Genomic DNA, 57,671 nt, shown 5'->3' on the forward strand with positions numbered 1-57,671 from the left:
GGTAATTGAAATAATACCACCCGCAGCACCACCACCATAAATTGCGTTACTGCCATGAATTACTTCAATATTGGCAATACTTTCAGGGTCAATTGCTGAAAGTCCGCGTGATGTGTCGCGTGTAAGGTTCATCGGCACGCCATCGACCAAGATGAGGGCATTACGGCCACGTAAAGTTTGTCCATAATCGGTAATAGTTCGGCTTGAATCCGACAGGCCCGGTACGGCCTTCGCTAAAACAGTCGCAATACTTCCAGATGAACCATTTCTTAAAAGTTCAATTTGTTTTTCATCTAACTTGGTAACTTGCTTGGCAGAAGTAGAGAGTTCATCTGCACGTGAAGCAGTGATTGTAATTGTAGGAAGCGCTTCAGGTTTCTTTTCTGTTTCTGTTGACTCAGAGGCTGAGGCTGCAAAAGCTGAGTTTGAAAGAAAAATGGCCCCACCAAGTGAAAGAAGTGGAATTATATTTTTAACTTCAGACTTTCTTGTAAAAAGTTTATTAGTTTTCTTATTTGCCATTATCTCGCCCTGAGAGTGATTTTAAATTGAACGGATTATAAATGAGAATCATTGTAATTAATAATATTATTAATTGCTTAAAAATAATATATTTGAAATTTATTCAATGAATTAGGGGAGTAGGTATCTATTCCCCAAAAAGCTGAACAGATTGTTGTTTCCACGCTTCAATATCTTCAGGTTGTCGAGGAATGGCACAGAAATGCTTTTGACTATTTTTAGTCTTTATATACATCTCTTGAACTTTTTCTTTCACCTTTAGATGACCAGATTGCCACGGCATTCCCATCGATTGAGAAAGGTCGGCAGCACCTTCAAGAATAATATCAATGCCTTCGATCTTTAATATTTCATCTAGCTGTTCTAGTCCTTCTAAGCTTTCAATCATGATAATCACAATGGTGTCGTTTGCAGCCTGTTGAACAAAACTTGTTAAATCGTCCAAGCCATATCGATTTAACCTTGTCGAATTGAGTCCTCTTTGCCCAAGTGGCATATAGTGACAATAGTTCACGGCCTCTTGTGCTTGCTGAGCATTTTCAATACGAGGGAAAACAATACCCGTTACCCCTGCATCAAGCAGAGGTAGTACTAAGTGGTTAGCTTTATTCAGAAACGCGAAGAAAGCTTTGAAGAGGCTAAGTTTCTATTTATTTTGTTAAAAATCATAAAATAACTGAGATTTATATCATGTTTAATTACGATAAATTCATCTGATTCAATTTTACATTGATCAGTATTTTTGGGAAATTTAAGGTTGAATTTTTTACTTTGAGTGATTTGAATTGATTTTACTGTGTGAAAAAAATGAAGAGTTGTTAAGGTAATGTAATTTTTTAATATTGAATGTAAATAATAATAATTATCATTTGTATTTGCAATTAAATGTGGATATTCTCCATAGGTATTTATCCCTCCACAGAGTAATCCTGATGAGATCAATCACAAATAAAATTGCCTTGCAGCATTTAGTGAACTCATATTTACAAGAAACAGGTCATGGACGTTTTCTCTCTTTAACAGAACAATCTCCTCATTTAATAGAAAGAGGTAAGGGTAAAGTTTTACTAAGTATCCCTTTACACGCAGTCAATGGGTTTCTTTATGCACCGATTGAATATTTCAGTCAGGTGGGGCGACACCGTTTTGCTGACTTGCCATGGGTCGAGCGGGAAGGTCAATATTTGGCACTTAGCCCTGTAAATATTGCGTCAAATCTACTGGAAAATTTAATTGAACAATCCAAAGCTCAGCAACTTGATGCATCTTCATTGCTAGAATGTTGGATTCAGAGTCACAGAGCACTGCAGCAATTTCTCAGTTATCGTGAATCAGGTTTTGATCAGATTATAGTAAAACAGCAAAATTTTATTCAGAGTGAACAGGCATTGGTACTTGGCCATAGCATGCATCCTTCACCAAAAAGTCGTCAGGGTTTTGTACAGGATGACTGGAAGATTTTTTCACCTGAAACACAGAATACCTTCAAAATGCAATTTCTATATGTGCACCCAGAGCATATTGCTTCGGACAATGCACATAAAATTGATATTCCCACACAGTTCAAACATGATTTAGAACCATATTTCAATTCTTTTCACCGCGCAAAAATAGCCCAATTTCCTGATTATGCCTTGTTGCCTTTACATCCATGGCAGGCACGTTATCTAAAGGATAAGGAATGGTATCAACAGCTTTTACATGAAGAGAAATTGATTGATTTGGGCGCATTAGGCTGGGATGTCAAGGCAACAACTTCAGTACGTACCCTGTACAGTGAGCAATCACCTTGGATGTTCAAGGCATCTATGACTGTGGCTGTGACTAATTCAGTTCGGGTCAATCTGTATAAGGAATGCCACCGTGGTTTGTTGAGTTATCAGCTGTGGCATGATGATTGTCTAAGTGAATTTAGGCAGAGAAATCCGAACCTTCAGGCTTTGAGTGATCCTGCTTGGATTGCATTGAAATTTGATGGTCAAGTACTAGATGAAACCATCTGTATTTTGCGTGAAAATCCATTTAAGGTCAGTGATGATGTGACTTGTATTGCTTCATTGTGTCAGGATCATCCTGTATTGGCAAAAAATCGTTTCAGTGAAATTTTTGCAGATATTTCAAAACAAACAGGTCAGTCTCAGTCGCAAGTTGCCTTGTTATGGTTTGATCGCTTCCTAGAAATGACCATTCTGCCATTGATGGAGTTGTATCATGAATATGGAATGGCTTTTGAGGCACACCAACAGAATACCTTGATTGAACTGGAGCAGGGTATGCCTAAAACAGTATGGTTTAGGGATAATCAAGGATTTTACTATATCCGTGAGCTTGCCACAGAAATTTTGAAACACTATCCGACATTGGCAACAGATGGTCAGGCAGTGTGCTCATTGTCACTGGTGGATGAACGTTTCCGTTATTACTTTATTGGTAATACCTTATTTGGTCTGATTAATGCCATAGGTATGACTGGCGCCGTTCAGGAGCAACAATTAATTGAAATGCTGCAATCCTACCTGTTACAGGCCTATCAGAAATATCCTGAAAGCAATTTATTAAAGACTGTTTTACATCATGAAACTTTTCCTTATAAAGGCAATATGATGACACGTCTGTATGAGTTGGATGAGTTACAAGCTGATATTTCTCAGCAATCAATCTATGTTGATTTAAAAAATCCACTTTATGTTAGACAAGTTATTGAGGAGGCCGACTATGCTTGATTTCATCGGTGTTGGTCTGGGGCCCTTTAATCTAAGTCTTGCTGCGTTGGTGAATCAGCATGCTTCATTGAAGTATTGTTTCTTTGAAAAACGGGAAAATTTTGACTGGCATGCAGGCTTACAGTTGCCAGGTGCGATGTTGCAGGTCCCTTTTATGGCCGATTTGGTCAGTCTGGTTGAACCGACAAACCCTTATAGCTTTCTGAACTATTTAAAGGCACAGCAACGCCTCTATAAGTTTTACTTTCGTGAGAATCTGTATATTCCACGCAAAGAATATAACCATTATTGCCAGTGGGTAGTACAGCAGTTGCATGATCTACATTTTGGTCATCGAGTGGTAGACGTTGCTCCAATCTCTGGAGGTTTTCAGGTAATTGCTGAACAGCGTGGGCGATTGTCCATTCATCAGACCCGCAAACTGGTATTAGGGGTGGGAACAGTACCGCGACTACCCAAACCATTACAAACAATTTCAGAACAAACCGTATCTTGTTTGCACTCTTCTAGCTATCTACAGCAGTGTACCGATAATCTTTCTGGCAATGTGGTACTGATTGGCTCTGGTCAATCTGCAGCGGAAATTTTTATTGATTTATTTGATCAGCAGATTTCATCAGAAACAGGTAAGCCCAAATTTCATTTATATTGGTTGACTCGCTCCGCAGGTTTTTCACCCATGGAAAATACACCATTGGGTCTGGAAAGTTTCAGTCCAGATTACATGCGTTATTTCTACCATTTACCAGAAGCTCTCAAGGATACTCTGCCAACCGCACAAGCCCACTTGTACAAGGGAATCAGTAGCAGAACTATTCAGGAAATCTATGAGCGCCTTTATCATCGTAGTATTGGACAAGCGGATACCTGTGTGACTATTGCCGGCAATTATCAGTTGGAGAATGCACAGTTACATGGGCCGAATAATATTCAACTTGAATTTTTACAGACTCAGCAACAGCAGGTGTTGAAACTACGGGCAAGTACCGTGATTGCAGCAACGGGTTATCAATATCCTGCACAGACGTTCCTGAATAAGCTAAATGACGGGATTGTATTAGATACCCAGCAACGCTGGAAAATTAGTGAGCATCATCAACTGCAGTATCAAGGGGATGGTGAGATCTATATACAAAATACCAGTCTCCAACACCATGGCGTTGGGACTCCAGATCTGGGCTTGGGTGCATTTCGTTCCGCACGGATTGCCAATCAGATTCTGAAAGAAAACTATTTTGATGTAGATGGGAAACAAGGCTTTCAGGATTTTCAGCTGGATAGTCAGGCCTTGACGACTGAATTCAAGATAAATAATTCCCGAACAAATACAGTCATGCCGCGTCCCTCTGGGAAAAACGATGATCAGTATTTAAAAGTCATGAGCAAATAACACAGGGGACAGGAGATGGCTGAACAGCCACAACCACTGTTGCAGACAGAAAATCCTGAATCTTCAGGGTTACAACGTTGGGTGATGATCTGTGTGATGTTGGGAACTGGCACGGTCAGTATAAACAACAGTAGTTTTAACCCCGCTATTCCTCAATTGATGCATGATTTTCAGATCAATGAAACAGCAGTTAGCTGGGTGATGGTTATTTTTCTGCTGAGTATGAGCCTGAGTCTATTACTCACAGGTTATGTGAGTCAGCGATTTGGTAAACGTCAGGTATATCTGACTGCACTGATAGTCTTTGGTTTGAGCTCGCTGTATGGTGCTTTTGCAGGGCATTTTGGAACTGTACTGCTGGTTCGTGCTTTACAAGGCTTTTCAAGTGGATTGATGATCCCATTGTCTCTGGGAATTATATTTATGGTAACTCCGCCTGCGCAGCGGGGTGCTGCTACAGGGTTATGGGGTGCCATGATCATGTTGACTTTGGCATGCGGACCCATGCTGGGTGCACTGGTTTTGGTGTGGTGGAACTGGCAGGTGTTATTTTTATTGAATGTTCCGCTGGCGATCTGTGCATTGGTGATGGGGTTACGGTGGTTGCCGTCACAGCAGACTAATTTGAGATTGTTACGTTTTGACTGGAGTGGTTTTGTACTGCTTGCTGTGGGCATTGTAGCGTTGCTGCTCAGCTTGAGCAAAATCCAGCAGTTGAGTGACATCCAAACGTCTGAGTTTCTGTTGTTGTTCAGTACAGGCATTGCGGCATGTTGTGGCTTTTTCTGGTTCAGTCGTAATAAGCCCCATGCTTTAATTGACTGGCAACTATTTACCAGTAGTGGTTTTAACTACAGTGTGATTATTTCAGTTGTACATACTATCGGACTGTTCATTACCTTACTCCTGATTCCACTGCTGTTACAAAATACTTTAAAGCTCAGTCCAGTATGGACAGGGCTGATCCTGATGAGTAGTGCGCTGACCACCAGTCTATGTAGTCAATGGGCGGGTAAATATGTCGATCAACATGGCGCCCGGCAATTAATTTGTTTTGGTCTTCTGTTGACTGTTGCTGCATTCGCTGGTTTGGCATTGATTCCAGGTACACATGTTATATCCCTGATGTTTTGTATGATTTTGCATGGGCTGGGATTTGGTTTGTCTTATATGCCAGCGACAACAGCTGGATTAAATAGTCTGGAAGATCAAGAACTGGTGACTCAGGGAGCCGCTGTTAATAACTTACTGCGCCGGATTTGCGCTGCAATTGCTGTCGTGGTTGCTGCACTCTATCTGCAAATTCGTACACACAATATTCCATATTTACCAGAACTCGCAATTGCTCAAATTCATGCGATACGGGAACTGTTTTTGATCTGTGCAGGCGTAATGCTGTTGGCATTACCCGCGGCATGGAGGTTTCCGAGTCAAAAGCAAGCGGACGTTTTGGTCCAAAATCAATAAAGGTAAAAATAATGGGCAATTTACATCCAGCACTTTCCACGACCACACATTCTGTGAATACAAGTACTTTGGCTTGGCAGCAACCTGATCAAGCCACGATGAAAAAAGTTGAACAGCGTGTGATCAAACAATTGCTACAGGCATTGATTTATGAAGAGGTGATTCCAGCCCAGTTTGAGGATGGTGTTTTTTATATAGATGTGATCAATTCACAAAGGCAATCGGTACGTTATATAGCTGCAGGACAGCGACATCTCAGTTTTGGCCTCGTACGCATGAATGCTACAGATGTCATCCGTGAGGATCATCAGGGACATAAAACGGTTGCGCAGTTGAATTTGGTGATTGATGAGGTCATCCGAAGTATTCCACAAGCAGCCCAGATTGATGGTTTTATCAGTGAGTTGAAGCGAACTTTTATTCATGATGTGCAGTCTCAGCACTGCCAGAATGAATATGCACTACCAGCAGCACAATATAGTTATGATGTGCTGGAAACCTATCTGATGGATGGTCATCCCTATCATCCTTGCTATAAATCCCGAGTGGGTTTTAACCTGCAGGATAATCTGAAATATGGGGTGGAATATGCACAACCTATCCATCTAGTGTGGATTGCAGTACATCAGTCCATATTTTCCCATAATGCATCCAGTCATTTAAATGCGGATGATTTCCTGCAGCAGCAGTTGACTGAACAGGATCAGCAAGAGTTTACAAAGGTTTTAGGTCAGCAAAAAAATGCAGATGAGTATATTTGGTTACCCGTTCATCCATGGCAATGGGAAAATACTATTGTGCATGTGTTCTTTAAGGAAATTGCTGAACAGAAGATTGTTTATCTGGGACGAGGCGAATATGCCTATATTGCTCAGCAGTCACTGAGAACACTGACCAATTTGCAACATCCTGAAAAGCCTTATATCAAATTGTCCATGAGTCTGACAAATACCTCAAGTTCACGGATATTGGCGACACATACAGCAATGAATGGGCCGTTAATTACAGATTGGCTCCAGGGTTTAAAAAAGAACAGTGAAATTGCCCAAAAATTGGATTTTGATATTCTTGGTGAAGTACATGCCTCAGCAGTGGATTTCACTCGTCTACCTGAATCACATGCCAAACAGGCATATGGAACTATTGCCAGTTTGTGGCGTGAAAGTGTTCAGCAGTATCTAAAATCTGGTGAAGATGCTATTCCTCTGAATGGAATTGGTCATGTCCAGAAGGATGGGAAGTTACTGATCGCACCTTGGCTGGATCAGTATGGTGTGGATGCATGGGTTGGGCAATTGCTGTCTGTGGTCATTCAGCCAATTCTATATTTACTCTTTGCTGAAGGAATTGGAACTGAATCGCATGGGCAAAATATTATTTTGGTTCATCGTAATGGCTGGCCAGTACGAATCATTTTAAAGGATTTTCATGATGGGGTCCGCTTCAGTCCTGATCATCTGACCCATCCAGAAGCTTTTCCGGTCTTGCATGCATTACCCGCAGAACATGCGAAAGCTAATCGTATGTCATTTATTCTCACGGATGACCTAAATGCAGTGCGGGATTTTAGTTGCGCTTGTCTATTCTTTGTTGCATTGAGTGATATTGCCATAACACTAAAACAGCACCTTGACTTTAGTGAACAGGTCTTCTGGCAAAAAGCAGCAGATATTATTCATCATTTTCAGCAGCAATATCCCCAACACCAGTCACGCTATGCTGTGTTTGATGTCTTTGCAGAGCAATATTGTATTGAATCGCTAACCCGCCGCCGCTTATTCGGTGATGGTGATGTACAGATGCGTTATGTAAATAACCCTCTGTTCCATTTCCGTCAGCCTGTTTAGGGGAATAAATAAATGAATACTATGGTGTTTTCACCTGCCGTTTCAGGGCAGGAGATATTGATGGATTTGGTTAATAGTCTACTTGCTGAGCAATATATTTCAGAATCGGAGATCCTAACAAAGGATGAAGCTCAACGACTATGTAGACAAAGGTTTCAGCGTAGACTTGAAATAATTTTTGACAGTTATACAGCTGGAGAGCATTTTGCAGTTTTATTTAATTCTGCACAGACTGAGTGTTTGATTCTACCGCTGAAACAGGGTTTTAAACAGCGTTGGCAGATGTATGTTGGAGCATCAATCTGTAAGCTTAGCTTGGACGAAGCACAGGATTATCATGTTCAGAAACTAAGTGCATTGCAGCTATTTGACTTCATGCAGCAATTACACTGCTTCAACTCTGCTGATACATCAAAACTGGCAGATTTTCGTGCAGATTTAAAACAGGCAATGTTGCATGCAGAATTGTCTCAGCAACATCAATTGTCCTTCTCAGAGTGGTTAACGCAGCATCCCGCAGACTTATTTATACAGCTGGAGCAGTATGCTGCTTTGCGGGATCGTCCCTATCATCCGCTGGCCAAATTAAAGGACGGTTTTAGTCCCGATGAATATCAGTATTTCAGTCCTGAATTTGCTCAGGATATGAATGTTCACTGGGTTGCAGTAAATAAAGAAAAGTTGGTCTATGGGAAGGATGTTACTGAGATCAGCAGGCAGCAACCTGCGCGTATTTTTCTGAATGCGGAACAGTTCCTGATATTGAAACAGGAGTGCGATGAAAAAGCGCTGGGGGATAGCTATTTAGCAATTCCCCTACATGCGTGGCAGTTCAAGAATGTGCTGTCCGACAAATTTTCTGAAGAGTTGCATCATAAGGACATTATCCCCTTAGCGTTCCAGTCTAGCGGTTGGTACGCCAGTTCGTCACTAAGAAGTCTTCTTTCAGCGACACAGCCACAGGATAGTCTGAAATTACCACTTGCAGTTAAGTCACTGGGTTCATTGCGTTTTTTGCCGATTGTAAAAATGATCAATGGGCAAAAGAATCAGCAACTATTGCAGCTTGCTAAGCAAAAAGATGAGGTACTGAAGAGACGTCTATGGTTATGCGATGAAAATCAATGGTGGGCTTATCTTCCAGAGCAACAGGATAATTTAACGCCAGATAATTTAATGCTGTTCAATGAACGGCCGATGCATCTCGCTGCACAGCGCCGTAGAATTCCTGCTGAGTTGTTACAAGCACCTTATCAGATTATTCCTATGGCTAGCTTAGGGCAACTGATGGATGGGCAGGGATGTGTATTTGATTTGATTCTAAAATGGCAGAATTTAACGATCACACCACAGCATATCTGCAATACTTTTGCTGCATTATGCCGTGATTTCTTTGAGGTGAATTTGCGCCTGTTCCGTCTTGGTCTGATGGGCGAAATTCACGGCCAAAATATTTGTATTGTACTAGAACACGGGCAATTCGCTGGTTTCATGCTCCGTGACCATGATTCTGTCCGTATTTATCAGCCGTGGATGCAGCAGCAGGGTCTGCCTGATCCTGAGTACCTGAGTCCACATGATTTTCGTATTACGTTGTATCACGACAGTGTGAAAAGTTTGATTCTCTATCTGCAAACACTCGGTATACAGGTCAATTTGGCGAGTATCTTGGAAACTGTTGCAGAGTTCTATCAGATTGACTCGGCGGATTTATGGCGCGTATTGGCTCAGCAGTTACAGCAAGCGCTGAATGATGTGCCATTTACGGATACAGCCCGCGCTGAATTAAAGCATATCCTGTTTGATAGTGAGTTGTGGCCATATAAGCAACTGATCCGTCCGCTACTTGAGCAAGATAATCGGGTAGGAAGTATGCCAAGCAGTATGGGAACTGTGCCGAATGTATTCAGGAGTGTTGTTTAATTTCATGAATAGAGAAAACTCAGGTGTGCAGTCACAGATTGCAGTATTGAATATTGAGTCTGGTTTTAAAATGACAGAATCTAATATACCAGTACTTCGGCAGTTGCTGGCTGAACGCTTGAATATTCAATTTGATGTGCTATCTGTAGAGGATCAGCAGATACTGAGTTTTACAGATCTGCTAAATCCCTCTGCATGTCTGACAGCATTAAATGATTTTGGTTCCCGCGTGGGTGCAGTGAGTTTAACCTGCACTACATCCATGTTCATTAAATATTGGGCTGTTCCTCTGTTATTTCCATATTTTTATGCCTTGACTTCTGAGGAAATTGATTTGCCATGGGAAATATCCTGTATTTCCACAGTATTGCCTCCTGACTGGTATTGGGATAGAACACTGCATCTGATTAATCTGCCTCAATTACAGCATGGAATCAGTAGAAAACAGCAATCTTTTGAAGGATATGTGCGATTCATACTGGATGACCTGCAAAAGTTATTTGATGTCCTCGCCCGTATAGGGAAAGTACAGAAATTTTTGTTGTGGGAAAATACTGCATTACGGATTCTGCAATTTTACGACATGATGAACAGAAAAGGAGGGAACCAAGCCTTACTCAGCCGTATCCAGTTTCAACGGCAGTTTTTGATAGATTTACCTGCAGCTGATCTGGGTCTAAAACAGAACCCATTTTATTTACTGGATCAGAGTCGGCAGCAATCGTCCACTACCTACCAACGTAAAAAATGTTGCTTTTATTTTCAGTTACCTGAAGCACAGAAAGAATATTGTGCAAGCTGTCCATTACTGAGACAGGATAAACACAGAGGTAAATACTCATGCAAGACCAGTTAAATAATTTAATCCAGAGCTATGCAGGTATTGCCAGTTCAACCATTGGTCATGTATTGGACCAAGGGCATTTACCACAGATTCATGCGATTAACCAAATTGGGCATGCGGTGGGCCGAGTGCGTACGGCTACATTGCATTCAGTCAATGGTATGGCACTGCGTCAGGCTTTGCTGAACAGCCAACCGGGTGATGTACTGGTCATTGATGCACGTCAGTTGGAACATCGTGCCTGTTGGGGAGAACAGAGACATCGCGCTGCCATATATCATCAGCTTGCCGCTGTAGTGATATTGGGTGCTGTAACGGATGTAACTGCTTTAAGAAACATGAAAGTCCCCGTTTTTGCTTCATCGGTCAGTTGTCTGACTACACGTCAGCAGGGAGAGTGTGTAGTGGAGTTTGACCAGCAAATACAGGTGGGAGATACCTGTATTTCCCCTGGCGACTTAATGGTTGGAGATGCTGATGGTGTGTTTATTTTGAGTCCAGATATTGCCCATCATCATCTTGAGCAGTTTCAGCAAATGGAAATCCAAGAACGGCAGAAACGGAATCAGTTTTTTAGCGAACATTCAGCACAGGATTATTACCACTTTACTGCATCTGCATAAAATTGAATTGAGGAAATATTTATGATGACATTATCTTCACAGCTGTTGGATGAGTTCCATTACGAGGAAAGAGGAAAAGCCTATGGATTAAGGGCTGTGCAACTCCCGCAGGATTTTCCATTATTGTATAAATGGATGCATGAACCTCATGTGATTCCCCAGTGGCAGCTAAATAAACCGGAGCTTGAACTGGCAGTTTATTTTGAAAAGATGATTTGTGATGATCATCAGCGGTTATTTATTATTACGATTGAACATACTGATGTTGGTTATCTTGAGATATATGAAGCCAAGCGCGATCGACTGGCACTTTATTATGATGCTGATGACTCTGATCTGGGCTGGCATATTTTACTCGGTGAAAAACATGTGCTTGGGCAAGGGCATTTCAGAGCTGTCATGCGCATGATGAGTTATTTTATTTTTGAAAATACAGCTGCCAGTAAAATTGTGGGGGAACCGGATGAAAATGTGAAATCTTATGCCTATATTGCAGAAGATATTGCTTACCGAGCGCAGAAAAAAATAAAGATGTTGGAAAAAACAGCAGTTTTGTATCATTGTTATCGAAATGAATTTTACTCACGCTGTGGAGGTTATCGGCAACGTAATGGGCTAAATGAATCAGAAATGGGAGTACAGTAAAATATAATAAATCAACAACTTAATTTTTTATCTCAAATAGTCAGGACCAGTTTGATATATAGCATCATTTTTCATAATCATATGCTCTTACATACCATCTTAATCCATGATCGATTAAAGAAAGAGGGGCAAGTTTTTTTGGGGAAAACCTAAATCAGACTGTTAAAAAAAGTCAAATTTTAATATCTGTATTTCTCTCTAATAGAACAAGAGAGGCTACATGAAATTGTGAAAAATTGATTGATAATTAACTGTTAAACGTGACAAACCATTAAAAAAGTCCAGACACTAGGGTTGGACTTTTTATTAAATAATAAGGCATATTACGTTAATTTTAGAAAATTTAGAACAGTCTCTCCCAGTTCTAAATTTAATAATTTATAGTATAACTTAGCACAAAAGTACGACCTTCGGCTGGGATTGCTAACAATGAGTTAGCATTGGTTACTGCTGCTTGTTGAGCGAATACAGTTTTATATTGATTTCCCCATAGATTATAGACACCAAAGTCCACACGACCTTTCGCCACAGGGAAATGTGCTAATACATCCATAGTTGTATAACCTTTAATCTCTGCTGCGCTATTACTATCACTCAGTCCAACTGATTTTAACTCTAGATCGTCTTTATAAGCTTTATCAGTTCCTTTGATCGCAAGCATTTGAGCACGTACACCATAGCCTGCCGTATTATTCCATTCGGCAAACAACGTACCTTTCATTGGTGAAACTGCAAAAGCATTTAACTCATGCCAATTATTGGCTCCATCCTTGTACTGGCCTCTTGTATAACCTAAAGTCCCACCTACCTTATAATTTTCCATGAATGGGTAACTTACTGTTGCTTCAGCCCCATAAATTCGCTGATCGGTATCAACAACATTTACAGAACGATCCGAGTTAAATTGAACGACTTTATCAGAAGTATTATAAAAACCTGTTAGGCCCAAATTTAAACCTTTATCTTGGTTCAAGCGCCAGCCTAGTTCATAGCTATTCACAGTGATCGGAGCAATACCAGAAGTAGTTAAGGTATATGCTGCAACATCACGTAATACACGTTGCACATCTGGATAACTGTAGCCTTGTGAAAAGTTAGCATAGACTTGCTGAGCATCAGTGAGTTTATAGACAGCACCTAGGTTAAACAGGAATTTATCTGAATCTGTAGAGTCTGCAGCCATTAATGTATACGGCTTACGTGCAGTTAAATAGCTGTCTGTGTCCGCTTGAACATATTGGTAACGCACTCCAGCTTGAATATTAAGCTGATCTGTTACTGCATAGTCCCCTTGTATAAAGGTACCAATATTCTGAATTTCAGTATCTGGTCCTGAGCCTTGTTTTTCTCCAGTTGGGGTATAAACTAAACCATTATTGCTTGGCATATAGTAGTCCGCCCACTGATGATCTTTTTCCCAGTCATAGTCTAAGCCATAAGTTAGTTTTAAATCATGGTCAGCAACAACAAGATCAGACTGTAAAGTTGAACGAATACCTGCATAATCCACATTTGATTGACTTTGCTTTACACTAACACCGTCAGCTGAATAACCATAAGGTACAAAGCGTGACTTCTCCTTTCGATAGTACGCTTCCACATTCAGAACTTGACCTAAGAAATCCTGATTTTGGTACTGTGTATTAAAAGCATAACGTTCAGTAAACGGCTGATTATCTAAGCTCCAACCTTTGACAGCTTTGTAAGATGGATCTGTTTTTGTGAGCAAATAAGAATAATCAGGCCCATATTCTGTATCTTGTTCATCTTTATAGTACTGAGCACCAAAACTAAGAGTCTGATTATCTGTTAAATTAAAGTTTACACGACCATTCACATCAACGGTGTCAGTATCCATAGTGCTACCCTGCCAAGGGCTTAATGAAATACGATTCCCATTACCATCAAATTGAGAGCCTCGATTGGTATAGTCTATGCCAAGAAAACCGTCGACTTTATCATTTGCAAATGAAGCCGTTTGGCCAACTTGATAAGCCAGGCTGTCACCGCGGAAATTATCGGCTGATGTCACACCTAATTTTGTTTGAAAGCTAACAGGCTTAGACTTGTCAGCACGTTTGGTAATAATATTAATAATTCCGCCAGTCGCACCTGAACCATAGATACTGGTCGCACCTGAAACGATCTCAATATGATCAATCATATTTGGGCTAATACTATTCAACTGACGGGCTACATCACGTGAACCCGTTTGTGATACGCCATCAATCATCACCAGTACATTACGTCCACGCATAGTTTGACCATAATTACTGCTCGTTCCACTGCTTGGTGCTAAAGATGGAACTAGTTGTGCCAAAACATCTGCAACTTTACGACCTGGACCAGCCTGTTGCGCAATTTCATCAGCAGAAATGGTTTGAACTGTTCCTGCAATTTCAGCAATGCTTTTGGGTGTACGTGTCGCTGTTATCACAATTGTCGGAAGTTTAGCTTCGGCATTTTGTGATTCGGTAGTTGTTTGAATTGAACCATCGGCATAAAGATGGGTACAAATTGCTGTTGTAAGTACGCAAAGACTGAAGGGTAGCAAGCGCATTTTTATTTCCAATTAGTAAATATTAATATTGGTGCAAATAGTAGTCATTATCATTATGGATGTAAATAGTAGTCATTATTATTATGGGTATAGAATCTTTATTGGTTATTTAACATGGTAATCTCTCTAAAAATAAAGGGTTATGCGGTTATGGATGCCGTAGTGAATTTTCCAGCTTAAGGGGCGAGTGGATTTTGGAATTTATAATGTGTGGAATAAAGACTATTTAGCAGTCAGAAATTACCTTTTCACCAGTGGCTAGTATGCGGACACAAGGGCATACCTTTGGTTTGAGTTATACTTTTAATTATTAATTGATTTTAGCTAAAAGCTGGTGTTAAGTTTTTAACTTTCACTTATCACCAGCTTTTTTATGCTGATTTGAACCGTAGATAGCTTATGATGAATATCGCTGTTTGGCTTGTTCATAAGCTTGAAGGTTGATGCATTGATGGCCCAGTGCGGTGATTTGTGCTTGGTCTAGCTGAAGGTCGTCCCACTTTTGCATTTGCTTAAGAAGCCAGTAAAAGTCTTCTACTTTTGGAAGAGCGCTTTCTTTTACCAAATGACGGACAATATCCTGAATCATATAGTATTTGTCGACATGCACTTCTTCTGAGCAATGAAAACGAACAATTCCAAATTCGACCAATAATTTTAAAATTGGCGCAAAGTCTTGTAACTCACTCAATTCTTGCTGAGCTTTCATAATTGCAGCGGTAAGTGCAACTAACGTTTGTGGATGCTGCTCAGCCCATTCTTGGGTTACAGCTAAAACTTTGTCAGCCACAGTGGGAATAATGTTCTGGCTTGAGCAAATCATTTTACTTAAACCTAGTAGCTCACCTTGGGTATTCCAAGGTTCACCCACACAAAAACCATCAATCACATGTTTATCGAGCGCTTCGACCATATAAGGTGGTGGTAAGGTTTTGAGTTGAATAGACTGCGCAAGTTCTGGGTTTGCTAAAGCTAACCATTCTTTTAAACAATAATGGTGAATGGAGTGTTTAAACACATGTGCTAAAGAAAGAGAATGACCTTGTTCAAGATAGCTCGCCACTTTTTGCGCCGTTATTTGAGCTGTATCATTTTCTTGAATTGCAAGTTGATGCGTAAGTTTTTGACTTAAGCTAATGAAAGCACGGTTTTCACTTAAAACCAGTGATGTTTGAAGGGCTGTACCAATTTGATCTGATCCTACTGCGGCCGCAGGTAACATTGCAGATAAGCAGTGCGCTGCATCTAGTAAGCCAAAAGCCAGGCGATCGCGAAGACTTGCCCAAGATGCTTCTTTAACTAAAGTAACCTCTAGACCTACTTCTTCAAAAAATCCTCTTTGTTTAGCCCAAAGTAAAGCAAGACAATCAAGCAAAGGAATATAGCCGAGTTGTAATTGAGTCTTTTCTAGTGTGCTCATTTATTCATCCTTTAAGTGATTGCCAAGTAATTTTTGGGCGTCAAGTAAACGCCGTGCCATTTCTCCAATTGTTATACGGTGGCTCATCGCATTTTTTCTGAGAAGCTGGAACGCTGTATCTTCAGGCAGGCCATGGAGTTGCATCAGTAAAACTTTGGCTTTTTCAACATCTTTGCGGTCAGCGAGTTTGGTTTGAGCTTCTTTTAAGTCACCTTCGAGTTTTTTGTGTTTTTTATATTGCTCAATTGAGATTTCTAAAATGGTATGTAAGCGAGCAGGATCAATGCCATCTACAATATAAGCCGTTACCCCCGCATCGATGGCTTGTTTGATGGTGTCTTTATCTGAATTTTTGGTGAATAGGACTGTAGGTAGATCATAGCTACTGACACAGCTTTCAATAATGTCACGGTGAGGATGATCCATATCAAGCAAGATCACATCGGCTTGTAAATGTTCGAGACGAAAGATATTCAAGTGGTCCAAAGTAAGGCAAGCAACCACTTCAAAATCATTTTCAAGCAAACTTTTTCTTATATAGTCGGCTCGCGCATGATCATCATCAATAAGGGCTATTTTGAGTTTTGGCATAAGTTCAGAAAATCAGGCTAAGAAAATGCGCCAATACGACGCGTTTTTGTTATGAGTTTTTAAGCAAGATTAGTGCCATCGAAAATTAAAGAAAAAATCAAGAATTAGTGGCACTTTAGTAAGCCAAATCATAGGGCTGGTCAATATTGGTGCAAAAATACGTCTCATTTTGTAGCAAGGCATCGTTTTATTTAAATCCTATAAGTGCGCAGTGATAGAGCAAGCAAAATAAGGCTTGATTATTTGCTTACATATTAAAAATTACTATCTATATGAAATTAAAAATAAAAAATATTATTGCTTTGAGTTTTTTAAATATTGGCATGCAAAATGCTTAGTTAATTACAGGTCGAAGACGACCATGAGTTTTAAAGACGGCCAACGATGTCCGTTCTGATCGAGTTTGTGAGTGCAACCGTACACACAAAGAAGTTACGTTCAGTCGGAGTGAAGGTCATGTCTTTATTTTTATTGCATAAAAAAGTTACATCTGAATTATTTAAATTTTCAGTTCCAGCGATGCGAGCCTTCTCTAAGAGGGGGCTCGCTTTTTTTATTTCTTTTTATGACTTTGCTGTGCATTGGGTGTCGTCAACGAGTAAAAAAAATTGGTTTCAAACAGCTACATGCGTTGTGAGCTCGATTCGCTTCTCGGTAGAGCACAAGGCAAAAGAACAACGTCTATTTGAGAACGCAATAACGCAGCTTAAAAGCAACGTGATTTGAGGAGAAACACTATGAAATTGGTAATGATTGGTCATGGTATGGTGGGCCACAAATTCATCGAAGCCATTTTAGAAAAAGCAGATGATGAACTAGAAATCACGATTCTCGCGGAAGAGCCTCGTATCGCGTATGACCGCGTACATTTGACTGAATATTTCTCAGGGAAAACAGCAAAAGATTTATCTTTAGCACGTTTTGACTTTGCCGATGCTCATGGTATTGATTTACGTCTTAATACAAAAGCAACTGCAATTGATACAGTGGCACAAACGGTCACAACCAACCATGGCGATGTGATTAGCTATGACAAATTGGTGTTGGCAACAGGTTCGTATGCATTCGTTCCACCGATTCCGGGTAATGACCGTGAGAACTGTTTTGTTTACCGTACCATTGAAGACCTAGATGCCATTCGTGCAGCGAGTTTAAATGCAAAAACAGGCGTAGTGATTGGCGGTGGTTTGCTTGGGCTTGAAGCCGCTAAAGCTTTACGTGATCTAGAATTGGAAACACATGTTGTTGAATTTGCGCCACGTTTAATGGCAGTTCAAATTGATGACTTAGGTGGTAAAGTTTTACGTCGCAAAATTGAAGATCTTGGTGTAAAAGTTCATACACAAAAAGCGACTCAATCTATTGAGTGTGGTGACAGCACAACGCATGTAATGAAATTTGCTGATGGTAGTGAGCTTGAAGCAGATGTGATTTTATTCTCTGCGGGTATCCGCCCGCGTGATGAGCTTGCACGTAATAGTGGACTCGCAATTGGTGAGCGTGGCGGTATCGTAATTAATGATTACTGCCAAACTTCAGACGCAAACATTTATGCCATTGGTGAATGTGCACTTTGGCAAAACAAAATTTATGGTTTGGTTGCACCCGGCTATGACATGGCGCGTATTGCAGCAAAACACATTGTAGATGAAGAGTGTAACTGCTTCGCTGGCGCGGACATGAGTACCAAGTTGAAGTTGATGGGTGTGGACGTTGCCTCTGTTGGCGATGCACATGCCATGACGCCGGGTGCATTAAGCTATTTCTATGCAGATGAGCATGCACTGGTTTATAAAAAGATTGTTGTAAATGCAGATAAAACCAAATTGCTTGGTGCAGTTTTGGTGGGTGATGCCAAAGAATACAACGACCTTTTACAAATGATGTTAAACGGTTTGGCTTTACCTGAAGTTCCGGAAAGCTTGATCATGCCGGGCTTTGAACAGTCGGCAGGAAAATCTGGTGGTAGCGGTGTAGATTTGCTGCCTGACAGCGCAACAATTTGTTCATGTAACAACGTATCAAAAGCAGACATTTGCCAAGCAATTAGCGATGGTTCGACTTCTTTAGGGGCATTAAAGAAATGCACCAAAGCAGCAACAGCATGTGGTGGTTGTGCACCATTAGTAACTCAAGTGTTGAAATCTGAGTTACAACGCCAGGGTGTAACTGTAAATAACCATATTTGCGAACATTTCCCGTACTCGCGTCAAGAGTTGCATCACTTGGTTCGTGTCAATGAAATCAAAACTTTTGATGATTTAATTCACCAACACGGTCATGGTTTGGGTTGTGACATCTGTAAACCGACTGCGGCAAACATTTTGGCTTCTTGCTGGAACGATTTTGTACTTGAGCCAAGCCATGCAGGCTTACAAGACAGTAATGACTACTACTTGGGTAACATCCAAAAAGATGGTTCTTACTCGGTTGTACCACGTATGGCTGGCGGTGAAGTGACTCCGGATGGTTTGATTGCCATTGGTCAAATCGCGAAAAAATATAACTTATATACCAAAATTACTGGCGGTCAACGTGTTGACATGTTTGGCGCACAAGTCCACGAGCTTCCATTCATTTGGGAAGAGTTAAATGCTGCTGGTTTCGAGTCTGGTCATGCTTACGGTAAATCATTGCGTACCGTGAAATCATGTGTGGGAAGTACTTGGTGCCGTTACGGTGTAGATAACTCGGTTGGTTTAGCGATCGAGCTTGAAAACCGCTACAAAGGTTTACGTTCACCGCATAAATTAAAAATGGCGGTGTCTGGCTGTACACGTGAGTGTGCAGAAGCGCAAGGCAAAGACGTAGGGATTATCGCGACCGAAAAAGGTTGGAACCTTTATGTATGTGGTAACGGCGGTATGAAACCACGTCATGCTGAATTACTTGCCTCTGACCTCGATAAAGCAACGCTCATCCGTTATATCGATCGTTTCTATATGTTCTACATCCAAACCGCAGACCGTTTACAACGTACTAGTGTATGGCGCGACAACATGGAAGGTGGACTAGATTACCTGAAATCTGTGGTTGTTGATGATTCTCTGGGTTTGGCTGCCGAGCTTGAGCGCCGTATGGAACACATTATTGAAACATATCAAGATGAATGGCGTACGGCGGTGGAAAATCCTGAAGTCCGTAAACGTTTCCAGACTTATATCAATGCGGGCGCAAGTGAACAGGCCGATCCACACATTCAATTTACAACTGAACGTGGCCAAATCCGCCCATTATCAGATGTTGAGCGCTCAGAAGACCGTATTCCAATGGTTGAAGCATAAGCAGGAGAATTTCTATGAATATCGTACAAGACAAAAATATGCTTCCTGATGATCAATGGATTGATGTGTGTGCACTCGATGACTTAACTCCAAACACTGGCGCGGGTGCACTAGTGGGCGGGCAAGCCGTGGCAATCTTCCGTGTTGGACATGAAAAACGTGTTTATGTGCTGAGCAATAAAGATCCGTTTAGCCAAGCCAACGTCATGAGCCGTGGAATTATCGGTGATTTACAAGGCGAACGTGTCATAGCATCGCCAATCTATAAACAACATTTCAGCTTAGCAACGGGCCGTTGTTTAGAAGATAAAGACCAAAAGCTTTTAGTTTACCCAAGCAAAATTGTAGATGGGCGTGTTTGGGTCAATGCGGTGCCACAAAAAACTTATATTACCAATACGGGTGTGTCTCAAGACAAACTGAAATTGGTACTGATTGGTAACGGTTTAGCGGGGATGCGTTGCCTAGAAGATCTACTGGATATGGCACCCGATCGTTATGAAGTCACAGTGATTGGGGAGGAACCTTGGGGTAACTATAACCGTATTATGTTATCTCCGGTTTTATCAGGTGAAAAAACCATTGAAGATATTATGTTGCATCCACCGAAGTGGTATAGCGACAAAGGCATCAAGTTTATTGCAGGTGATAAAGCGGTAAAAATTGATCGTCCGCGTAAAGTGGTTTACACCGAAAAAGAGCAAACAGTTGATTATGATCGTTTGATCTTGGCAACAGGTTCAGCACCGTTTATTCCACCAGTTCAAGGCGTTGACTTAAAAGGTGTTTTAACTTTCCGTGATATTTATGATGTTAACACCATGATTGAGTACTGCGGTTCAAAAACCAATGCAGTGGTAATTGGTGGTGGTTTACTGGGTTTAGAAGCAGCTTACGGTTTAAAACAACGCGGTATGAACGTGACCGTATTGCACTTAATGGACCGTATTATGGAGCGTCAACTCGACGGTCGTGCGAGCCAGTTACTGCGTCATAGCATTGAGCAAAAAGGCATTCACATCATTACCGAAGCGAATACAGAAGCTTTGGTGGGTGACGAAAATGGTCATGTGAAGCAAATTCGTTTGAAAGATGGCACAGTTTTAGAAGCCGATCTTGTAGTGTTTGCAGTGGGCATTCGTCCAAATATTGCTTTGGCACAAAGTGCTGGTTTACGTTGTAACCGTGGTGTGTTGGTCAATGACACCATGCAAACGTTTGACCCAAGTATTTATGCAGTGGGTGAGTGTATTGAACACCGTGGACAAACTTTTGGTTTGGTTGAACCATTATGGGGCCAAGCTTTTATTTGCGCGACCCATTTAGCAGAACACGGCAGCTTAACTTTTAAAGCTCCGACCGTACCGACTCAGTTAAAGGTGAGTGGAGTCGATGTATTCTCTGCGGGTAACTTTGAGCCGAAAGATGATTATGAAGACATTATTCTGAACGATGAAAAACGCCAGATTTATAAGCGTATTATCATTCAAAGCGATCGAGTAATCGGTGCAGTACTGTTCGGTGATACTGAGGATGGCATGTGGTATGCAGAGTTGATTGCAGACCAAACACCTGTTTCTTCATTCAGAAATAAACTGCTATTTGGTCGAGATTTTGCATTAAAAAATGCAGGCTAAATAGGGAAAGGAGCAGTTATGAATAGTATTCCAAGCGTTGAAGTCGATAGCTCCGATCATGTTGCAATAACAATCAAAACAACATGTCCATATTGTGGGGTGGGCTGTGGTGTTAGCGTAAACGTCCAACAAAAACCTCAAGGACCTCTGGTACAAGTTGAAGGGGATGCCGAGCATCCTTCCAACTTTGGACGCTTATGTATTAAAGGTAGCCGACTTGCGGATACTTTAGGGTTAGAAACACGTGTTTTACAGCCGATGATGGGGCGCAAGGCCAATCGGACAGTAACAACGTGGGATGAGGCAATTAATAAGATCGCTGATAAATTCCAATCTTGTATTGATCAATATGGTCGTGACAGCATCGCCTTTTATGTATCAGGTCAGCTTTTGACTGAAGACTATTATGTGGTGAACAAGTTTGTAAAAGGCTATTTGGGTACTGCAAATATCGATACCAACTCACGCCTTTGCATGTCATCTGCTGTGGCAGGTCACAAACGTAGTTTCGGTGAAGATATTGTGCCTGCAAGTTATGAAGATTTTGAACATGCAGACATGGTGGTATTGGTTGGTTCTAATACTGCATGGTGCCATCCTGTACTTTATCAGCGGATCATGCAGGCTAAAAGCCAAAATCCAGATATGTTCGTGGTCGTGATTGACCCACGATTTACCAGTACCTGTGAACAAGCGGACTTGCATTTGCCGATTTTACCGGGCCAAGACGTGGCTTTATTTAATGGCTTATTTCAATATTTATATCGAAATGGCCATGCTGATCAGGTCTTTGTAGATGCCTATACCGAAGGCTTACAAGATGTTTTAACAAGTAGTCAGCAAGAAACTGATATGGAATATGTGGCAAAGCGTACAGGAATTACGCTAGAGAAGTTACAGCAGTTTTTTAAGAAATTCGCTCAAACTGAAAAAGTAATCACTCTATTTTCAATGGGTGTGAATCAATCAAGTCAAGGCGTAAGTAAAGCTAACAGCATAATTAACTGTCATTTACTGACAGGCAAAATTGGTAAGCTCGGCGCTGCACCATTTTCAATGACAGGTCAGCCCAATGCGATGGGTGGCCGAGAAGTGGGTGGCCTAGCCAATATGCTAGCGGCGCACATGGATTTAGATAATCCACTACATCAAAAAGTAGTGCAAACTTTTTGGGACAGCCCATTTATTGCGACTCAAGCTGGCTTAAAAGCTGTTGATTTGTTCCGTGCTGTTGAAGCTGGAAAAATTAAAGCCATTTGGATTATGGCAACCAATCCGGTGGTGAGTTTGCCAGATGCCGATCAAGTTAAACGTGCGTTAGAGAAGTGCGAACTGGTGGTGGTATCAGATATCTGTGCAGATACCGATACGACTGCTTACGCTGATGTGTTACTGCCAGCCTTAGGTTGGGGTGAAAAAGATGGAACTGTTACTAACTCTGAACGCCGTATTTCACGTCAGCGCGCATTTTTACCTGCGCCGGGTGAGGCAAAAGCAGACTGGTGGTCTGTTAGCCAAGTTGCGAAAAAATTGGGCTTTAATGGTTTTGACTTTGTGGGTGCAAGTGACATTTTTAATGAGCATGCGGCTTTGTCAGCACAAGATAATGTAGACATTGATTCGCGTGAAGAAAGTAATAATTTCCGTTATTTCAATCTGAAAGGGTTAATGAATCTAAGTGGTGCTGAGTACGATACTCTACAACCAGTGCAATGGCCAGTATGGGATAAAAACCAAGACGCTAAAGCTGTACAACAACTCTTTGGCAACGGGCAGTTTAGTCATAAAAATGCCAAAGCGAAATTGATTCCGACTGTCGCAATCGATCCGGTCCATGCGGTTTCAGAAGACTATCCACTTATTTTGAACACTGGGCGTATTCGTGACCAATGGCACACCATGACACGTACGGGTTTGTCATCAAATTTGACCAGTCATCGTGCCGAACCATTCTGTGAGATTCACCCAAGTGATGCCTTAAAATTTGGTGTACGTGATCAAGGCTTAGTCGAAGTCCGTTCGAAATGGGGCAGCTGTGTATTACGGGTGACATTCTCATCGGGTGTACGCCGTGGGCAAATTTTTGCACCCATTCACTGGACTGAACAAGTTGCGTCCGATGCTCGTATTGGTAAAGTCGTTAACCCAGAGGTCGACGCTATTTCAGGTGAGCCTGAGTTTAAACATACACCTGTCACCATTCAGCCGTTCTATACCACTTGGCAAGGTGTGCTCTATGTACGTGAAGGGTATGACTCCCATATCCAAGAATCGTTACACCACTGTGCATGGTGGACTAAGGTCAAAATGGTGAAAACTAACCGTTATGAACTTGCCGATCGCCAAACTTTTCACGATACTCAAAAGAATCTGAAAAACTTTTTGCCATTTGCCGATGAAACATTTGAATGGTTAAGTATCGAAGATATCTCGTCACAACTGAGCCATAGTGTTATTTTGAAAGATGGCATTGTAATTGCAAGTCTATATATTGCACCGCCAGATTTATTGCCAGACCGTGATTGGGTTGCTAGTCTGTTTAAACGCGAACGTTTAAGTGCCTTGCATCGAAAAGCGTTACTGGCCGGCATGCCAATGTCTGCTACAAATAATGATGGGCCTTTAGTGTGTAGTTGTTTTAAAGTGGGTAAGAATAAAATTATTGAAGCCATTAAAACGCAAAATATTACTCATGAAAAACAAGTTACTGCTTGTTTGAAAGCAGGTGGAAATTGTGGTTCATGTTTACCTGAAATCCGTGGCTTGATTAAAGCTTGCCAACAAGAGGTAGAAGTGTGAATAAGGGATATCCCGTAACTGATCTGGTTATTCTGGCGGGTGGACAAGCCCGCCGTATGAACGGTTTAAATAAGTTATTGCAGCAATTTGATGGTGAACCCCAACTTCTTAAAATTCACCAAAAATTAAAACCATCTGTGTCTAAAATTTGGGTTAATAGTCATCGCGACTATTCGATCTATCAAAGTATTGTGCCAGATATTAAATGTTTTCAAGATGATGCTTCTGGTTTTTTCGGTCCGCTTATGGGGATGAAAAGTGCATGGTCTCATGTACAAGCAGATTATGTTTTGTTTATTCCTTGTGATGTGACGTATGTGCCAACGCAAGTAGTTGCGAAATTACACAGTGCACTTCGAAAAAATAAACAGGCTCAAGCAGCTTATGTTTCAATTAATGGAGATGCTTTGTATCCATTTTGCTTGTTAAAGCGTGAAAGCCTAAGCACGATAACAGAGCAAATTGACAAACAACGATTAAGTTTAAAAGAATGCTTTAAGCTTTTACATGCACAAGTCGCCATATTTCAAAAACAAAATTTATTTTTCCATAGCATCAACTCTCTAGATGAACTTCAGCAATATAAACAAATCAATGCCTTTAAAGAGATATTTACAGCAAGTTAAAAAACTAGACTTTATCTATGTAGATATTCAACTGATGACCTAAACAAATTTTAAATGATGTGTTCTTGACTATTTATTATATAGGTTCTATTTTGGAACTTGATGTTTTAGTTCCATCTATATGCATAAAAATAAAGGGAGTCAATCGGAATGGTAGAAGCGCTGAAGCAAAACAAAACGGATGTGACCGCATGTATTCTATGTTCAAGAAATTGCGGTTTAAGTGTTGAAATTAAAGATAATCAGTTTGTCAAAATTAAAGGCAATCCTGAACATCCATTTTCACAAGGCTACATTTGTCAAAAAGCCGCACGATTACAGCATTATCAGCAGCACGCAGATCGTTTGACTACACCTTTGAAACGTCAACCAGATGGCTCTTTTCAAGAAGTGAGTTGGGATGTGGCTATACAAGAAATTGCCGATCGATTGGTTCAGATTAGAGATCATTTTGGGGGAACTGCTTTTGCTTCTGTTGGGGGCGGTGGTCAAGGCAATCATCTCGGTGCAGCATATGGCCGACAACTTTTGCTGGCCATGAAAAGTTATTATGCTTATAACTCTCTTGCTCAAGAAAAAACAGGTGATTTCTGGCTCAATGGGCGTTTGTTTGGAAGTCAGGCCTGCCATACGACAGAAGATGTTGAACATGCGGATTATGTTCTTTTTATTGGGACAAACCCTTTTCAAGCACATGGTATTCCCAATGCACGAGATACGCTAAAACATATTAAGAAAGATCCGAATCGGACCATGGTGGTGTTTGACCCGCGTGTTACCGAAACAGCTAAACAAGCAGATATCCATGTGCAGCTAAAACCCGGAACAGATGCTTTTTTAATGTCAGCTATGATTGCGATCATTATTAAGGAAAAGCTTTATGATGCAGCGTTCATTGAGCAACATACGCAAGGATTTGACGACGTAAAAACAGCATTTGGTCGTGTGCCGATTGAAGACTATATTGCCAAAGCAGATGTTCCGGTTGATTTGGTTTACCAAGTGGTTCGAGATTTTGCCAAGGCTAAAAGAGGCTGTGTACGTATCGATTTAGGCATTCAGCATACTTTAAATACGACATTAAACGGATATTTAGAAAAACTACTGTACTTACTGACTGGAAACTTTGGAAAGCAAGGTACCAATAATTTGCATACCATGTTTATTCCAATTTTGAGCGATACAGATGAAAGAAAGCCGAAATATCGACGTAGTGTTTACCATAAAATGTTCCCGATTTCTGGATTCTTCCCGCCTAATATTTTGCCCGATGAAATATTAAAAGCAGGAGAAAAACGAATTCGCGCAGTTTTTGTGGATAGTTGTAACCCGCTATTAACTTATCCTGATACACCTGCCTACGAAAAAGCATTTAAAGCATTAGACTTATTAGTTGTGGTCGATGTTGCTATGACAGAAACCGCGAGACTAGCAGATTATATTTTACCGGCTCACACCCAGTTTGAAAAATGGGAATTTACCGGTTTTAACTTGGAATTCCCTAAGAACGGTTTTCACTTAAGACACCCGGTATTAAATGCTCAAGCGAATACTTTACCGGAAGCAGAAATTTATACGCGCTTACTTGAAGCCATGCAGGTAATTCCAAAAAGCTTTCCGCTTTTGGAAAAAATAGCTTCAGTCGACTCTAAAAAAACAGCCTATTTACCTTACTTGTCGGCATTAGGCCTTACTTTTGCACGCCATAAAAAATATATCCCTTTTGCCGCTTCGATTCTCTATCGGACTTTAGGTAAATATTTAGAAAACTCAGCTGCTTCAACGGCATTCTTATTACCATTGTCTATTCAATATGCTGTTTTACACACCAAAGCAGTACGCCGTGCGGGTTACAAAGGTAATCCTTTAACTTTAGGCGTTCGGTTATTTGAACAAATTTTAAAGCAACGTTCAGGCGTAGTGTTATCACAACACGAATATGATGAAATCTGGAAACTGGTTGCTTATAAAGATAAGAAAGTACGCCTTGCTATTCCCGAGATGTTAACTGAGCTAGCAAATTTAAAAAATCATCAGGTTAATGTTGAAGAGTTTCCTTTCATACTTTTGTCGGGGGAGCGCCGTAGCTATAACGCAAACCAAATTTACCGTGATCCTGCTTGGCGAAAAGTAGATGCTGAAGGGGCTTTACGAATTCATCCGGAGGATGCCCAAGCTTTAAGTGTAAGTGTCGGTGATCGACTCAACTGTATTTCGAAGCATGGGCAAATTCAGGTCAGCATAGATTTAGATGAAGGCATGCGAAAAGGAGTTGTGTCACTTCCACACGGCTATGGCATGCGCTTTCAAGGTGGAGAACCAATTGGGCCACAATTAAATCAACTGATTTCCGGTGATCATTGTGATCCTTTATCTAAAACGCCGTACCATAAATATGTACCCATCCGTTTAGAAAAGTGCTAGAAATAATGTAGGGCAAATAAGAGATGGAAACTGCACTAATTTTACACAGTTTTAAAATTACAGTTGAAGTAGTGCAGTAAAATCTATTAAAAAAACCTGAGAAGTTATGGATGATAAATAGAATTGGAACAAATTTTGCATAAGCAGAGCACTATTGGAGAGCAATTTGCTATTTTAATTGCCCATAAAAAGTGCCAGCAATATTTGAACTGTTCTCGACATGAGTGCAAATGATGAAACAATATCACTCTGAAACTGCGTCAATGCTTTTGCAAGATCAATATGGGCGCATCAAGCGGAAGTTACGTATTTCAGTAACTGATCGCTGTAATTTTAAGTGTGTATATTGCATGCCTGAGCATCCTGAATGGTTAAATAAACAAGACTTGCTTAGTTTTGAAGCGCTTTTTCAATTTTGCTATTTTATGGTGCAGCAAGGTATTGAAAGTATCCGCATTACAGGCGGTGAACCATTAATGCGTCAAGGTGTTGTCCATTTCGTTCGTGATTTGCAAGCCTTAAAAGCATTAGGTTTAAAACGGATTTCAATGACCACCAATGGACACTATCTTGCTAAATACGCTAAGCAATTAAAAGATGCTGGATTAGATGACCTAAATATTAGTTTAGACAGCCTTGATCCGATTCAATTTAAAGAGTTGACCAAGAAAAAATTAGAACCAGTTCTTGAGGGTATTCAAGCTGCAAAAGATGCAGGACTACCCTTTAAAATAAACTGCGTGTTAATGAAAAATAAAAATGACGATCAAATCCTACCGATGGTGAAGTGGTCGATCGATAACCATATTCCTTTACGTTTCATTGAATTTATGCCACTTGATGGTGATGCACTCTGGTCAAATAAAGATGTGGTGAGTGAAGCAGAAATTTTACAGGCTTTACAACCCCACTATTCAGTACAGGTTATCGAGCAGCAGCATGAACCCGCACGCCAATATTTGATTAACAAAAGCTACTCTCTAGGAATTATTTCCACAATTACTCATTCATTTTGCCATCAATGTGACCGTATACGACTAACCGCACAAGGTGAGTTATATAACTGTCTCTTTGCACCGCAAGGTTTAAATATTAAGCCTCAGCTTCAAGCATTGGTAAGTAATCAGTACATGCCAGAATACGATGTGTATATCCAAAATTTAAAGAATTTGGTTCATCCTTATATCTGGCACAAAGCCAAAGGTTTTCATGCCTTACAACATCAACAAACCCGTAAAATCAGCATGCATATGCTTGGGGGATAAATGCAACAATCTATCCAAATTAAAGTCGAAGCATTTGGTGCAATTGAAAAATTGCTTCCTCAAAATCTTTCGTTAGTTTGTCCTAACCAGATTTTGGTTAAGGATGTATTAGATGAAATTGTTTTATTACATCCGGAATGTACAAAAGCCATGGAAAAATGTGCGTGTGCTATTGGCGATAATGTCATAACGAGACAATCTACCTTAAGTGAGCCATGCACTTTGGTTTTATTATCACCAGTTGCAGGGGGGTGAACCATGCGAGATTTTGCACGTATACAAGAGCAGGCTTTAAGTTTAAATATCTTTGATCCTATTGAATCATTTCCTGAATGCGGTGGAATCGATATTTTTATGGGTACGGTTCGTAATCACCATGAGGGAAAAGCTGTTAAAGCGTTGAAATATACGTCATATAAACCGCTTTCTGAAAAAATGATACGTGAAATTGAACTGGAAATTGAGAAAAAGTATCAGGTATCTTATGTGCGAGTGATTCATCGAATCGGTTATCTAGATGTAGGTGAAACAGCCATTATTGCAATAGCTTATGCAGCCCATCGCCGTGAAGCTTTTCAAGCATGTGAAGAAGCGGTGGAGCGAGTGAAGCATGAAGTGCCAGTTTTTAAAGAAGAGTTCTTTACAGACGGTACAAGTCATTATGTAGAAGGCTGCTGTATTCGTAAGGATGCACCGCAAGAACACAAGCATCACCATCATGTCGGCCATGAACACTCACACTGAAATATGCACAACTAGGATAAATAATGAAAAACGTAGGAATGAAGCCGGAAAGTTATCGTGTTGCTGAAGCACAAGCAATTTTATATGCGCCCCCACACTGTATTGAATTATTAAGACAAGGAAACACTGAGAAAGGGGATGCATTAAAAACTGCACGTGTAGCAGGAATTTTAGCAGCGAAACGAACTGATGAGCTGATTCCTTTGTGTCATCCACTGCCGATTTATCGTGCAGATGTTGAATATGAATTAGAACATGATTTTGTAAAGATTATTACCATGGTCGAAACCATTGGTCCGACTGGTGTGGAAATGGAAGCTCTAACGGCTGCAAGCCTTGCGGGATTAACCATTTACGACATGTTAAAACCACATTGTGAACCCGAAGAACTCTGGATGGATCAATGTAAATTGCTTAAGAAAAAAGGTGGCAAATCACACTTTAAGCGAGTTCTTCGTCAGCCCGTATCGGCAGCGGTTATTGTGTTATCTGACACGGTTGCAGCGGGCAGAAAACCCGATACAGCCGGAAAATCTGTGGTTGAAACTTTAACAGAAGCAGGATTCGATCCAATTCATTATCAGATTTTGCCCGATGAAGCTGAAACTCTAAAGGATTTAGTGCTTGAGTTGAGTAAATCATATGCTTGCGTTATGACCGTTGGTGGCACTGGAATTGGTAAGCGTGATATTACAGTTGATACACTAGAGCCACTTTTAGAACGAAAGCTAGATGGCTTAATGGAAGCTGCGCGTTCATTTGGACAAAAACGTACACCATATGCTGCAATGTCGCGTGGAGTAGCTGGTTTTATTGACCGTTCTTTAGTGGTGACTTTACCGGGAAGCCGTGGTGGAGCGAGCGAATCAATGGCTGCTATTTTACCTGCCTTAGTTCATATTTTTGATGTTTGTCGTGACTTACCACATCCGGGAGGCTATGAATAATGTCAGGTTGTGGTGCAGAACGTGGGTTGATTAGCGTAGATGAAGCAATTGAGCTGATTAGTAACCGACCTAAAAAATTAGGCTCAATTCAGCAAGTTCTTCAAAATAGCCTAAGTAGATATCTTGCTAAAGAAATTTATTCAGAAATTAATTTGCCAAGTTTCTCTCAAAGTGCTGTAGATGGTTATGCACTTTGTAGCCATACAGAAGATTTAAATAATCACAAGTTTCAGGTTACAGGCGAGATTCGTGCGGGAAGCAAAAGTCATGACATCCTGAATGAAGGGCAGGCAATTCGTATATTTACTGGTAGCAAAATTCCTGAAGGCACAACACATGTTGCGAGGCAAGAAATTGTATCGGTTCTTTCAGCACAGGAAATTTGTTTAACTGAGCATATACGTCCGCAAGCCGATATTCGTTTTACGGGTGAAGAAATCAAGAACGGGCAGTTACTTGCTCAAGTTGGTCAGTTTCTGAATATTGGAAGTTTAGCTGCCTTAAGTATGGCGGGTGTACAAACGGTTGACGTTTACCGTGCACCGAAAGTCGCTGTTTTAGTCACTGGCGACGAAGTAGCCGAAAAAGCAGAAGATTTGGCAGAAGGCAAAATCTTTGATGCAAATGGTCCATTATTAAAAGCTTGGTTTCAAGATTACGGCCTAGAGGTTGAACTCATTCATGTGGCAGATGAGGCAGAGCAAGTCACACATTACTTTAATCAGTTAAAAGATAGCCATGATGTCATTATAACGACAGGTGGAGTTTCTGTAGGTGATTATGACTTCGTCCGGCCATGCGCTTTTGAGACTGACTTTGAACAGATCTTTTGGAAAGTAAAACAGAAACCGGGTAAACCCCTGTTTTTTGCTGAATATTCAAATTCAGAAAAAGATCATCATTGTTATTTGCTCGGTTTGCCGGGTAATCCTGCTGCGGTTTATGTCTCTATGCAGGTTTATGGTAAAGCATTGCTTGACACTTTGCAGGGAAACTCGGCAGGGCCAGAGTGGTTTAGTGCAATTTTGGATCATGATTTAAAAGAAGATGCACGCGAGCGTTTTTTACGAATGCATGCTTATTTTGAAAATGGTCAGCTTAAAATAAAAAGTCTGGCAAAGCAGAAATCTCACATGCTCAGTAATTTAATGCAGGCCAATTGTCTAGTACGAATTCCGGCAGGTGTAAAACTAGAAGCAGGCCATATATTGAAGGGCGTATTCATTTCAAATTAATTATAAAAGAGGGTAAATATGGCTCATTATGAAAAAGAGTGAGTTATATTTACTTAGAAATTTTTAATAATAAATTTTAATTTTTTCATAATGAAAATTTTTTTATAAAGTTGATAAGAAGTTATTTTTATAATGAATCTTGCATAAATCGTGGTAAGTGGTTTAGGGTATAAACAATAGGGCCGTTAGGCTAGGAAATATTGAGGAACGCATAAAGATGAAATGGGATGACATCGGTGATCAACCTTGTTCGGTTGCTCGTATGCTATCAGTGATTGGCGATCGATGGACGATGCTAATATTGCGTAATGCGTTTATGGGAATACGCCGTTTTGACGATTTTCAAAAATCATTAGGCGTAACTCGTCATGTCCTTTCAGATCGTTTAAAGCGTTTGGTTGAATACGAAATATTAGCGAAAACCCCTTATTTTGATCGTCAAGAACGCTTTGAATACAAACTTACTGATAAGGGTTTTGAGCTTTATCCAATTATCTTGTCTATGGCGAATTGGGCAGATAAATGGATGGATCAAGGTTTAGGCAAACCTTTAGAGTATCGTCATAAAACTTGTGGCTATAAGTTCGAACCGGTTATGGTATGTTCAGTTTGCCATGAACCTTTACATGCCAAACAAGTGCAAGTTTCAGCTGGACCGGGCTATTTTGCATATATTGAACAAAAACAGAAACAAGCTTAATTTTCCCAGCTATATATTATAAAGGCTCTTGTTGAATAGCATCAGCAAGAGTCTTATAAATATGTTCATGATTTGACTGTGCTACATTAAATCGTATGAATTGACCCGCATTAGAAGCTTGGCTAAAAGCATTGCCGGGTGCAAGAATAACATTCTGATTAATACAATATTTCGCAATTTTTGAAGCTTCTAAACCTTCTGGTAAATGACACCATACAAAAATTCCTGCTTGAGGCTTAATCCATGGCTTTATACCCAGAGGTTCGAGTTTCGTAATGGTATCGTGCATCGCTTTTGCTAAACGAACTTTGAGTAATTCTAAGTGCTTGCGATAAGAACCATCCGTTAAAGCAGTAAGCAAAACTTCAGCAGACACACCATTGTGAGAAAAGCTCGTAGCAATTTTTAGGTCGGTGAGCTGATCAATCCATTCTGGCTTGGCAATAATATAACCACAGCGAATAGAGGCTGATAAGGTTTTAGAAAAACTTCCAATAAAGATTACCTGTGAAAGATTATCTAAAGCAGCGAGCCGTGGGGCAGGTGTATATTCAAAATCTGAGAAAATATCGTCTTCTACTACAATTAAATTTGATTGCTCAATCAGCTTTAATAGTTGGTGTGCGGTAGAAAGAGAAAGTACTGCACCAGTTGGATTGTGAATTCCTGAGTTGGTGATATAAAGACGTGGATTGTAAGTATCAATTGCTTCTTTAAATGCTTCTAAATCAGGGCCTGTAGCTGTGTAAGAAACTCCAACTACTTTAACTTGATGAACTTTGAGTAATGCATGAAAGTTAAAATAACAAGGATCGTCAATCAGAACGACGTCATCAGGCTTTAGTAAAAATCGGAAAACTAAATCAATCGCTTGAGTTCCCGAATCTGTTAAAAGTACTTGGTTTAGATTTGCATCTATTCCTTTTGTTTGGGCACGCCTTGCTAGTAAATCACGTAAAGCTGGTAATCCTAACGGGGTTGAATAACCCATTAAACAAGCGTCTGAACTCCTTGCAGCTGCCCTTAATCCTTTACGAATACTGTCTAATGGCATCCAGTCGTCGGGGAGCCAACCGCAGCCAGGCTTAAATACGTCTACTTTCGCTTCCAAAGACTGACGAGAAATCCATAAAGGATCTACTGAACGTTCTAATTGAGGGCTCAACTCACTTAAAGCTAAAGGGGCGAGAGGGCCAACAATATAAAATCCAGATCCAGTTCTCGATTCAATTTTTCCCAAAGCAATTAATCTTTCATACGCCTCTACGATGGTTGAGACTGAAAAGCCCAGATCATGTGCTAATTTGCGAACGGAGGGTAAGCGTGCTCCAGGCATTAAAGACCGATTTTTTATTTGCTGTTCAATCTCTGAAATGACAATTTCAATTTCAATTTTGGTTTTGTTCTGGTTCACTGACTTACAATCCGAACTGTACTGGTTGTTAATACATAACAGTTCTTTTAAATTGTACTGCTTTGTATCTGGTTTAATCACCTTAGCACAGCTTAAATTCTTCGTATAGTGACGGAGAAAATTATGAATAGGTTTATGAATGGCTGGGTGAATGGTTTTATTGGCGTGGCTATTTTTGCGGGGTCATTACCAGCAACACGTGTAGCCGTAATGGGGTTTGAACCCGGCTTTTTAACCGCAGCACGAGCTGCAATTGCGGGTATTTTAGGACTTATTCTTATTTTAGTTTTAAAACAAAAAAAGCCAGCGAAGCAAGATTGGTGGCCTCTTGCCATTGTTGCTTTAGGGGTTGTGATTGGTTTTCCGTTGTTTACAGCACTTGCTTTGCAATATATGAATGCAGCCCATTCAATTGTATTCGTTAGTCTTTTGCCGCTTGCAACTGCAATATTTGCTGTGCTAAGAGGTGGAGAAAAACCAAATCAATTTTTCTGGATATTTGCAGTATTGGGGAGTGCGGTTGTTTTCGCTTATATGTTCTTCCTTTCTGGTGATACATCACTTGGAATAGGAGACTTTTATATGTTAATGGCGATTATTTTTTGTGGCTTTGGCTATGCAGAAGGTGGTGTACTTTCAAGAAAAATAGGCGGGTGGCAAGTCATTTGTTGGGCGCTGATTTTGTCTTTACCTTTTATGTTGTTGCTTACTATTTTCTATATGCCAGCTTCATTCCAAAGTGTGTCTCCATCGGCTTTAGTTGGTCTTATTTATGTGTCTTTGTTTAGTATGCTCATTGGTTTTTTCTTTTGGTACAAAGGACTTGCACAAGGTGGAATTGCTGCCATAAGTCAACTACAACTTTTACAGCCTTTAATGGGGCTCGCTATTGCAGCGGCGTTGTTACACGAACATGTGAGCTGGTCAATGTTAGTGGTTACAGCAGCAACTATTTTATGTGTCGCTGCTGCCAAAAAGTTTACTTAACTTTATAAACAATTTGCTGGTTTAGGAACGCCTGCTAAACGGCTTAAATGACGGGCAACTAAACCAGTATTAAATTGTTGCTGCAAAACAGCATTATTAATCTCTGGACTTACCGTTTTCATTAAAAATTTAATGAGTGGGCGAGTTGCTGGAGAGTGACCAAACTGTTGATAAAACTGACGCACAGCAGTTAAAACTTCGAAATGCCATTCGGTTAATTCGATATCAAGTGACTTAGCAAGCTCTTGTGCCACTTCAGGATTCCAGATTGTATAATCAACCAAATGACCATCTTGGTCTAATTCTAAATTCATGAAACCAGCCTAAATATATTATTTAAGAGAAATACAGCGATTAAACGTTAAAACCAGATCTGCAAATTGATCATAGTCCAATACATTTATCTGAGCTAAAGTATCTGTATTGAGTAAATCTTTTTCAAGACTCAAGCACGAAACAGATTCAAACTTTTGAATCATTTCGGCTGAAAGCCGTGCAACAGAATCACCCATAAAAATAATTTGGTCGCCTTCCTGATAAAGATGACTTAATTCACCAATAATATTCGGTGTATTGTGATAAGTAGATTGCACAAGATAAAGTGTTGATGGATTCATTAAAATTACACCTTCATCTACCAATATAAGACATGGTCAAAAGACTGAATGAGCTCATGATTTAACTCAATGAATTCGAGCTCTTGTTCTGTTTGTTGAACAAAAGGATTTTGCTGATTTTTGCTTTCGATCAGAATTGGGCTTAAATCATAAAATTCAAAGCTTTCGACCATATTTGATGCGACTTTGAAAGTATGATGAAGTTGACTAAAGCTTAAATCATTTTGTAAAAGGCTAAGTGCAGCATCTTTCAATAATACTTTGACTGGCGAGCCAAAGGTTGCTAAAACCATAGTAGCAGAAAGGCTTTCATTGATTTGAAGACTGGTTAAATTGGCTTGGCTTAAAATGACGAGTACAGATTTCACACAATATACCTTTTAAAAGCAACAATCTAAGCAAACAAAGTAACTTAAAATTGAATAAGACGAGATGCTGACTGTACCGCATCAGCAAGTTCACCTAACCCGACGAGTTGAAAGTCTTTGGCAAGGTTGTGATGAGTAAGGTGATGGCGACTGGCATTTTCTGCATCTGTAATACCACGAGCGAGGGCAGCACTCACACAAACAGGAAGTCGAATCGAGAGCTTTTGCCATTCATGCGTTAAATTGCGCTGGTCGTCAGGAACCCATTGAAAATCATTAGCAACCTGCACGCCGTCTTGGTAAAAGAATACACGAAAGTCTTCATTTTTACTTTTGAGTGCCTGAGCAAGTCCTAACGCATGCCAAGCATGAATGGAAGTAGGAGCAGAGGTAATTAGTAGTAATGTACTCATTGAGAATTCACTATGGTCATACGTCTAAATGGGCGTAGATGCATTAAGAGAAAGGTAAGTATACAATGATTTTAGTGACAGGTGGTTTAGGCTTTATCGGTTCACATATTGCGCTGAGTCTCATGGCTCAGGGTCAAGAAGTGGTAATTGTCGATAATTTGGCTAATTCAACCTTGCAAACGCTGGAACGCCTAGAGTTTATTTCTGGCATGTACGTTCCATTTGTTAAACTTGATGTACGTAATACACCCGCATTGAATAAGGTCTTTGAGCAATATTCAATTGATGCAGTTGTTCATACTACCGGTTTCAAATCAATTGAAGAATCTAATCTTAAACCTCTTGAATATTATAATGATAATGTAAGTTGCATCATGAGCTTACTACGTGCCATGCAACGCACAGGTGTCCGTCACTTTATTCATCTGTCTAGCCTTGCAGCGTATGGAAAATCTGGTCTGCAATTAAGCGAAACAGAAGAATTTAATTATACTTATCCTAATCCCTATATTAAGTCTCAACAGATGATTGAAGAAATTATCCGTGATACTTATAAAATTGACCATGAGTGGAAAATTGCGATCTTGCGCTTATCTAATATTGTAGGTGCATTTGAACATGGGGTGCTCGGTGAATATGTTGCACAGCTTCCTAAAAATATTGTACCGCTTGCTATGCAAGTTGCCGCAATGCAACGTGATTTAATCGAATTACAAGATCAAGCTGAAACATCGGACCATACGACTGAACGTAGTTTTTTACATGTTTTAGATGTATGTGAAGCTGTAACTGCAAGCTTACATTGGCTGCGCGATCAAACCCATTGTTGTGAGGCATTCAATATTGCCCATGACCAAGTACACTCTATTCGTCAATTACTCGATGAAATTTCACAAGTCACTCAAGCCGAAATTCCGACTCAACCTGCGATTTATAAACATGTTGAGTTAGGCCAAGTTGGGGCAGACATAACGAAAGCAAAAACATTATTACAATGGGCACCTAAACGGCCATTAAAACAAATGATTGAAGATGAATGGCGCTTTTATCAAAATACATTAAATGGAAGATAAGATAATGATTCTTATTTACAATAATGGAATGCTTGAGTACGATACTAAAATTAACTAGCCAGAGCAAAACTTGCTTCAGCCCGTGAGTTCTTTAACCAGACAACTGAGGTTTCTATGCAAACACGTATTGAACATGACACTATGGGTGAGATTGAAGTTCCAAATGAAGCATTGTGGGGAGCACAGACTCAACGCAGCTTACAGAACTTTAAAATTGGGCAAGAGCGTTTACCCCGTGCCATGATTCGAGCAATGGGGCTGGTCAAAAAGGCTGCTGCGTTAACTAATGCTGAACTTGAACAGTTACCGCAAGATTTGAGTCAATATATTGTCGGTGCGGCTGAAGAAGTCATTGATGGTAAGTGGGATTCACAGTTTCCTTTAGTGGTCTGGCAGACAGGTTCTGGTACGCAAAGTAACATGAACTGTAATGAAGTAATTGCCAATATTGCAAACCAAAAATTAGGTCAAGCATTGGGTGCCCAAAAACCGGTACATCCAAATGATCATGTCAACCGTGCTCAATCAACGAACGATTCATTTCCAACCGCTATTCACGTAGCAGCAAGTTTGCAAATTAATGAATTACTCATTCCTGCCGTAGAGCAGCTTAAAGCGACTTTGCAAAAAAAATCAGATGAGTTTCAGTCTATTGTTAAAATAGGTCGTACCCATTTACAAGACGCAACGCCGTTAACATTGGGTCAAGAATTTAGTGGCTATGTCTCTCAGCTTGAGCATGGATTAGTGCGCTTGCAACAGGCGTTAACAGGCTTATATGAATTACCATTAGGCGGTACTGCGGTAGGGACTGGGCTAAATGCACATCCTGACTATGCAGTGAAAGCAGCTGCTCAGCTTGCTTTGCTTACAGGCTTACCATTTGTAACGGCTCCAAACAAATTTGAAGCACTTGCAGGACGTGATGCTGCTGTTTTTGCTTCTGGTGCATTAAAAACGCTTGCAGTCAGTTTAAATAAAATTGCAAACGATATTCGCTGGTTGGCTAGTGGTCCACGTTGTGGTTTCGGTGAAATCCGTATTCCTGAAAATGAACCTGGTTCAAGCATTATGCCGGGGAAAGTAAACCCGACACAAAGTGAAGCAATGACCATGGTTGTTGCACAAGTGCTTGGAAATGACACGACTATTAATGTGGCAGGTGCTTCAGGTAACTTCGAATTAAACGTATTTATGCCAGTGATTGCCTACAACCTATTACAGTCTATTCAGTTGCTTGGCGATGCTTGTAATAGTTTTAATGATCACTGTGCGGTAGGAATTGAACCTAATCAGGATAAAATTGATCACTTCTTACATAACTCTCTTATGTTGGTAACCGCTTTAAATCCAGTGATTGGCTATGAAAACTCTGCAAAAGTTGCAAAGACTGCTTATAAAGAAAATAAAACTTTAAAGCAGGTCGCTGTTGAGCTCGGTTTAGTTACAGCAGAACAATTTGATGAAGTGGTTAAACCTGAAAAAATGGTTTCACCAAATAGTAAATAATCTTTTCTGATGGACTTTTTTATTAGCAAATACTTGGGTAATATCCGCGAGTTGCTAAGTACAACAAAAGTCCTGAATGATCAGCGCAAAAAATCATAAGGGGAAGGCCTGCTTGAAAAAGTAGGCTTTTTTTATATCTTTAAATATAAATGTCATATCTAGGCTTTATTTTTGCTAGGTTATTTTAAGCCCAAATCAATAATTGTTCTAACAATAAAGAAATCTTAAATCATTATACTGTCTCAATTCAGGAATGCTTTTCCAGTGCATACCAAAGCAACCTTTTTGAAAGTTAAGTGTAAAGATTAATTTAAATAGTAGTTAACCCATTAGAAAGTTAACTCTGTTAGATGTATGACGCCATAATAAAACCAAGCAGGTATCGACTAATGGCGGGGTTTTTTATTATTAAGTATTTCTGTAATATCTATGTATTGGTTTAGCACTGAATGATTAGTGTTAGGAATCAAAAGAAAGGGTGGAGTTTAAAATACATATATATTCAAATATTTATAGTTTTTTTAAAGGTTTGAATTATTTTATTTTTAATTTGATTCACATTGTTGATGTTTAGCTGTAACGAAATTGGAAAATGACTGTATGCATCTTTCAATTTTAGATTTAAGCATCTTTTTTTGTTAGGCCCATTTCTGATTGAGATGAGGAAGTAGGCTTATTATTTTTTAAGAAAAAACATAATTTTTAGATGGAATTTGGATAGTGATGTACACAATTAGATATGTTCATCGGAACAATACTTACTATGTCGCTTCGAATATCGAAGGAAATTTTATTATTCTTGAGTCAATTGATTCAGAATTTCGTATGGGTCATCAAATTTCTTATGATGGTGAAAAGATATTCAACCTTACTTTGAATGATGAAACTGATGCAGTCATTAAATTAGAAAGTAATGAAAAAACAGCATACGAATACTTACTTTCGGTTAAATAAACTGGTTTTTTATGATGAATTATTTCTTTAGGAATTAGGTAAGAGTAAAAAATACTTCTTAATAATAAAGCGAACAACGTTATTAAAAAATTCTTATTGGTTGTATATCTATTACCGTATAAGAAGCCCGCCAAAGACTAGTTCTTGGTAGGGAGGAGATAGCCATGACAATAATTAAACACATAACAACGAAGAGCTCTTTTCGGACGGCTTTTTATCAATAAAGCTTAAACTTTCACTAATTAAAGGCGAATTAGCGTTGAATAAGCTGTCATAATTGTTAAAATGCGCACCTTGTCCTGTTTTTATGTTGTTTTTAGTTTTGCATCTTTTTGCGATATTTTAAATAAACTAATTAAAACAGAAGCTTAGCTAAGGATTTTTGAATGCTCTCTATTTATTTGACAGATACTCAACAACATGTGCAATTTAATGATTATCCTGGTGATCAGCCTGTTAAGTTTCTGTTAAATCTTAAAAAGATTTTCCCGAGTACAGGTGACTTATTATTACCAGTTTTACCTGATGATAATGATCTAGAAAATGTAACTTGGGAATCAACTTCAGAAGATTTTGATGTCTTTAAAAAGCTATTGGCTGGATGGGGAGTTATTGAACTTCGTTTAAATGCAATTACGGCTTATAAAGATAAAAACTTTGCGAATGAGTTAGTGAAACAAGCTCAAGCAAAACGTAAGAAAACAGCACAAAAAAACCATCAACTCTCTTTGGTTGCACTTGATTATATTTTTATGCATGAAGTTCATGCATTAATTGATGCGGAATTGGTCACCATTGGTGAGAAATTTTATTTACCAACCTTGCGTGAGCAATGGAAAGGCATAGTTTCAGATCCAGTGCTCAATGGAAAATTCTAATTAAACACAAAAGGTGAATTTATGAAAATTCACCTTTTTTATTTTTATAATTAAATTAATGAGTTATCACTTGATAATTGCTGGTACAAAAGTTTACAAGAAAAGAATGCGTTTTTTCTAAAGTGGCAGATACATTGCTTATATAAATACAAAATTATTGCGGGAGAGAGGTTCGAAAGAACCCGCCGAAGGAGCAACAAGCCCGGAAACTCTCAGGCAGAAGGACTGTAATAATTAAAAAATCTGGAGAGAAGCTTAGATTTATAAGAATTGAAAATAATAACTTATAAATTATAAACTCACCGAAGGGGAAGATCTAAACGTTAAAAGGTAACGTTGGGGTCGAAACTCTCAGGTACCAATGACAGATGGGCTGTACTGATGAAATGTTCTGCATTTCTGAGGAGTCTGTTATGCCACATGTTATTGTGATAGGTGCGGGAATCACAGGGGTTACCTCTGCTTATGAATTATCGCAACTGGGTTATCAAGTCACAGTGATTGATCGACATCTATATCCTGCAATGGAAACATCATTTGCCAATGGAGGGCAATTATCGGCTTGTAATGCCGAAGTATGGAACCAAAAAGCCACTGTAGTTAAAGGCTTTAAATGGATGAGACAAAAAGACGCACCACTACTGCTGAATCCTTCATTTAGTTTGCATAAATATAGCTGGCTAGTTGAGTTTTTATCCCATATTAAAAACTATGAAGCAAACACGATTGAGACAGTCCGTTTGGCATTGCTTGCTCGTAAGCGTTTATTCGAGGTTGCTGAAAAAGAGCAACTCGAGTTTGATTTGGAGAAACGTGGAATTCTCCATATGTATCATAGTAAGGCTGACTACGAGATTGCTAAACAAGTAAACAGTGTATTGAACAAGGGTACATTAGAGCGTTATTCAGTTTCACCTGATGAGATGAAAACCATAGAACCGTCGTTAACAGGCGAATATTTTGGTGGCTATTACACGCCAAGTGATGCAACAGGGGATATTCATAAATATTCAACTTCTTTGGCTGAAAAGACTAAACAATATGGCGTTCAGTATAAATTCGGTCTGGAAGTCACAGATATTAAGTGTCATCCAGACAAAGTGATCGTAAGTTGTCAGCCAAGCGCAGAGCATCCTTATCTTGTTGAAACCGATAGCATCCAAATCGAAGGTGATGTGCTTGTAGTTTGCGGTGGTGTAGGAAGTTATCAACTCGCCGATATGATTGGAGAGCGGGTAAATGTGTACCCAGTAAAAGGTTATTCAATTACCGTGCAATTAAAAGATGAGCAAAGTGTAAAGAATGCACCGTGGGTTAGTTTACTAGATGAGAGCGCTAAAATTGTGACTTCTCGTTTAGGTAAAGATCGGTTGCGCGTGGCGGGCACTGCTGAATTTAATGGTTACAACCGCGATATACGGGCTGATCGTATTCAACCTTTAGTAAATTGGGTAAACCGTAACTTTGATATTTCAACTGAGCATGTTGTACCTTGGGCTGGGTTAAGACCAATGATGCCTAATATGCTGCCTGTGGTGAAGCAGGCTAAACAGCCTCGTATTTTCTACAATACAGGACATGGGCACTTAGGGTGGACTTTGTCAGCGGCAACAGCGGTTTTGGTTGGTCAGGATATTGCACAAAAATATCCAGTCTAGAAAGTAAAAAGCCAGTGTTCAAACACTGGCTTTTATTTAACCTGCTAATCATATAATCGGTAGATTCCGCTAAAACGTTCACAGCCTTTCTGTTGGGTTTTCACATGAAGTAAAGCTTTTTGAAAATCAAACTGATATTTACAGTTATGTTCATTGTCTAAAATTTCACTTTTTTGTTCAGGCGAACTATAGGCCATCAAAGAAATCGTTTGAGTTTCTTTGCGGTTATTTGGATTGCGATATGCTAGCCCTTCAATCTTGATTTTATCCTTTGCGAGCTGATGAACTTGAATATGAACGGGTTGTGCTGCTATACGTCCATTTTCAAACTTAAGGTAATGCTGGGTAAGCGTTTGCTTAAGTGATGCATAAAAATTTAGGTCATCTGTACGTAAATCAAACTGTTGTTGAATGCACGTATTACTCTTGCATTGCTGAGTATATTTAGACCATAACTTTTGTGTATCCTGTAAAAGTTGTAGGGGGGCATCAGTAACTAAATATGCAGAAAGATATTTATTATTGAGTTGCGTTCTCGATTCACTAAATGTTTTTGAGCAGATTTTAAGCTCAGCCCCAGAATTGGAGCAGTCTATTGATTCTGCAAAAACAGGAGATGAACATAAACAACTCAATGTCACGGCAAAACTTAATCTTTTCAATTGATTCATATCAGTATTAGACAGCATGATCGCTTATACTTTCAGTCTACTTTGCTAGGTGTACTATAGCGAAACAGAAAGGCTGAATACAAGATTTCTTAAGTTTTTATGGAAGGTAATAGTTATATGGTTGCTCAAATTCGCATTGGTCAAGGAATGGATGTACATGCCTTTGAAGCGGGGGACTTCGTTACATTAGCTGGCATTCAAATTCCACATACGCATGGCTTGAAAGCGCACTCTGATGGCGATGTTGTACTCCATGCCTTGTGTGATGCTTTGTTAGGTACTTTGGCACTTGGAGATATAGGGCAACATTTTCCTGACACTGACCCAGAATTTAAGGGTGCGGACAGCCGAGTACTATTAAAGCATGTTTATCAGCTAATCTTGGATCGTGGTTATCAGTTAAATAATGCAGATATTACGGTGGCTTGTGAACGCCCCAAATTAGCTAAGCATAATTTGGAAATGCGTCAAAGCATTGCTGACGTTCTAAATGTAGATATTAATCAAATTAGCATTAAAGCAACGACAACCGAAAAACTTGGGTTTACCGGTCGTCAAGAAGGGATTTTAGCTACAGCGACTGTTTTAATTTCTCATCACACTAAGTGATCGGCCTGTTGCAAAGACTGTTGAAGCTCGAGAGTTGCCTTACGGCCTTGTAGCTGTAAGGTAATACTATGAATGAGTCCAGTCCAAGTCTCATTAGGTTCCCAAATTTCGTGCAATAAATCCTGAGAAGTAGGCATGTCAATATTCATATAAAACTGTCTATAGACATACATAAGGCAACTTACGCGTTTATTTTTGGCGCAATGTATCCAAACAATTTCATTTTGCACTAAATGATCAATCAAATCTAAAACTAATAAGCACTGTTCAGCAGAAGGCATCTCCCAATCAATTGGAATATGAATATAATTTAAACCAAGGTCTAAACAAATACGGTCTTCATTTTCAAGGTGATTTGAAGCATTAGTTAAAGCAAGGTTAATGACTGTGCTACAACCAAACTCTTTAATCAATTTTAGTTGTTCAGCAGAAGGCTGGGCCGAGCTAAATAAATGTTCATGAATAATCGAAAATGCGGGAATTTGAGATAATGATTGTTCAAGGGTTGTCATGATCGCACTCTACAAGAGTAGGCTTAGCTTATTGTGTAGAATGTTATACACGATTCTAGAGAATAGTTGAAATACAGCCTGCTTATATATTCGGCAACGTTATCAAATTTTTAAAAATAATTAACTGGAAAAGTACAAGTCCTATAAAATAAAAAACAGCATCATAAAGATGCTGTTTTTTTAACTCAAAATTTAAGCTTTTTTTAGATTTTCATTCAATAAAAATTCGACTAAAGCTTTTTGAGCATGGAGGCGGTTTTCTGCTTCATCCCATACGACTGCATTTTTATAATCGAGCATGGTTTCAGAAATTTCTTCGCCGCGATGGGCTGGTAAACAGTGCATAAATAAGCAGTCAGGATGAGCAAGGCTCATTAATTTTTCATTGACCTGAAAAGCAGCAAAGGCTCTTTCACGAAGCTTCTGTTCTTCTTCTTGCCCCATACTTGCCCATACATCTGTCACAATAAGGTCAGCATTTACAGCCGCATCTTCTGCATTGTCGAAAACTTCGGCACAATGACCAAACTCTGCTAAAAATTCAGGTTTAGGCTCATATCCTTTCGGTGATGCAATTTTGAGTTTAAAGCCCATCATGTGTGCAGCTTCAATATATGAGTTACACATATTATTGCCATCACCAATCCAAGCAACAGTTTTTCCTTTAATGCTACCGCGGTGTTCATTATAAGTCTGTAAATCTGCAAGTAACTGGCAAGGATGATGGTCATCTGTCAAACCGTTAATAACAGGAACTTTTGAATATGATGCAAAACGTTCAACAATGTCATGACCGAAAGTACGAATCATCACAATATCAAGCATACTTGAAATTACACGTGCTGAGTCTTCAATTGGTTCACCGCGACCTAGTTGTGTGTCGCGAGGCGATAAGAAAATCGCACTACCACCAAATTGATTAATGCCTGCTTCAAAAGAGATACGTGTACGCGTGCTTGATTTCTCAAAAATCATTCCCAATACTTTACCGACAAAAGGCTGATATACCTTATTGTCATGCTGCATTTTTTTAAGTTCGCTTGCGCGTTCTAAAATGCGATTAAGTTCTAGAGTGGATAGATCACGTAAAGTCAGGAAATGTCTTAGAGCCATGTAGCTACTCCATAATAATTGTTATGAAATACAACAATTATCTGTTGTTGGCTGGGTGGATGAGGGAAAAAAGAAGTCTACTATACTATAAGCATTTTAAAATGCAAAAGAATTAGACTTTATGATGGCCTCTTAAGAAAACATCAACACAATAGTGAATATAATCAAATACTTCTTTCTCGTCCGGTGGTAGCGGCATCCCCATAATCATGCGCCATTCTATATCACGTAAAATTCCAAAATACATTAACGAAGAATGATTTGGAGAAGTGCAAAGAATTTCTTCAGCCTGATGGGAAATTAGAAGTGCTTGAGCAATTGTGTTTTGTACATCTTGAGCACATTTTTCATATAGGTATTTGCTCAAAGTTGCATTGCATTGTGTTTGCTCAATAACCAAACGTAAAAAAGCGATATGTTCGGGTTGAATAATATGAGTATAAAAGCGAATGAGAGTTTGAATTAAATAGTTGCGTAAACATGTTTGGGAAGGTTGAAAGGGTACACAAATATCTTTAAAGAACATTTCACGGCGATAATCGCAAATTGCGGTAAATAAGCCATCTTTATTGCCAAAATATTTATAGATAGAAGCTTTTGAACCACCAGCATGATTAACAATGTCATCAAGAGAAACGGCATCATATCCTTTATCCAAAAACAGCTCGGTTGCACTTAGCAATAAAGCTAAGCGACGTTCTATACCTCGACGTGTTTGGGGTTTTTCACATATTGAATGATGTGACTCAAGGACGGAATCATGCATAAAATTTCATAACAACGGTTAACTTTGCTTATTTAGTATAGCAAAACTATCATTAAGGATGGTCATCGCTATTTTTTTAGATCATCTGCTGAACAGTAAATATGTACTTAAAAAAATAAACCAATAGGAAATATAAGCTTAAGGTGGGTTTTAAAAAGATCTAATGATGTAACCTTATGTTCATTTTTAAAATTAATAAAAATCTAACCGCAAATTAAAAGCGGCTAAGACACTCTTAGCCGCTTTTAAATTAGATGATAAGTTTTTTAGGCTTCAGTTTGGGTAACCTTATGTTCATCTTCTTCATCATCGTCAGCAGAATCCATTCCAAGTTCTTTTAACTTGCGAGTTAAGGTATTGCGGCCCCAACCCAGCAATTCTGCTGCATGACGTTTTCGTCCACGCGTTTGTTGTAAAGCGGCGTTAATTAAAGTGCGCTCAAACATTGGTGTGGCAATATCCAAAATCTTCATTTCACCATTCTTTAGCTTTTGAATTGCCCATTGATTGAGTAATTCATCCCAATGGTGTAAAGAAATGCGTTCAAATGAAGGAGCAGGTTGTGCAGAGTCACTATTCTTTTGCAATGGAACCTGTTTGAGTTCAGAAGGTAAATCTTCTGGATAAACTTCACGTCCGGTAATCATTACAGTTAACCAGCGGCACGTGTTTTCAAGTTGTCGAACATTACCGGGCCATGGCAGCTGTTGCATATAGTCTGTTGTCTCGGTACGTAAGATTTTTGGACTCACGCCAAGTTCTTTGCCAGCACGTGCAAGAAAATGCTGAGCCAGCATTGGGATATCTTCACTGCGATGGGCAAGTTTAGGAATATGAATGCGAATCACATTTAAACGGTGATATAAGTCTTCACGGAATCGGCCTTCATTTACCAGCTTTTCTAAATCCTGATGCGTTGCTGCAACGATTCGAACATCCACTTTAACTGGAATATGTCCACCTACACGATAAAACTCACCGTCAGCGAGCACTCGAAGTAGTCTAGTCTGTGTTTCAAATGGCATGTCACCAATTTCATCAAGGAATAGTGTTCCACCATTTGCTTGCTCAAAGCGGCCTTGATGTTGAGTATTTGCACCTGTGAATGCACCTTTTTCATGACCAAATAACTCGGTTTCAATCAAATCTTTTGGAATTGCAGCCATATTTAGAGCAATAAAAGGCTTTGCACGGCGTGGTGAGTGCTTGTGTAAAGCATGCGCAACTAATTCTTTACCTGTACCAGATTCACCATTAATTAAAACAGTAATATGAGATTGAGATAAACGACCAATAGCGCGGAAAACCTCCTGCATTGCTGGAGATTCACCAATAATTTCTGTTGATTGAAGAGGCGAAGCTGTTTTTGTGGCTTCTTGCTGCTGTAGTTTGTTGATATGCAGAATTGCACGGTTCACTAAAGCTAAAGCTTCATCAATATCAAATGGCTTTGGCAAATATTCAAATGCACCTGTTTGATAACTTGATACAGCAGACTCTAAGTCAGAATGTGCTGTCATAATAATGACAGGTAAATCTGGATGAGAGTTTTTAACTTTAGATAAGAAAGTTAACCCATCAATTCCAGGCATTCGAATGTCAGTTAAAATGACATCGGGCGCTTCATGGTGCAAACGTTCAAGTGCAGTTTGAGCTTCTTCAAAATTAGTGACATCAAAACCTTCTTCTTTAAAGGTCTTTTCTAATACCCATCGCATGGCGCGATCATCATCAATAACCCATATTTTATTTCGCGACACGGTCTGACTCCCAAGGTAAATATAAGCTAAAAATAGTTTTTCCAGGAACAGATTGGCATTCAATCATTCCGTTATGTTGATGCATAATATTCTGTGCAATACTCAGGCCAAGCCCAGTACCTTTTGCTCGTCCGGTAACCAACGGGTAAAACACAGACTCTAAAATACTCTCAGGGATACCTGGCCCATTGTCCTCAATATCGACTCGCACTGTAGATCGATTTAGCACACCATTAATTGTGACAAGTCGTTGTATACGGGTACGTAAAATTAGCTCTGGTTCCTGATCTATAAAAAATGCTTTGTTCTCAGTGATGGCTTGAATTGCATTTACACTAATGTTGAGCATGACTTGGATTAACTGGTCACGGTCAGCATTAACATCGGGTAAAGACAAATCATAGTCACGTATAATTTTAATTTTCTTCTTTGTCTGGTTTGCAATAAGAGAGCGTACCCGTTCTAAGGGTTCGTGTACGTTAACATTTTCATAACTTGGCAGTTGTCTAGAACCTAACATGGTATCAGCCAAGTTAGTTAAACGATCTACTTCATTAATGATGACATCGGTGAATTCAGCATAAGTCTTATCATTTAAACTGCGAGCGAGTAACTGGGTTGCTCCCCGAATACCTGCAAGGGGGTTTTTAATTTCATGTGCAACGCCACGCACGAGCTGCCTAGCTACTTGATGCTGTTGAACCAGATTTTCTTCTTTTGAAATCTTTAACATGCGATCAATTGGATTGAGCTCGATCAACAGTAATGGATGGTAGCTTTTACCTGTATTTAATTGAGAAACCGTGTAATCCACATGGAGGTCTTTAAAGTTGACATTAATGACAGCTTCCCGACGTGTATACGGTTGGCCGGTTTTTATAGTGTTTAATAAAGCTTCATGCGTATTAAAAGTATCGTCAGGGGCATGAAGCAAGTTTAAAACGGGCTGTCCTGAAGCACGAAGCAAACTAATGTCAAATAGTGCTTCGCAGGCTGAATTTAAATAAAAAATGTTCAAATTACTATCGATTAATAAAATCGCAGTAGTTAAGTTGTCTACCAAGAGGCGATAGTCGATAGGGTTGTGTTGATCCATTAGCGAATCGTTCCTGTCTTAAAATAGCGCAATGGCATCTTCATTGGTTATCGGATTTTCACCGTTATAGAACATGAACGATGCAAAATATACGCCAACTTTGTTTATGGGTTATTTTAAAGTTTTAAGGTACTTAAAAACGCGCTGAAATCGTTCTTTATATCTTTTGATCAAAACGGGTAGCTTAAGTTTAGATAATAACATGATCTAAATTGGTGCAAAGGTGAGTTTTGGTGCAAATGTTGGTTGTATTTTGGTGCATTACACAAAGAGTAGGCTTTCCACCTATGCTTGAGACAAGAAAAGACATACAATACGCGCATTCAAGTGGAGCGCAGATTCATGAAGACCCCCAAAGTCGGTTTTGTTTCTTTAGGTTGTCCTAAGGCATTGGTAGATTCTGAACGAATTTTAACTCAGTTAAAGACTGAAGGTTATCAAGTTGCATCAGATTATGATGGTGCTGATTTAGTAGTTGTTAATACCTGTGGTTTTATTGAATCTGCGGTACAAGAGTCGCTAGATGCAATCGGCGAGGCCATGAGTGAAAATGGTCGAGTGATCGTTACCGGATGCTTAGGTAAAGATGAAGATAAAATTCGTCAAATGCATCCAAACGTTTTAAAGGTTACTGGTGCAGCAGCATATCAAGATGTGATGGAAGCTGTACATGAGTATGTACCAGCGCCACCTAAACATAATCCGTTTATTGATTTGGTTCCTGAACAAGGGATTCGCTTAACACCAAAGCATTATGCCTACTTAAAAATATCTGAAGGATGTAACCACCGTTGTACCTTCTGTATCATCCCAAGTATGCGTGGTGACTTGGTTTCTCGTCCAGTTGGTAGTGTATTGGAAGAAGCTGCGGCACTTAAAAGAGCAGGTGTTAAAGAAATCTTGGTTATTTCTCAAGATACATCGGCTTATGGCGTAGACACCAAGTACAAACTTGACTTCTGGAATGGTCAGCCTGTTAAGACAAAATTCTTCGATATGTGTGAAGCACTAGGCCAATTGGGCATCTGGGTGCGTCTACACTATGTTTATCCATATCCACATGTGGATGCGGTAATTGATTTAATGGCACAAGGTAAAATCCTGCCATATCTAGATATTCCTTTCCAACATGCAAGCCCACGCGTTCTTAAATTAATGAAGCGTCCGGCACATAGTGAAAATACACTAGAAAAAATTAAGCTATGGCGTGAAAAATGCCCTGATCTTGTGATTCGTTCTACTTTTGTGGTGGGTTTCCCAGGTGAAACTGAAGAAGACTTCCAGATTTTGTTAGATTGGTTAGTTGAAGCTCAACTTGATCGTGTAGGCTGCTTTACCTATTCACCAGTAGAAGGCGCTACGGCAAATGATTTACCCGATCATGTGCCAGAAGAAATTAAGCAAGAGCGTTACGAGCGCTTTATGCAAGTGCAGCAGCAAATATCTGCTGCAAAATTACAAAAACGTATTGGTCAAACGATGACTGTACTAGTTGATGGTTTGGAAGATGAATATCCTGTTGCCGTTGCACGTTCTTATGCCGATGCTCCGGAAATTGACGGTAATGTGTTTGTAGAAGATATCGATAAGAGCACTATTCAACCGGGCGATATGTTGGAAGTCGAAATTACCGATGCAGACGAATACGATTTATTTGCAAAGTTAATTAAAATTAAATCGGTTTAATCAAAATATATTTAAAGAGCATTCAGTTTAAGAGGTTTTGGAGCAAAGTCATGGCGGAAACAATTAGCCCTCGTTATTCACGTATTCTATTAAAATTATCTGGTGAGGCATTGTCAGGTAATAAAGATATGGGTATTGATGCCCAAGTTTTAGACCATATGTCACTTTCAATTGCACACTTGGTTGGCTTGGGTGTGCAAGTGGGTATCGTTGTGGGTGGCGGTAATTTGTACCGTGGTAGTCAGTTGCAAAAAGATGGCTTGGTTGGTCGTGTAACAGGCGATCAAATGGGTATGCTTGCAACTGTGATGAATGGCTTAGCTATGCGTGATGCTCTAGTTCGCCGTAATATCAGAACTCGTCTTATGTCTGCATTACCAATTGGTACAGTCGTAGAGTCTTATTCAAGTCGTGATGCGATTCGTCATTTAAGCCAAGGTGAAGTTTGTGTTTTCGTTGCGGGTACAGGAAATCCATTTTTCACAACCGATACAGCAGCATGTTTACGCGGAATTGAAATTGAAGCGAATTTAATTTTAAAAGCGACCAAAGTAGATGGCGTTTATAATAAAGATCCAAGTAAATTTGAAGATGCTGTTAAATACGATCATTTAACGTTTGACCAAGTATTAGATGAGAAACTTGGTGTTATGGATTTGACAGCTATTTGTTTGTGTCGTGACCATAACGTGCCATTGCAAGTTTTTGATATGAATAAATCAGGTGCGTTATTGTCAGTAGTGATGGGTGAAAAAGAAGGGACGCGCGTTACTAAATAATGTACGTGTTACCGAAAGCTCTTTATACTAGCGCTAAATTAAATTTGTTAAATATATCTTTGAATAAATAAGTAAGGTAGATCATATGATTAACGATCTGAAAAAAGACAGCGAACAGCGTATGTTAAAAACTCTAGAGTCTTTGGAACTCGGGTTTGCTAAAGTTCGTACCGGCCGTGCGCACCCATCAATCTTAAATGGTGTGATGGTTCCTTACTACGGTTCTGATGTGCCATTAAATCAAGTAGCAAACGTGGGTATTGAAGACTCTCGTACACTTATTGTTCAACCATTTGAGCGTACAATGGTTTCAGCTATTGATAAGGCAATCCGTGAAAGTGATCTTGGTTTAAACCCCATTACAGCAGATGCAATTCGTGTACCTTTACCAGCTTTAACTGAAGAAACACGTCGTGATATGCAAAAAGTTGCGCGTAACGAAGCTGAAAATGCAAAAGTTGCGATTCGTAATATCCGTCGTGATGTATTAGGTGACATCAAAGCATTGTTAAAAGAAAAAGAAATTTCTGAAGATGATGAGCGCCGTGCAGGTGATGATATTCAGAAAATTACTGACAAATATGTTGCAGAAGTAGACAAACGTCTTGCAGCGAAAGAAGCAGAATTGATGAAGGTCTAATTTTATGACCGATTCTGAAGAGTATCATCTTCCCAAGCATGTTGCCATCATTATGGATGGCAACAACCGCTTTGCAAAAAAAAATCAAATGCAAAAAGGTGATGGGCATCGGGAAGGTAAAAATGTTCTTGATCCTATCGTTGAACATTGTAAAAAAACTGGTATACGTGCTCTAACTGTTTTTGCATTTTCAAGTGAAAATTGGAATCGACCGCAGTATGAAGTCGATCTACTTATGAAGCTTTTGGAAGAAAGTATTCATGAGCAAATACCTCGCATGAAGAAATTTAATATTGCTTTGCGTTTTATTGGTGATCGTTCTCGATTATCTTCACACTTAGTTGCCTTAATGGAAGATGCAGAGCAACAGACAGCACACCATGACACTATGACACTCACTATTGCAATAAGCTATGGTGGGATGTGGGACATTGCAAATGCGGCAAAACAGGTTGCAGAGGCTGTTTCCCGTGGTGAATTTGGTGCTGATCAAATAAATGTTGATTTGTTCGAAAAATATGTCAGTCTAAACGATCTGCCAGCTGTGGACCTATTAATCCGTACAGGCGGAGATTATCGCATATCTAATTTCTTGCTATGGCAAGCAGCTTATGCGGAACTGTATTTTACGGATACTTTATGGCCAGAATTTACAGTAAAAGAGTTCGACCATGCATTGAACGTTTTTTCAGGGCGTGAGCGTCGTTTTGGCAAAACATCTGAACAAATTCAGCAAGAGAAAATAGAGAATTTATAATGTTAGAGCGGATTGTTACCGCATTGGTACTTGTTGCAGTTGTTTTAGGCTGTATGTTTGCTACGCAATCACATTATCCAATGTTGGTTCTTATGATTGTTGCAGCAGGGGTTGCGGGGTATGAATGGTATAAATTAATGCCACGTGAAACTGCAAATGCTGTTAAGCCCAAAGCTTGGTGCTACGGTCTGCTTGTTGCATTTGTTTCAGGTGTCGCCCTATTTTTTCACGATATTGCATTACTTTTGTGGTCTGCTTCAATTTTGACTTGGATTGTAAGTGTATATTGGGTCAAGTCATTTCCTGAATTTGATGGCTGGTATAACGCAACCTTGTATGTAATTGGCATAATTTTAGTCTGCGCTGCGGTAACGTCAATTTTTGTAGTATGGCAAAGTTCACCATGGTGGTTAATGTATCTGTTTTTACTCGTGTGGGGTGCAGATAGCGGGGCTTACTTTGTTGGTCGCAAATTTGGAAAAAGAAAACTAGCTCCAACTGTAAGTCCAAACAAATCAGTAGAAGGTTTGTATGGTGGTATTCTTACGACCATATTAATAATGGTAGTTGTGCAATATCATTATCTAAATTTAACTTTAATTCAGCAAATTCTGTTTCTTATATTGTCATTAATTACAGTATTTGGTTCAGTTTTGGGTGACTTATTTGAATCAATGATTAAACGTCGTGCCGGTATTAAAGATTCTGGTCGTGTTCTGCCAGGACATGGCGGTGTTTTAGATCGTATTGATTCTTTACTTGCTGCAGCCCCGATCTTTGCAACGGGAATGTATATATTAAAACTTATTGGTGTAGATTTATAGATGACACAATCTGTTTGCATATTAGGTGTAACCGGTTCCATTGGTCAAAGTACCTTAAAAATTTTAAATCAACATCCTGATAAGTATTCAGTGTTTGCAGTTTCAGCTCATAGTCGAATTTCTGATTTGGTTGAAATTTGCAAACATTTCCAACCAAAAGTTGTGGTCGTTCCTGAGCAGAAAGTTGCCGAATTAACAGCTCTATTTGCATATAATAAATTACAAAATATTGAAATTTTGGTTGGTGAGGAAGGCCTGATAAGCATTGCTTCACATCCAGATGTTGATGTTGTTATGGCTGCAATTGTTGGTGCTGCAGGTTTGTTGCCAACTTTAGCCGCAGTGAAAGCTGGTAAACGCGTATTGCTTGCTAATAAAGAAGCTTTGGTCATGTCTGGTGAAATCATGATGCAAGCAGCACGTGATCATCAGGCATTGTTATTACCAGTAGATTCCGAACACAACGCTATTTTTCAGTCGTTACCTCATAATTATTTAGAAGCTGAAAGAAATGGGCAACCACAGCAAGGTGTATCTAGAATTTTATTAACAGCCTCTGGCGGCCCTTTTTTAAACCATTCTTTAGAGCAACTAAAAAAAGTTACTCCTCAGCAAGCCTGTAAACATCCTAATTGGTCAATGGGACAAAAAATTTCAGTTGATTCAGCTACACTTATGAACAAAGGGCTGGAATTGATTGAAGCATGCCATTTGTTTTCAATATCCGAACATTTTGTTACAGTTGTTGTTCACCCACAAAGTATCATTCATTCTATGGTGCAATATGTGGATGGTTCAACATTGGCACAAATGGGTAATCCTGATATGTGTACGCCCATAGCCCATGCTTTAGCATGGCCTGAGCGTTTACAGACTAGTGTTCCTGCTTTAAATTTATTTGAATATTCTCAACTTAATTTTCAAGCACCAGATATTCAAAAATTTCCAGCACTTGATTTGGCACGTCAAGCAATGCGGGCGGGAGGTTTGGCACCTACTATTTTAAATGCTGCAAATGAAATTGCTGTTGCTGCATTTTTAAAGGAACAAATTGGATTTACAAATATCCCACAAGTGGTAGAGCATACTTTGCAAAAATTGGAAAATTCAGTTGCTGAAAATATTGAGTGCATTTTAGATAAAGATGAAATAGCACGACATGTAGCACAGCAATATATATCAAGTATAGGAGGCTGAAATGAGCGCATTATTTATGATTGCAGCAGCGGCTCTTTTACTTGGTCCTTTAATTGCAATCCATGAGTTCGGCCATTATTGGGTTGCACGAAAACTAGGTGTTAAGGTTTTAGTATATTCCATTGGTTTTGGGCCTACCTTACTCAAATGGACATCAAAAAAATCTGGAATCAAATATCAACTTTCAGCTTTACCATTGGGCGGCTATGTAAAAATGCTCGATGAGCGTGAAGATAATGTTGCAGAGCAGGATTTACCTTATGCATTTAATCGTCAAAAACCATGGAAACGTATAGCAATTGTTGCAGCTGGTCCTTTAATTAACCTGATTTTTGCTGTCTTACTTTTCTGGATCTTATTTTTACCAGCACAGGAACAACTAAACACTAGAGTTGGTAAGGTTATACCAAATTCACCAGCAGCAACTGCACAAATGCAAGTAGGTGATAAGATTATTGCAGTTGATGGAAAAGAAACACAAACTTGGGAAAAGCTTAACTTTGCTTTGATTGATCGTGTAGGTGAAACCGGTAGTATAAATATTGATGTAGATCGTGCAGGTACTGAAAAAAATATTGTTTTACCGATTAAAGACTTCTTAAAAAACCAGAATGAATCAGCTTTAGATGTGTTAGGTTTTTTACCATATCGTCCTATTATTCCAGCTGTTGTTACTGAGTTGACTCAAGATGGAGCTGCAATTCGTCAAGGAATGAAAGTAGGTGATCGTATTGTTTCGATTAATGGTCAAGCAATGAAAGACTGGTTTGATGTTGTAGAGGTTGTGCAACATTCTCCAGAAAAATTACTCAATATTGATGTGTTACGTAATGGTCAAGTAGTTCATTTGCAAATTATGCCTCAAGGAAAACGGGATAACATGGGGCAAGTAAGCGGTGTCTTGGGCGTGAAAAGTGATGCAGGAAAAATTACAATTCCTGACGAATATAAGCAAACAATTCAATATACTCCAATACAAGCTTTTGAAATGTCACTAGATAAAACTGGTCAAATCTCTAGCATGATATTGAGTTCAATAGTAAAAATGGTTAAGGGTTTAATTGGTTTAGAGAATCTTTCTGGGCCAATTACAATTGCGAAAGTAGCGGGACAAAGTGCAGAAATGGGATGGCAGACTTTTATCTCATTTATGGCTTTGATGAGTGTAAGTCTTGGAATTTTAAATTTATTACCAATTCCAATGCTAGATGGTGGACATTTAGTTTATTACTTTATTGAAGCTATTCGTGGGAAGCCTGTTTCTGAACAAATACAAATGTTTGGTCTAAAAATTGGTATGGTACTGCTCGGTAGTATGATGCTTTTGGCTTTATTTAACGATTTTATGCGTTTGTAAACGTATATGGATTTATAACTTACTGGAAAAAACTGGCATGCGGCACACACATTTTTTAATGCCTTTGGCACTTGTTAGCGCTATGGCAGCGGTACAACAAGCATATGCAGCTGATGATTTCGTTGTTCGAGATATTCGTGTAGATGGATTGGTCCGTCTTACTCCTGCAAATGTTTATACCATGTTGCCAATCAACAGTGGCGATCGCGTTAATGAACCGATGATCGCTGAAGCAATTCGAACATTGTATGCCACTGGACTTTTTGACGATATTAAAGCATCAAGAGATAACGATACTTTAGTTTTTAATGTTGTAGAGCGCCCAATTATTTCAAAACTTGAATTTAAGGGTAATAAACTTATTCCTAAAGAGGCATTGGAACAAGGCCTTAAAAAGATGGGAATTGCTGAAGGTGAAGTTTTCAAGAAATCGGCTTTACAAACAATTGAAACTGAACTAGAGCAGCAATATACCCAGCAGGGTCGTTACGATGCTGATGTAACTGTTGATACGATAGCTCGTCCAAATAACCGTGTTGAACTTAAATTAAATTTTAATGAAGGTACAGCCGCTAAAGTTTTTAATATCAATATTATTGGTAATACTGTTTTTAAAGACAGCGAAATTAAACAAGCCTTTGCAGTTAAAGAAAGTGGTTGGGCTTCTATTGTAACGCGTAATGACCGTTATGCGAGAGAGAAAATGGCAGCAAGCCTTGAAGCTTTGCGCGCTATGTATCTTAATAAAGGTTATATTAATTTCCATATCAATAACTCGCAGCTTAATATTAGTGAAGATAAAAAGAATATCTTTATTGAAGTTGCTGTAGATGAAGGCAGCCAGTTTAAATTTGGACAAACCAAATTTTTGGGTGATGCACTTTATAAACCAGAAGAGTTACAAGCTTTAAAAATCTATAAAGATGGTGATACATATTCACAAGAAAAAGTGAATGCTGTTAAGCAATTATTATTGCGTAAATACGGTAATGCTGGTTATTACTTTGCAGATGTGAATATTGTTCCGCAAATTAATAACGATACAGGTGTTGTTGACTTAAATTACTATGTAAACCCAGGTCAGCAAGTGACTGTACGTCGTATTAACTTTACAGGTAACAGTAAAACTGCCGATGAAGTATTGCGTCGTGAAATGCGTCAAATGGAAGGCGCTTTAGCCAGCAATGAAAAAATTGATTTGTCTAAGGTTCGTTTAGAGCGTACAGGATTCTTCAAAACTGTTGATATTAAACCAGCTCGTATTCCTAATTCACCAGATCAGGTGGATTTAAACGTCAATGTTGAAGAGCAACACTCGGGAACTACAACATTAGCGGTAGGTTACTCACAAAGTGGTGGTATCACATTCCAGGCAGGTTTGAGCCAAACTAACTTTATGGGAACGGGTAACCGTGTTTCGATCGATTTATCTCGTTCTGAAACTCAAGATTATTATAACTTAAGTGTCACCGATCCTTATTTTACAATTGATGGCGTAAGCCGCGGTTATAACGTTTACTATCGTAAAACAAAACTAAATGACGACTATAACGTTAATAACTATGTTACTGATAGTTTCGGTGGTAGTTTAAGTTTTGGTTATCCAATTGATGAAAATCAAAGTTTAAGTGCTTCTTTAGGTATTGATAATACTAAAGTAACGACGGGTCCTTATGTGTCTACCTATGTTCGTGATTATTTATTGGCGAATGGAGGTAAGGCAACTGGTCAAGATACTTACTGCCCACCAGATCAGTTGGAAAAAGTTGTAGATCCAGTTACAGGAGCGGTTACATATACAGGTAAATGTCTTATTA

49 protein-coding genes, 3 pseudogenes and 1 riboswitch (2 of these 53 cut by a window edge) are annotated in these 57,671 nt (G+C 39.4%); of the genes and pseudogenes, 36 read left to right on the top strand and 16 right to left on the bottom strand.

The features are described 5' to 3' along the window. Nucleotides 1-522, bottom strand: a pseudogene (locus ACINWC141_RS08425) (TonB-dependent receptor); it reaches 1,745 nt to the left of the window's first position. Nucleotides 523-658: 136 nt separating this feature from the next. Then, nucleotides 659-1,126, bottom strand: a pseudogene (locus tag ACINWC141_RS08430) (HpcH/HpaI aldolase family protein); the annotation flags it as partial. Between the two features lie 328 nt (nt 1,127-1,454). On the opposite strand from ACINWC141_RS08430, the gene ACINWC141_RS08435 reads away from it, so the two are divergent. Genes ACINWC141_RS08435 through ACINWC141_RS08470 form a run of 8 tightly spaced genes read left to right on the top strand, consistent with a single transcriptional unit; the run spans nt 1,455 to nt 11,984 of the window. Then, nucleotides 1,455-3,245, top strand: a complete 1,791-nt coding sequence (locus ACINWC141_RS08435) for an IucA/IucC family protein (protein WP_009390222.1) — start codon at nt 1,455-1,457, stop codon at nt 3,243-3,245. Beyond that, nucleotides 3,238-4,635, top strand: coding sequence for a lysine N(6)-hydroxylase/L-ornithine N(5)-oxygenase family protein (locus tag ACINWC141_RS08440; protein WP_009390199.1), 1,398 nt, complete (start codon nt 3,238-3,240; stop codon nt 4,633-4,635). Before ACINWC141_RS08435 ends, ACINWC141_RS08440 begins: the two co-directional genes overlap by 8 nt. A gap of 15 nt (nt 4,636-4,650) precedes the next feature. Then, complete coding sequence (locus tag ACINWC141_RS08445) at nt 4,651-6,102, top strand: DHA2 family efflux MFS transporter permease subunit (RefSeq protein ID WP_009390164.1); 1,452 nt, start codon at nt 4,651-4,653, stop codon at nt 6,100-6,102. A gap of 11 nt (nt 6,103-6,113) precedes the next feature. Then, entirely contained in the window at nt 6,114-7,949 is a 1,836-nt protein-coding gene (locus tag ACINWC141_RS08450) for an IucA/IucC family protein (RefSeq protein WP_009390151.1), read from the top strand. Nucleotides 7,950-7,961: 12 nt separating this feature from the next. Continuing rightward, a complete protein-coding gene (locus ACINWC141_RS08455) occupies nt 7,962-9,872 on the top strand; it encodes an IucA/IucC family protein (RefSeq protein WP_034678050.1) in 1,911 nt (636 codons plus the stop codon). Continuing rightward, nucleotides 9,850-10,728 carry a (2Fe-2S)-binding protein gene (locus ACINWC141_RS08460; RefSeq protein WP_009390139.1) on the top strand — a complete coding sequence of 293 codons (879 nt, stop codon included), beginning with the start codon at nt 9,850-9,852 and terminating at the stop codon, nt 10,726-10,728. The genes ACINWC141_RS08455 and ACINWC141_RS08460 overlap by 23 nt, the downstream gene beginning before the upstream one ends. Then, a complete protein-coding gene (locus ACINWC141_RS08465) occupies nt 10,713-11,339 on the top strand; it encodes an RraA family protein (protein ID WP_009390200.1) in 627 nt (208 codons plus the stop codon). The genes ACINWC141_RS08460 and ACINWC141_RS08465 overlap by 16 nt, the downstream gene beginning before the upstream one ends. Before the next feature lie 21 nt (nt 11,340-11,360). Further along, nucleotides 11,361-11,984, top strand: coding sequence for a GNAT family N-acetyltransferase (locus tag ACINWC141_RS08470; RefSeq protein WP_034678052.1), 624 nt, complete (start codon nt 11,361-11,363; stop codon nt 11,982-11,984). A gap of 370 nt (nt 11,985-12,354) precedes the next feature. On the opposite strand, the gene ACINWC141_RS08475 is transcribed toward ACINWC141_RS08470, so the two are convergent. Then, the gene (locus ACINWC141_RS08475; protein ID WP_009390211.1) at nt 12,355-14,544 is read right to left on the bottom strand and encodes a TonB-dependent receptor; all 2,190 of its coding nucleotides are present in this window, start codon (nt 14,542-14,544) and stop codon (nt 12,355-12,357) included. A gap of 129 nt (nt 14,545-14,673) precedes the next feature. On the opposite strand from ACINWC141_RS08475, the pseudogene ACINWC141_RS20500 reads away from it, so the two are divergent. After that, a pseudogene (locus ACINWC141_RS20500) lies at nt 14,674-14,858 on the top strand (hypothetical protein); the annotation flags it as partial. An 83-nt stretch (nt 14,859-14,941) separates the two neighbouring features. Here ACINWC141_RS20500 and ACINWC141_RS08480 read toward each other — a convergent pair. Both ACINWC141_RS08480 and ACINWC141_RS08485 read right to left on the bottom strand, forming a co-directional pair. Next, nucleotides 14,942-15,964 carry an ABC transporter substrate-binding protein gene (locus ACINWC141_RS08480; RefSeq protein ID WP_009390126.1) on the bottom strand — a complete coding sequence of 341 codons (1,023 nt, stop codon included), beginning with the start codon at nt 15,962-15,964 and terminating at the stop codon, nt 14,942-14,944. Next, a complete protein-coding gene (locus tag ACINWC141_RS08485; RefSeq protein ID WP_009390226.1) occupies nt 15,965-16,555 on the bottom strand; it encodes an ANTAR domain-containing response regulator in 591 nt (196 codons plus the stop codon). It lies immediately after the preceding gene. Between the two features lie 384 nt (nt 16,556-16,939). Between ACINWC141_RS08485 and ACINWC141_RS08490 the strand changes: the two genes are divergently transcribed. The 12 genes from ACINWC141_RS08490 to ACINWC141_RS08545 all read left to right on the top strand — a co-directional run bounded on the left by ACINWC141_RS08490 (nt 16,940) and on the right by ACINWC141_RS08545 (nt 32,216). After that, nucleotides 16,940-17,281, top strand: a complete 342-nt coding sequence (locus ACINWC141_RS08490; RefSeq protein WP_034678056.1) for a hypothetical protein — start codon at nt 16,940-16,942, stop codon at nt 17,279-17,281. A gap of 11 nt (nt 17,282-17,292) precedes the next feature. Continuing rightward, on the top strand, nt 17,293-19,839 hold the full coding sequence (gene nirB, locus ACINWC141_RS08495) for a nitrite reductase large subunit NirB (protein ID WP_009390217.1): 2,547 nt from the start codon (nt 17,293-17,295) through the stop codon (nt 19,837-19,839). A gap of 14 nt (nt 19,840-19,853) precedes the next feature. Next, nucleotides 19,854-21,476 carry a nitrite reductase small subunit NirD gene (gene nirD, locus ACINWC141_RS08500; RefSeq protein ID WP_009390102.1) on the top strand — a complete coding sequence of 541 codons (1,623 nt, stop codon included), beginning with the start codon at nt 19,854-19,856 and terminating at the stop codon, nt 21,474-21,476. Nucleotides 21,477-21,494: 18 nt separating this feature from the next. After that, complete coding sequence (locus ACINWC141_RS08505; protein ID WP_009390125.1) at nt 21,495-24,275, top strand: nitrate reductase; 2,781 nt, start codon at nt 21,495-21,497, stop codon at nt 24,273-24,275. Continuing rightward, nucleotides 24,272-24,901 (top strand): molybdenum cofactor guanylyltransferase, encoded by a 630-nt coding sequence (gene mobA, locus ACINWC141_RS08510; RefSeq protein WP_009390253.1) that lies wholly within the window; start codon nt 24,272-24,274, stop codon nt 24,899-24,901. Before ACINWC141_RS08505 ends, mobA begins: the two co-directional genes overlap by 4 nt. Before the next feature lie 150 nt (nt 24,902-25,051). Next, nucleotides 25,052-27,325, top strand: coding sequence for a molybdopterin-dependent oxidoreductase (locus ACINWC141_RS08515; protein WP_009390114.1), 2,274 nt, complete (start codon nt 25,052-25,054; stop codon nt 27,323-27,325). Between the two features lie 224 nt (nt 27,326-27,549). After that, entirely contained in the window at nt 27,550-28,590 is a 1,041-nt protein-coding gene (gene moaA, locus ACINWC141_RS08520) for a GTP 3',8-cyclase MoaA (protein WP_081400069.1), read from the top strand. Then, nucleotides 28,591-28,845, top strand: coding sequence for a MoaD/ThiS family protein (locus ACINWC141_RS08525; RefSeq protein WP_009390104.1), 255 nt, complete (start codon nt 28,591-28,593; stop codon nt 28,843-28,845). Between the two features lie 3 nt (nt 28,846-28,848). Beyond that, a complete protein-coding gene (locus tag ACINWC141_RS08530) occupies nt 28,849-29,334 on the top strand; it encodes a molybdenum cofactor biosynthesis protein MoaE (protein WP_009390279.1) in 486 nt (161 codons plus the stop codon). Between the two features lie 23 nt (nt 29,335-29,357). Further along, nucleotides 29,358-30,281, top strand: coding sequence for a bifunctional molybdenum cofactor biosynthesis protein MoaC/MoaB (gene moaCB, locus ACINWC141_RS08535; RefSeq protein ID WP_009390259.1), 924 nt, complete (start codon nt 29,358-29,360; stop codon nt 30,279-30,281). Further along, complete coding sequence (locus ACINWC141_RS08540; protein WP_009390241.1) at nt 30,281-31,516, top strand: molybdopterin molybdotransferase MoeA; 1,236 nt, start codon at nt 30,281-30,283, stop codon at nt 31,514-31,516. The genes moaCB and ACINWC141_RS08540 overlap by 1 nt, the downstream gene beginning before the upstream one ends. A gap of 217 nt (nt 31,517-31,733) precedes the next feature. Then, a complete protein-coding gene (locus ACINWC141_RS08545; protein ID WP_009390232.1) occupies nt 31,734-32,216 on the top strand; it encodes a winged helix-turn-helix transcriptional regulator in 483 nt (160 codons plus the stop codon). A gap of 16 nt (nt 32,217-32,232) precedes the next feature. On the opposite strand, the gene ACINWC141_RS08550 is transcribed toward ACINWC141_RS08545, so the two are convergent. Next, complete coding sequence (locus tag ACINWC141_RS08550) at nt 32,233-33,630, bottom strand: aminotransferase-like domain-containing protein (RefSeq protein WP_009390081.1); 1,398 nt, start codon at nt 33,628-33,630, stop codon at nt 32,233-32,235. Between the two features lie 123 nt (nt 33,631-33,753). Between ACINWC141_RS08550 and ACINWC141_RS08555 the strand changes: the two genes are divergently transcribed. Then, a complete protein-coding gene (locus tag ACINWC141_RS08555) occupies nt 33,754-34,617 on the top strand; it encodes a DMT family transporter (RefSeq protein WP_009390108.1) in 864 nt (287 codons plus the stop codon). A gap of 2 nt (nt 34,618-34,619) precedes the next feature. Here the strand turns inward: ACINWC141_RS08555 and ACINWC141_RS08560 are convergent, their stop codons facing one another. The 4 genes from ACINWC141_RS08560 to tusD are packed head-to-tail and all read right to left on the bottom strand — an operon-like array spanning nt 34,620 to nt 36,015. Then, a complete protein-coding gene (locus ACINWC141_RS08560; RefSeq protein WP_009390289.1) occupies nt 34,620-34,931 on the bottom strand; it encodes a TusE/DsrC/DsvC family sulfur relay protein in 312 nt (103 codons plus the stop codon). Nucleotides 34,932-34,949: 18 nt separating this feature from the next. Further along, the gene (locus ACINWC141_RS08565; protein ID WP_009390186.1) at nt 34,950-35,234 is read right to left on the bottom strand and encodes a DsrH/TusB family sulfur metabolism protein; all 285 of its coding nucleotides are present in this window, start codon (nt 35,232-35,234) and stop codon (nt 34,950-34,952) included. A gap of 17 nt (nt 35,235-35,251) precedes the next feature. After that, on the bottom strand, nt 35,252-35,602 hold the full coding sequence (locus ACINWC141_RS08570) for a hypothetical protein (protein WP_009390085.1): 351 nt from the start codon (nt 35,600-35,602) through the stop codon (nt 35,252-35,254). A gap of 44 nt (nt 35,603-35,646) precedes the next feature. Beyond that, nucleotides 35,647-36,015, bottom strand: a complete 369-nt coding sequence (gene tusD / locus ACINWC141_RS08575) for a sulfurtransferase complex subunit TusD (RefSeq protein ID WP_009390281.1) — start codon at nt 36,013-36,015, stop codon at nt 35,647-35,649. A 65-nt stretch (nt 36,016-36,080) separates the two neighbouring features. Here tusD and ACINWC141_RS08580 point away from each other — a divergent pair, with 65 nt between their 5' ends. The 5 genes from ACINWC141_RS08580 (at nt 36,081) to ACINWC141_RS08600 (ending at nt 42,087) form a co-directional block, all read left to right on the top strand. Further along, complete coding sequence (locus ACINWC141_RS08580; protein ID WP_009390252.1) at nt 36,081-37,088, top strand: NAD-dependent epimerase/dehydratase family protein; 1,008 nt, start codon at nt 36,081-36,083, stop codon at nt 37,086-37,088. Between the two features lie 114 nt (nt 37,089-37,202). Continuing rightward, on the top strand, nt 37,203-38,597 hold the full coding sequence (gene fumC, locus ACINWC141_RS08585) for a class II fumarate hydratase (protein WP_009390149.1): 1,395 nt from the start codon (nt 37,203-37,205) through the stop codon (nt 38,595-38,597). Between the two features lie 723 nt (nt 38,598-39,320). Beyond that, a complete protein-coding gene (locus ACINWC141_RS20385) occupies nt 39,321-39,551 on the top strand; it encodes a hypothetical protein (protein WP_034678059.1) in 231 nt (76 codons plus the stop codon). A 386-nt stretch (nt 39,552-39,937) separates the two neighbouring features. Continuing rightward, the gene (locus tag ACINWC141_RS08595) at nt 39,938-40,429 is read left to right on the top strand and encodes a hypothetical protein (protein WP_009390283.1); all 492 of its coding nucleotides are present in this window, start codon (nt 39,938-39,940) and stop codon (nt 40,427-40,429) included. A 150-nt stretch (nt 40,430-40,579) separates the two neighbouring features. Next, nucleotides 40,580-40,667, top strand: a riboswitch (glycine riboswitch). A gap of 175 nt (nt 40,668-40,842) precedes the next feature. Beyond that, nucleotides 40,843-42,087, top strand: coding sequence for a D-amino acid dehydrogenase (locus tag ACINWC141_RS08600; protein ID WP_009390244.1), 1,245 nt, complete (start codon nt 40,843-40,845; stop codon nt 42,085-42,087). A 44-nt stretch (nt 42,088-42,131) separates the two neighbouring features. Here the strand turns inward: ACINWC141_RS08600 and ACINWC141_RS08605 are convergent, their stop codons facing one another. Further along, nucleotides 42,132-42,776, bottom strand: a complete 645-nt coding sequence (locus tag ACINWC141_RS08605) for an A1S_1983 family putative colistin resistance protein (protein ID WP_009390296.1) — start codon at nt 42,774-42,776, stop codon at nt 42,132-42,134. A 99-nt stretch (nt 42,777-42,875) separates the two neighbouring features. Between ACINWC141_RS08605 and ispF the strand changes: the two genes are divergently transcribed. Next, the gene (gene ispF / locus ACINWC141_RS08610; RefSeq protein ID WP_009390106.1) at nt 42,876-43,367 is read left to right on the top strand and encodes a 2-C-methyl-D-erythritol 2,4-cyclodiphosphate synthase; all 492 of its coding nucleotides are present in this window, start codon (nt 42,876-42,878) and stop codon (nt 43,365-43,367) included. Here the strand turns inward: ispF and ACINWC141_RS08615 are convergent. From ACINWC141_RS08615 to glnL, 5 genes are all read right to left on the bottom strand, one after another. Further along, complete coding sequence (locus ACINWC141_RS08615; RefSeq protein ID WP_009390169.1) at nt 43,355-43,879, bottom strand: protein tyrosine phosphatase family protein; 525 nt, start codon at nt 43,877-43,879, stop codon at nt 43,355-43,357. The genes ispF and ACINWC141_RS08615 overlap by 13 nt on opposite strands. Before the next feature lie 192 nt (nt 43,880-44,071). Beyond that, entirely contained in the window at nt 44,072-44,992 is a 921-nt protein-coding gene (gene argF, locus ACINWC141_RS08620; protein ID WP_009390265.1) for an ornithine carbamoyltransferase, read from the bottom strand. Nucleotides 44,993-45,104: 112 nt separating this feature from the next. Next, on the bottom strand, nt 45,105-45,758 hold the full coding sequence (locus ACINWC141_RS08625) for a TetR/AcrR family transcriptional regulator (RefSeq protein WP_009390089.1): 654 nt from the start codon (nt 45,756-45,758) through the stop codon (nt 45,105-45,107). A 266-nt stretch (nt 45,759-46,024) separates the two neighbouring features. Further along, complete coding sequence (gene glnG / locus ACINWC141_RS08630) at nt 46,025-47,518, bottom strand: nitrogen regulation protein NR(I) (RefSeq protein WP_034678061.1); 1,494 nt, start codon at nt 47,516-47,518, stop codon at nt 46,025-46,027. After that, nucleotides 47,505-48,614, bottom strand: a complete 1,110-nt coding sequence (glnL, locus tag ACINWC141_RS08635; protein ID WP_009390177.1) for a nitrogen regulation protein NR(II) — start codon at nt 48,612-48,614, stop codon at nt 47,505-47,507. The genes glnG and glnL overlap by 14 nt, the downstream gene beginning before the upstream one ends. A gap of 342 nt (nt 48,615-48,956) precedes the next feature. Here glnL and rimO point away from each other — a divergent pair, with 342 nt between their 5' ends. The 8 genes from rimO to bamA all read left to right on the top strand — a co-directional run. Beyond that, a complete protein-coding gene (gene rimO, locus ACINWC141_RS08640; RefSeq protein WP_004701193.1) occupies nt 48,957-50,300 on the top strand; it encodes a 30S ribosomal protein S12 methylthiotransferase RimO in 1,344 nt (447 codons plus the stop codon). A gap of 50 nt (nt 50,301-50,350) precedes the next feature. Further along, nucleotides 50,351-51,079 carry a UMP kinase gene (pyrH, locus tag ACINWC141_RS08645; protein WP_003652185.1) on the top strand — a complete coding sequence of 243 codons (729 nt, stop codon included), beginning with the start codon at nt 50,351-50,353 and terminating at the stop codon, nt 51,077-51,079. An 85-nt stretch (nt 51,080-51,164) separates the two neighbouring features. Further along, on the top strand, nt 51,165-51,719 hold the full coding sequence (gene frr / locus ACINWC141_RS08650; protein WP_004791853.1) for a ribosome recycling factor: 555 nt from the start codon (nt 51,165-51,167) through the stop codon (nt 51,717-51,719). Between the two features lie 4 nt (nt 51,720-51,723). After that, nucleotides 51,724-52,476: a polyprenyl diphosphate synthase gene (gene uppS / locus ACINWC141_RS08655; protein WP_009390100.1), complete on the top strand. Its 753-nt coding sequence runs from the start codon at nt 51,724-51,726 to the stop codon at nt 52,474-52,476. Beyond that, the gene (locus ACINWC141_RS08660; protein ID WP_009390306.1) at nt 52,476-53,300 is read left to right on the top strand and encodes a phosphatidate cytidylyltransferase; all 825 of its coding nucleotides are present in this window, start codon (nt 52,476-52,478) and stop codon (nt 53,298-53,300) included. Before uppS ends, ACINWC141_RS08660 begins: the two co-directional genes overlap by 1 nt. Continuing rightward, complete coding sequence (gene ispC, locus ACINWC141_RS08665; RefSeq protein ID WP_009390201.1) at nt 53,301-54,497, top strand: 1-deoxy-D-xylulose-5-phosphate reductoisomerase; 1,197 nt, start codon at nt 53,301-53,303, stop codon at nt 54,495-54,497. Nucleotide 54,498: 1 nt separating this feature from the next. Then, nucleotides 54,499-55,854, top strand: coding sequence for an RIP metalloprotease RseP (rseP, locus tag ACINWC141_RS08670; protein ID WP_009390190.1), 1,356 nt, complete (start codon nt 54,499-54,501; stop codon nt 55,852-55,854). 82 nt (nt 55,855-55,936) lie between these two features. Beyond that, nucleotides 55,937-57,671, top strand: the 5' portion of a protein-coding gene (bamA, locus tag ACINWC141_RS08675; protein WP_502322077.1) for an outer membrane protein assembly factor BamA. It continues 746 nt past the right edge of the window; 1,735 of the gene's 2,481 nt are visible here — the first part of the coding sequence; it begins with the start codon at nt 55,937-55,939; the stop codon falls past the right edge of the window.

Source organism: Acinetobacter sp. WC-141 (assembly GCF_000313935.1).
Classification (GTDB): domain Bacteria; phylum Pseudomonadota; class Gammaproteobacteria; order Pseudomonadales; family Moraxellaceae; genus Acinetobacter.

Coding starts and splice junctions, on each gene's coding strand:
- ACINWC141_RS08435 (WP_009390222.1), top strand. CDS start 1,455: ATGAGATCAATCACAAATAAAATTGCCTTGCAGCATTTAGTGAACTCA.
- ACINWC141_RS08440 (WP_009390199.1), top strand. CDS start 3,238: ATGCTTGATTTCATCGGTGTTGGTCTGGGGCCCTTTAATCTAAGTCTT.
- ACINWC141_RS08445 (WP_009390164.1), top strand. CDS start 4,651: ATGGCTGAACAGCCACAACCACTGTTGCAGACAGAAAATCCTGAATCT.
- ACINWC141_RS08450 (WP_009390151.1), top strand. CDS start 6,114: ATGGGCAATTTACATCCAGCACTTTCCACGACCACACATTCTGTGAAT.
- ACINWC141_RS08455 (WP_034678050.1), top strand. CDS start 7,962: ATGAATACTATGGTGTTTTCACCTGCCGTTTCAGGGCAGGAGATATTG.
- ACINWC141_RS08460 (WP_009390139.1), top strand. CDS start 9,850: ATGTATTCAGGAGTGTTGTTTAATTTCATGAATAGAGAAAACTCAGGT.
- ACINWC141_RS08465 (WP_009390200.1), top strand. CDS start 10,713: ATGCAAGACCAGTTAAATAATTTAATCCAGAGCTATGCAGGTATTGCC.
- ACINWC141_RS08470 (WP_034678052.1), top strand. CDS start 11,361: ATGATGACATTATCTTCACAGCTGTTGGATGAGTTCCATTACGAGGAA.
- ACINWC141_RS08475 (WP_009390211.1), bottom strand. CDS start 14,544: ATGCGCTTGCTACCCTTCAGTCTTTGCGTACTTACAACAGCAATTTGT.
- ACINWC141_RS08480 (WP_009390126.1), bottom strand. CDS start 15,964: ATGAGCACACTAGAAAAGACTCAATTACAACTCGGCTATATTCCTTTG.
- ACINWC141_RS08485 (WP_009390226.1), bottom strand. CDS start 16,555: ATGCCAAAACTCAAAATAGCCCTTATTGATGATGATCATGCGCGAGCC.
- ACINWC141_RS08490 (WP_034678056.1), top strand. CDS start 16,940: ATGTCCGTTCTGATCGAGTTTGTGAGTGCAACCGTACACACAAAGAAG.
- nirB (WP_009390217.1), top strand. CDS start 17,293: ATGAAATTGGTAATGATTGGTCATGGTATGGTGGGCCACAAATTCATC.
- nirD (WP_009390102.1), top strand. CDS start 19,854: ATGAATATCGTACAAGACAAAAATATGCTTCCTGATGATCAATGGATT.
- ACINWC141_RS08505 (WP_009390125.1), top strand. CDS start 21,495: ATGAATAGTATTCCAAGCGTTGAAGTCGATAGCTCCGATCATGTTGCA.
- ACINWC141_RS08515 (WP_009390114.1), top strand. CDS start 25,052: ATGGTAGAAGCGCTGAAGCAAAACAAAACGGATGTGACCGCATGTATT.
- ACINWC141_RS08525 (WP_009390104.1), top strand. CDS start 28,591: ATGCAACAATCTATCCAAATTAAAGTCGAAGCATTTGGTGCAATTGAA.
- ACINWC141_RS08530 (WP_009390279.1), top strand. CDS start 28,849: ATGCGAGATTTTGCACGTATACAAGAGCAGGCTTTAAGTTTAAATATC.
- moaCB (WP_009390259.1), top strand. CDS start 29,358: ATGAAAAACGTAGGAATGAAGCCGGAAAGTTATCGTGTTGCTGAAGCA.
- ACINWC141_RS08540 (WP_009390241.1), top strand. CDS start 30,281: ATGTCAGGTTGTGGTGCAGAACGTGGGTTGATTAGCGTAGATGAAGCA.
- ACINWC141_RS08545 (WP_009390232.1), top strand. CDS start 31,734: ATGAAATGGGATGACATCGGTGATCAACCTTGTTCGGTTGCTCGTATG.
- ACINWC141_RS08555 (WP_009390108.1), top strand. CDS start 33,754: ATGAATAGGTTTATGAATGGCTGGGTGAATGGTTTTATTGGCGTGGCT.
- ACINWC141_RS08560 (WP_009390289.1), bottom strand. CDS start 34,931: ATGAATTTAGAATTAGACCAAGATGGTCATTTGGTTGATTATACAATC.
- ACINWC141_RS08565 (WP_009390186.1), bottom strand. CDS start 35,234: ATGAATCCATCAACACTTTATCTTGTGCAATCTACTTATCACAATACA.
- tusD (WP_009390281.1), bottom strand. CDS start 36,015: ATGAGTACATTACTACTAATTACCTCTGCTCCTACTTCCATTCATGCT.
- ACINWC141_RS08580 (WP_009390252.1), top strand. CDS start 36,081: ATGATTTTAGTGACAGGTGGTTTAGGCTTTATCGGTTCACATATTGCG.
- fumC (WP_009390149.1), top strand. CDS start 37,203: ATGCAAACACGTATTGAACATGACACTATGGGTGAGATTGAAGTTCCA.
- ACINWC141_RS20385 (WP_034678059.1), top strand. CDS start 39,321: ATGTACACAATTAGATATGTTCATCGGAACAATACTTACTATGTCGCT.
- ACINWC141_RS08595 (WP_009390283.1), top strand. CDS start 39,938: ATGCTCTCTATTTATTTGACAGATACTCAACAACATGTGCAATTTAAT.
- ACINWC141_RS08600 (WP_009390244.1), top strand. CDS start 40,843: ATGCCACATGTTATTGTGATAGGTGCGGGAATCACAGGGGTTACCTCT.
- ACINWC141_RS08605 (WP_009390296.1), bottom strand. CDS start 42,776: ATGCTGTCTAATACTGATATGAATCAATTGAAAAGATTAAGTTTTGCC.
- ispF (WP_009390106.1), top strand. CDS start 42,876: ATGGTTGCTCAAATTCGCATTGGTCAAGGAATGGATGTACATGCCTTT.
- ACINWC141_RS08615 (WP_009390169.1), bottom strand. CDS start 43,879: ATGACAACCCTTGAACAATCATTATCTCAAATTCCCGCATTTTCGATT.
- argF (WP_009390265.1), bottom strand. CDS start 44,992: ATGGCTCTAAGACATTTCCTGACTTTACGTGATCTATCCACTCTAGAA.
- ACINWC141_RS08625 (WP_009390089.1), bottom strand. CDS start 45,758: ATGCATGATTCCGTCCTTGAGTCACATCATTCAATATGTGAAAAACCC.
- glnL (WP_009390177.1), bottom strand. CDS start 48,614: ATGGATCAACACAACCCTATCGACTATCGCCTCTTGGTAGACAACTTA.
- rimO (WP_004701193.1), top strand. CDS start 48,957: ATGAAGACCCCCAAAGTCGGTTTTGTTTCTTTAGGTTGTCCTAAGGCA.
- pyrH (WP_003652185.1), top strand. CDS start 50,351: ATGGCGGAAACAATTAGCCCTCGTTATTCACGTATTCTATTAAAATTA.
- frr (WP_004791853.1), top strand. CDS start 51,165: ATGATTAACGATCTGAAAAAAGACAGCGAACAGCGTATGTTAAAAACT.
- uppS (WP_009390100.1), top strand. CDS start 51,724: ATGACCGATTCTGAAGAGTATCATCTTCCCAAGCATGTTGCCATCATT.
- ACINWC141_RS08660 (WP_009390306.1), top strand. CDS start 52,476: ATGTTAGAGCGGATTGTTACCGCATTGGTACTTGTTGCAGTTGTTTTA.
- ispC (WP_009390201.1), top strand. CDS start 53,301: ATGACACAATCTGTTTGCATATTAGGTGTAACCGGTTCCATTGGTCAA.
- rseP (WP_009390190.1), top strand. CDS start 54,499: ATGAGCGCATTATTTATGATTGCAGCAGCGGCTCTTTTACTTGGTCCT.